Below are 57,671 nucleotides of genomic sequence, written 5' to 3' on the forward strand. Positions count from 1 at the left end.
GACGCTGACGCTGACGCTGACGCTGACGCTGACGCTGACGCTGACGCTGACGCTGACGCTGACGCTGACGCTGACGCTGACGCGGATGCTGACGCTGACGCGGATGCTGATGCTGATGCTGATGCCGACGCGGATGCTGATGCTGATGCTGATGCTGATGCTGATGCCGACGCGGATGCTGATGCTGATGCTGATGCTGATGCCGACGCGGATGCGGATGCGGATGCTGATGCCGATGCGGACGCCGACGCTGATGCTGACGCTGACGCTGACGCTGATGCCGATGCTGATGCTGATGCTGATGCTGACGCCGATGCTGACGCGGACGCCGACGCCGATGCCGACACCGAAGCGCCGCCGCCGCCGCTCGCTCAGGTCAGCGCGAACGGCGCCGCCGTTATAGGCTCGGGCGAGCCTGGCGCGCGTGTCGAGGTACGCTCCGCTGCGGGCGCGCTGCTCGGCAGCGCTACGGTGGCCGCGGATGGCAGCTACAGCGTAGCGTTGACCCCGGGGCAGACCAATGGCGAGAGGCTCACCGTCACTCAGACCGACGCTGCGGGTAATGTCTCCGGACCGACCAGTGCACTCGCACCCGATCTCACCGCGCCTCCCGCGCCCGATGCCGATATCGACGCCGCCGGCGTGGTGGTGAGCGGCACGGGCGAACCGGGGGCCACCGTTACTGTGCGCGACGGCAGCGGCGCCGCAATCGGCTCCGGCGTTGTCGCTGCCGACGGCAGCTTCTCTATTACCCTTGCTGCCCCGCGCACCAATGGTGAGGCGCTCACCGTCACCCAGACCGACGCTGCGGGTAACCAGTCGCCGCCTGCGGCGCTGACCGCGCCTGACACGACTGCGCCCGGGGCGCCCGCCGCCACGATCTCGGCCGACGGAACTGTGGTGACCGGCACCGGTGAACCCGGCGCCACCATTACTGTGCGCGACGCCGCAGGAAACCCCATCGGCTCGGCTGTGGTCGCCGCCGACGGCAGCTACAGCGCAACGCTCTCGCCGGCACAGATCACCGGCGCACCGGTTAGCGTGGTGCAGGCGGATCCGGCCGGCAACGTCTCGCCGCCGACCCAGCTGCCCTCGCCCGATCTGACGCCCCCCGCCAATCCGTCCGCCGTGATCTCCGCTGATGGTGCCACGGTTACCGGTGCCGGTGAGCCCGGGGCGATCGTCGAGGTGCGCAATGTCGCCGGCACGTTGATCGGCACGGGAACGGCGGGCGCGGACGGCAGCTTCACCATCACCCTTAGCCCCGCTCAGACCAATGGCGAGGCGATCGCCGTGCGGCAGCTCGACGGCGCCGGCAATGCTTCGCCCGACACGCCGCTGGTCGCGCCGGACCTGACCCCGCCTGCCGCCCCGACGGGAACGGTGAACGGTGACGGCACCCTGATCACCGGTACCGGTGAGCCGGGCGCAACGGTCACCGTGCGCGGCCCGGGCGGCACCGTGATCGGCTCTGCGACGGTCGCCGCTGACGGAAGCTACAGTGTGACGCTCAGCCCGGCACAGGCCGATGGTCAGCAACTCAGCGTCACTCAGGCGGATGCCGCGGGCAATGTCTCGCCGCCGCTCGGCGTGGCTGCACCTGATATCACCCCGCCGCCGGCGCCAACGGCAGCGATTGATGCCACAGGCCAGGCCATCAGTGGTACGGGCGAGCGGGGGGCCACCGTCACGGTTCGCGACGGCTCAGGCGCCGTGCTGGGCACTGCGGTCGTCAATGCGCAGGGCAATTATCTGGTCACGCTCAGCCCCGCGCAGGTCGACAGCCAGACGCTGTCGGTGACGCAGACCGATGCCGCCGGGAATCCATCCGCGGCGACGCCGGTGACCGCACCGGATCTCACCGCACCTGCCGCGCCGACCCTGACAGTTGCTGCCGACGGCGAGTCGGTTAGCGGCACCGGTGAACCCGGCGCGACCGTCACCATCCGCGACCCGCTCGGTGTGGTGATCGGCACCGCGACGGTTGCGCCCAATGGCACTTATGTCGCGGCGATTGCGCCGCCGCAGATTGACGGCGAACTGCTCGAGGCGCGGCAAACCGATCCGGCAGGCAATGTCTCGCCCCCGGTGACTGCGCCTGCGCCCGATCTGGTCCCCGACACCGGCCCGGACGCGCCCACCGCGGCGGTGTCGGCGGATGGCACGGCGGTGACCGGGCTGGCCGAACCGGGCGCGACCGTTCGCGTGACCGGCCCCGGCGGCGTGCCGCTCGGCACGGCGACTGCGGGCATCGACGGCAGTTACAGCGTCACGCTCGTCCCGCCGCAGACCAATGGCGAGACCGTACGCGTCACGCAGACCGATGGAGACGGCAACGTCTCACCGCCCGCTACCGCATTTGCGCCAGACCTGACGGCGCCGGCCGCGCCGACCGCGGATCTGGACGATACGGGTTCGATCGTGACCGGCACCGGTGAGCCTGGTGCGACGATCGCCATTACCGCGCCTGGCGGCATCGTGATCGGCACCGCCACGGTCAATGCTGCGGGCAACTACACCGCCTTGCTTTCGCCGGCACAGACCAATGGCGAGCAGCTCACGGTGCGACAGGCCGACGCGGCGGGCAACATCTCGCCACCGGTCCCGCTGACCGCACCCGATTTCACCGCACCAGCCGCGCCGACCGCGACCGTCGATGCCGATGGCGACACGGTCACCGGCACCGGCGAGCCGGGCGCGACGGTGACGATTACCGACCCCAGTGGAACGCCGATCGGAACAGCCGTTGTCGCAGGCGACGGCACCTTCACCGCGACGCTCAGCCCCGCTCAGACCAATGGGGAGCTCCTGCGCGTCGTGCAGGCGGATGCGGCTGGCAATCTCTCTCCGCCCGCATCCGCCGCCGCGCCGGACCTCACCGCGCCGCCGGCGCCTTCCGCCACGGTTTCGCCGGACGGCACGACGGTCACCGGTAGTGGTGAGGCGGGCGCCACCGTCACCGTGCGGGACCCCGGCGGGACGCCGCTCGGCTCCGCTGTGGTCGCCCCCGACGGCAGCTATACCGTCACGCTCGTTCCGCCTCAGGCTAATGGCGAGACGCTGAGCGTCACGCAGGCTGACGGTGCGGGCAATGTTTCACCGCCCGCCAGCGTGATGGCACCCGATCTGACTGCACCCGATGCGCCCACCGCAACCGTATCGCCCGACGGTACTGCTGTGACCGGCACCGGCGAGCCCGGGGCGACCGTCACCGTCACTGCGCCGGGCGGGGCCGTGATCGGCACTGCGGTGGTTGCCCCCGATGGCAGCTACAGCGTGCCGCTCACTCCGGCTCAGGCCAATGGCGAGCAACTCGGCATCACCCAGGCCGATCCGGCGGGCAATGTTTCTCCGCCGGCCTCGGCGACTGCGCCGGACATCACGGCACCGGCCGCGCCGACGCTCGTGATCGGTGCCGATGGGGCTACGGCCAGCGGCACCGGCGAACCCGGTGCGACGGTCACGATCCGCGATCCGTTGGGTGTCGTGATCGGCACGGCGGTGGTCGCGGCGAATGGCAGCTACGGCGCGACACTTGCGCCGCCGCAGGTCGATGGCGAGTTGCTGACTGCCACGCAGGCCGATGCCGCAGCGAACGCATCGTCTCCGGCGAGCGCAACAGCGCCAGACTTCACCGCGCCGGATGCGCCGACTGCCACGGTTTCGGCTGATGGCACGCAGGTGACCGGTACTGGTGAGCCCGGCGCGTCGATCGTCATTACCGATCCCGATGGTGTGGTCGTCGGTGTTGCAACGGTGGCGCCGAACGGCAGCTACACCGCGACGCTCTCACCGCCGCAGGTCGACGGAGAACTGCTGACTGCGGTCCAGACCGACCCGGCCGGCAACGACTCGCCCCCGGCGACGGCGACTGCGCCCGATCTGACCGCGCCTGACACGCCGACCGGCACCGTCGCGCCCGATGGCGCGAGCGTGACCGGCACCGGCGAACCGGGCGCGACGATCACCGTCACCGGTCCCGGCGGCGCGACGATCGGCACCGCGGTGGTGGCTGCTGACGGCAGCTACACGGCAACGCTTGTTCCACCGCAAAGGAATGGCGAGCAGCTCGGGATTGTGCAGGCCGACGCGGCTGGGAACGACTCGCCACCGCTTATGGTTGCCGCGCCCGATCTCACCGCGCCCGATGCCCCGACAGCCACGATCAGCGCGGACGGCACGAGCGTGACCGGCACCGGTGAACCCGGCGCTACGGTACGCATTACCGGTCAGGGAGGAGCGATCGTCGGTACCGCGGTCGTGGCCGCCGACGGGAGCTATACTGCGACGCTCAGCCCGGCGCAGGCCAATGGCCAGACGTTGTCTGCGACGCAAGCGGACGTTGCGGGCAATGTCTCGCCGGCAATTCCGCTGACCGCACCGGACATCACCGCGCCGCCGGCTCCGGTCGCGACGGTATCGCCGGATGGCACGGCGGTGACGGGGACGGGCGAGCCGGGTGCGACCGTCACGGTTCGCGGCGCGGGCGGCGTGGTCCTGGGCACCGCCATTGTGGTGGCAGACGGCAGCTACAGCGTGCCGCTCACCCCGGTCCAGGCCAATGGCGAACAGCTGGCCGTGCGGCAGGCGGATACGGCGGGCAACGTCTCTCCGGCAACCCCGGCGCTGGCGCCGGACATCACCGCGCCACCGGCTCCGGCCGCTTCGGTATCGCCTGACGGCGCGCTGGTTACCGGCGCCGGCGAGCCCGGCGCGACGGTGACCGTGCGCGATCCGGGCGGAACGATCATCGGAACGGCCGTCGTCGCAGCCAATGGCAGCTATAGCGTGACCCTGACCGTGCCGCAGGACGATGGGCAGGTGCTTACCGTCACTCAGGCGGACGCCGCCGGCAACATCTCGCCGCCGGCCAATCCGATCGCCCCCGACGGCACCGCGCCGCCAGCACCGACTGCGACCGTCACTGCGGATGGCGGGGCGGTCACGGGTACCGGCGTCGCCGGATCGACGATCACTGTGCGTGACCAGTTGGGCGGGGTTCTCGGCACCGCGATTGTCGCCGGCGACGGCAGCTACACCGCAACGCTGACGCCTCCGCAGCGCAATGGCGAGTTGCTCGGTGTCACCCAGACCGATGGCGCGGGCAATGTCTCGCCGCCCGTACCCGCGATCGCGCCGGATCTCACCGCGCCCGACGCTCCGACGCTTGCAGTCTCCGGCGATGGCACCGTCGTCACCGGCACGGGCGAGGTCGGCGCGACCGTGCGCATCACCGATCCTGCCGGCAATCTGATCGGCACGGCGATCGTCGGCGCCAATGGCAGCTATACGGCGACGCTCACCACGCCGCAGGCCAATGGCGAAACGGTCAGCGCGACCCAGGCTGACGGGGCGGGTAATGTCTCGACGCCGGCCAGTACGGTCGCGCCCGACATCACTGCCCCGCCGCCGCCGTCAGCGCTCGCGGTGTCGGGCGATGGCACCACGCTGACCGGCACCGGCGAGCCCGGCGCGACCGTCCAGGTGCGCAACGGGGCGGGGACCGTCATCGGCACCGGTACGGTCGCCGGCGATGGCAGCTTCTCGATCGGGCTTACGCCGGCCCAGATCTCCGGCGGTACGCTCGGGGTGACTCAGGCCGACGCCGCGGGCAATCGCTCGGGCGCCGCCAATGTCGCCGCGCCGTTCGATATCGACGCGTTCGACAATAGCGATACCGTCAATATCGACCTGTTGCCCGTCACGACCAGCGTGAACCACGGCAATGCGGAGTATCTGGCGCTGGTCTCGCTCGGACTGCTCAACCTTGATGCGCAGGTGCTGGGCACGCCCAGCGTCCAGTTCACCGTGGCGGACGGGCACAGCCTTGATGCCAGCTTCACCTATGACGCGCTGCTGAATATCGGCGTGCTCAGCGGCTATACGGTGATCGTGCAGCGCTTCGACGGCACCAACTGGGTCGCGGTCGAAGGGCCGGGTAACAGCACGCTGCTCCAGCTTAGCCTGCTCAATGGCAACCTCGTCGCGAACGAGACGCTGGGGCCGGGCGACTATCGCGCGTTCCTGACCTTCCAGGGCGCGGCCGGAGTGGGGCTGCTCGGCACCCTCAACGTCAGCGGCACGGATTCGGACTTCACCGAGATCGGCGGCGTTGTGCCGGGTACGGCGACCGGCAACGTCATCACCGATCCCGGCCCCGGCGGTGAGATCGACCTGGTCAGCCCGGGCACAGCGGTGACCAGCGTCACCGTCAACGGCGTGACCACCCAGGTCACCGTCGACGGGACGGTCGTCAACGGCGCCTATGGCACGCTCATCATCAACCGCGACGGCAGCTACAGCTATACGCCGAGCGCGAGCGCTTCGGTGATCGGGCGGACTGACGTCTTCACCTACACGCTGCGCGATCCCAGCGACGGCGAACTGGAGAGCGCGACCTTGTCGATCACGATCGGCAGCGACGACGTCACCGCCGCGCCGGTCGCGGCGAACGACAGCGCGGTCGCGGGTGTGAGTTACGAGAATGTCGTGACCGATGTGCCCGCGGCGCTCGAGTTCAGCTTCAATACGCCGGGCGCGCTCGTGCTGCCGGTCACGCGCGAGGGCAGCGACACCTTCACCATCGCCGCGAACAGCAGCGCCGACATCACGATTACTGCGATCCGCACCGGCCTGCTCTCGCTGCTGCCGACCTACACGATCACGGTCTACGACGCCGGCGGCACCGTCGTCGGAACGGTGACCCAGACCGCGGTGGCGGGGCTGCCGCTCGGCTCGGGCATCAGCTTCACCCTCCAGGATCTTCCACCGGGTGTCTATAATTACACCGTGTCCAGCACCAATGTCGTCGGCACCGGCTATGGCACCAGCGTCTATGTTGCAGAGAGCGTGACGCATCTCGATCAGTTCGTCGCGACCGGGACGACGCCGGCCACCGGCGACCTGCTCGACAATGATGCGGTCGGCAGCGCGTTCGCGACCGTGCGTATCCAGACGCCGGGTGGGTTCACCGAGATCGGCGACACCCCTGTCACCGTCAGCGGCGTGTACGGCACGCTGACGGTCGATGAGACGGGCAACTATGTCTACACCCCGCATGCCAGCCTCGCCTACGCGCCGGCAGACCTGTCGGAGAGCTTCACCTACCAGATTGTCCAGCCGGGCGGCGCGGTCTCGACCGCAACGCTCACCGTGACGATCGACATGCCCGCCGACGGGCCGGCCGAGCCGCTCTCGGTCACGACGGTGCTCGACGATTCGGGCTTCGATACCATCACGCTCGACACGCTGATCGGCAGTCATGTGCAACCCAATGACGATCTGGCAAGTATCAGCAAGTTCGATAGCCTGGTCCATGAAATGTTCGAGGGGCAGGGTGAACTTGAGAAGGTACTCGAAACCTATCTCGGACGCAGCGACACCGAACAAACGGCCAAGCCGCTGACCCGCGATGATCTGGTGCATGAATACCATGCGCAGGACGTGATAAGTCAACTTCCGGTCAATGATGAGATTGATAAGATCAATAACGGAAGTAATACGGGTGGATATCCTTGATTGATTAAATCGATCAAGAATATATCTTGACGCAATTATTAGTTCGTTAGTTAACTTTTAACGATCATTTGCAAATCTGGTGTCGGTCAGAGAGGATCGGCACGATGGTGGGCTTTCATCGTCGCTTCGGGCTGTGCGGCGTTCTTGGCGCAACGGCGACGGCAATTGCCGCGCTTATGTCCAATGCACTGGCGCAACAGTCCGAAACAATAACGCTCGAGGGGGCAGCGCTGGAGGCTGTCGCCTGGCACCCCTCGCTCAGCCAGGCAGCCGGCACGTTCAACGCACGCGGCGAGGACGTCAACGTCGCCCGCGCCGCCTATTCCCCGCAGATCAACGCCGGTGTCGGCATGGGCTATGACAACAACCTCGGCGCGAACTGGCGCCCGCGCCCGCAAGTCGGCGCGTCGCAGATGTTGTTCGACTTCGGCAAGACTCGCGCCACCGTCGACGCGGCGCAGGCCGACACGCGTGCCGGACGGGCCGAACTGCTGCTCGCGACCGATTTGCTGCTGCGCGAAACTGGACTGGCCGTGATCGAACTGCAGCGCGCCAACGCCCTGCGCGTCGTCGCGATTGCACAGCTCGAACGCGTCGGTCAGATCAATCGCATGGTTCGCGCCCGCTATGAGCTGGGGGCGGCGACCAAGTCGGACGCGTTGCAGGCACAGGCCCGGCTTGAGGCCGCGCAAGCGACGCTCACCCAGATCGAGGCCGAAAAGCGCCGCTGGGGCAGTAATCTCACCTATCTGACCGGGCGCAAGGCGCCGCCGGCGGCCTCGGCCGCGGTACCGGCGTGGCTGGGGGAAAGCTGCTCGCGTGCATCGCCGTCGATGGACGAGATACCCGCGGTGATGATCGCCGACGCGCTCAAGGAACGTGCTTCCGCGGACGTGCGGCGCAGCCAGGCAGAGCGCAAGCCGACAATTGCGTTCGGCGGGGACGCGGCCACCGACCTGCTCTCGCCGTTCGGTACCCGCAGCACCTATAATTTCGGGCTGCGCGTCACGACCAACGTCTTCAACGGCGGCGCATCGCGTGCCCGGGCGCGGGGGGCGAGCTATGCCGCCGGCGCCGCCGATGCCGCAGCGGAACGCGCGCGAACCGAGGCCGGCCAGCGGCTGAGCGAGGCGCAGCAGCAGGTCGCCGGGCTCGGCCAGCTGCTCGCCACACTGGGCTCGCGTGAAAAGAACATGGAGCAGACGGGCAAGCTCTACCGGCTCCAGTATCTCGATATGGGCACGCGCACGCTGGTTGACCTGCTCAACGCCGAGCAGGAATTGCATCAGGTGCGTTTCGACGCCGCCAACACGGTCCACGACCTGCGCCGCCTGCAGATGGAATGCCTCCATTATTCGGGGCGCGCGCGGCAGATGTTCGGGCTGACCGGAAAGACCGTGCGGGGGGTGACACTGTGAACGCGCACGCCACCTTCCTTCTGCCGCTGCAAGAAGCAGCGCCGATCGAAGGCTGGCTCGAGATGTTGAGTCTGGCCGCACGCCATTTCCGGTTGCCGGTTTCGGAGCAGCGCGCCCGGCTTGCCGGGCTATGGCGGAGCGAGAACGGCGAGGAAGAATGCGTGCGGGCGATCGCGCGCGCCAACGGGCTTTCGCTGCGCGTGGTCGATCCGTCTGCGATGCGGCTGGACAGCTGGCGCCTGCCGGTGATCGTCAAGCTGTCGAGCGGCGATCTCGTGCTGGTCACTGCGATCGACGCCTATGAGGCCGCGGCCTGCTATGTCGCGGGCGAAGGCGGAATAGAGACCCGGCTTCCGCTCGCCGATATCAAGCATTTCGCGGCGAGTTATTTCGTGCCACGCCCGCTGCGCTCGGCGCCTGATGCGCGGGTCGATACCTATATCCGCCCGTTCGAAGAAAGCTGGCTGCGCCGCATCCTTGCGCGCGACGCCTATGCCTATGGCCACGTTGCGGTGGCTTCGCTCGTCACCAACTGCCTCGGACTCGCCGGTGTGCTGTTCTCGATGCAGGTCTATGATCGCGTTGTACCGGCCGGATCTTTGCCCACGCTCTACATCCTGTTCGTCGGGGTGATGATCGCGCTGCTGTTCGACTTTCTGCTGCGCCGGCTGCGCACCAATCTGGTCGATGTGCTGGGCAAACGCGCGGACCTGCGCATCTCGGATGTCGTGTTCGGCCATGCCCTGCGCGTGCGCAATCGCGAACGGCCGAGTTCGACCGGTACCTTTATCGCGCAGCTGCGCGATCTCGATCAGGTACGTGACCTGCTCACCTCGACCACCGTCTCCGCGGTGGCCGACCTGCCTTTCTTCCTGCTGTTTGCCGGTGTGCTCTTCTATATCGGCGGATTGCTCGCGCTGGTGCCGCTCGCCGCGCTGGTGCTGATGACGCTGCCCGGCCTGCTGCTGCAGCGGCGACTGCGCGCGCTTGCGACCGAAGCGATGCGCGAAAGCTCGCTGCGCAACGCGATGCTGATCGAGGCAGTTCAGGGCATCGAGGATCTCAAGGCGCTGCAGGCCGAGGAACGGTTCCAGCGCCAGTGGAACCATTACAATGCGGTGGCGGGTGAGGCGCAGCTCAAGCTGCGCAGCCTCACCAACGGCCTCACCGCATGGACTCAGAACGTTCAGGCCGCCGCCTATGCCGCGGTGATCCTGATAGGCGCACCGATGGTGATCGCGGGCGACCTCACTACCGGCGGTCTCATCGCCGCATCGATGCTGGGGTCGCGCATGATGGGACCGATGGCGCAGGTGACCCAGTTGCTCAGCCGCTGGCAGCACGCGCGCATCGCGATGGGCAGCCTCGACCAGATCATGGCGCTTCCGGTCGATACCGCCGACGCGACTCAGCGCGTCCCGCTCGCCGCCGCGACGGGGCAGTTCACGATCCGTGCAGGCGTGTTCGGCTATGGCGAGGCCAACGCCCCGCCCGTACTTCAGATCGACTCGCTCGATATGGCGGCGGGGGAGAAAGTCGCGATCCTCGGTCGCAACGGCGCCGGCAAGTCGACCCTTCTTCAGGCGCTGTCGGGCATGCTCCAGCCGCTGTCGGGGGAAGTCCTGCTCGACGATCTCACGCTGCATCAGATCGACCCGGCCGATGTCCGCCGCGACGTCGGGCTGCTTACCCAGAGCAGCCGGCTGTTTCATGGCACATTGCGCGAGAATCTGCTGCTCGGCGCGCCCAATGCCGGCAGTGCCGATATCCTCGCCGCACTGGCGATGACCGGCGCCGACCAGTTCGTACGGCGCCTGCGCGACGGGCTGGAGCATGTCGTGCTCGAGGGCGGGCGCGGCCTGTCGGGCGGCCAGCTGCAAGCATTGTTGCTGTCGCGCCTCGTGCTACGCGATCCGACCATAGCGCTGCTCGACGAGCCTACCGCGGCGATGGACGAGGCTGCCGAGCGCCGCTTCCTCGAGCGCTTCGGTGCATGGAGCACGCATCGCACGGTGGTCGTCGCCACGCACCGTATGCGCGTGCTCGATCTGGTCGATCGCGTGATCGTGGTCGATCAGGGGCGGATCGTGCTCGATGCGCCGAAGACCGAAGCGCTCAACGCGATGCGCGCAGCGCCGATGCGTGCCGCATGACGACGCTGGCCTGGCATGACGCCGACGCATTCGGCGATGAGGGAGAAGGCAAGCTCGCCGCCTCGCGCCGGACGGTGTGGGTCATCGCCGCCTTGTTCGCCGCGGCGCTCGGCTGGGCGTGGTTCGCCAGCCTTGACGAAGTGTCCACCGGCACCGGACGCGTCGTCCCGACCAAGCGCGAGCAGGTGATCCAGTCGCTCGAAGGCGGTATCCTCGCCAAACTCGCGGTGCGTCAGGACGATATCGTCGAACCCGGCCAGCTGCTCGCCCAGCTTGACCCCACACAGGCGGTTTCGACGATGGACGAGAGCGCGGCCAAGTATAGAGCGGCGCTTGCCCGCTCGGCCCGCCTTGAAGCGGAGGCCAATGGCGTATCGCTCAAATTCCCGGCTGAGCTCGATGAATTTCCTGAGCTGAAGGCGGACGAAGAGCGGCTCTATGCCGCGCGGCGGCGCAGCCTCGCGGATTCGAGTGGTTTGATCGACAAGTCGATGGCGCTGGTGAGCAAGGAACTCGATATCGCCGAGCGCCTGTTCAAGGTCGGCGCGGCGAGCAATGTCGAGATGCTGCGCCTGCAGCGCCAACGCGCCGAACTCGAGCTCAAGAAATCGGACATCCGCTCGCAATATGCAGTCGAGGCACGGCAGGAACTGGCCAAGGTCAGCGAGGACGCCGAGGCACTGGCGCCGGTGGTGCGCGGGCGCTCCGATACGCTCGAACGGCTGACCTTGCGCTCGCCGGTGCGCGGGATCGTCAAGAATATCGAGGTGTCGACGATCGGCGGCGTGGTGCCGCCCAACGGGCGGCTGATGGAGATCGTGCCGCTTGACGAAAAGCTGCTGATCGAGGCGCGCATGTCGCCGCGCGATATCGCCTTCATCCGCCCCGGCCAGCGCGCCAGCGTCAAGATCTCGGCCTATGATTATTCGATCTATGGCGGGCTCGAAGGCGAGGTCGCCAGCATCTCCCCCGACACGATCCAGGACGAGGTCAACCGCGACCATTTTTACTATCGCGTCTTCGTCCGCACGCGCAGCGACGCGCTGGTCAACAAGGCTGGCCGGAAATTTCCGATCGGCGCGGGCATGATTGCCACCGTCGACATCCACACTGGCAGCAAGACGGTGCTGCAATATCTGCTCAAACCGCTCAATCGCGCGCGGGAGGCGCTGCGCGAGCGATGAGCGCTCCGATCGAAGCCCGGCTCGCCGCCCTCCGCACTGCCTGCGTCACAGCTCCCGTTATCCCACATGAAGGCGCCCGGCGGGCAGTGCTGTTCCTGTCGTGGAGCAGCGGAAACGAGCGCGCCCGGGTGGTCACCGGCGCGGGCGGGACCGCCGAGGCAGCGTGGAGCGAGGCCGCGGCGCAACTGCCGCAGGACGCTGCCGCGATGCGATTGCTGCGTGCCGACTGGATCATCGCCTGCGATTGCACGACCTGGGGGGCGTTGCGCGAACGAGTGTCGCGCACAAAACGCAACTACTTCCGTCTCGGTATTGCACTCGACGCAGCGTTCGAACGAGCATTCCTGGAAACCGAACTCAACGCCAACGCCATGCTCTATGGCGGGCGGGCCGAGCCGTGCGCACAACTCAATCCCGACAACTTCGCCATCTACGCCTGCCTCAAATACGGGTCGACGGAGCTCGATCTGGGCGATGACGTGCCGGTCTGGACCTTTGCCACTGCCGGCGCCTTTGTCGGCGAGGACGGCATGACCCATCCGATCGGGCCGACAGGGCGCAATGGCGGGCGGCGGCGGATCGACCGTCTCGATCCCGACCGGCTGCGCACGCTGATCGATGCGGGCAGCCTGTATCTCGCCGATCAGGTGCAACTCGACGGGCGGTTCGACTATGGTTGGCACCCCTGTTTCGACCGGCCGATCGATGCATATAATGCGCTGCGCCACGCGAGCAGCGTCTATGCCATGCTCGAAGCGTGGGAAGTCACGCGCGCGCCGGTTCTGCTTGATGCGATCCGCCGCGCGCTCAACTATCTGACTGGTACGCTGATCCGCTCGGCAACGCTGCCGGACGGAGAGCCCGCGGCCTTTCTCACCGAAGCCAATGGCGAGGTGAAGCTCGGCGGCAATGCCGTGTGCCTGCTGGCACTGGTCAAATATTCCGAGGTCATCGGCAGCGATGGGTATCGTCCGCTGCTCGAGCGGCTGGCTGCAGGCGTGCTTCACATGCAGCGCCCCGATGGCAGCTTCGTGCACGTGCTCGGCTATCCCGGGCTCGAGGTGCGCGAGCCGTTCCGCATCATCTATTATGACGGCGAGGCCGCATTCGGGTTTATGCGTCTCTACGAACTGACCGGCGATGCGCGCTGGCTCGACGCGGTGGAGCGCGCCTTCGCGTACTTCGAGGCGGCGGGGCATGCAAAGGCCCATGATCACTGGCTGGGCTATGCCGTTGCAGCGCTGACCCGGCATCGGCCGGAGGAGCGCTGGTTCCGCTTCGCGCTCGACAATGTCCGCGATCATCTCGATTTCGTCGAGAGGCGCGTCACCACATTCCCGACCCTGCTTGAACTGATGATGGCGAGCGAGCAGGTCATTGCCCGGCTGCGCGCCGATCCGGCGCACCTGCACCTGCTCGACGGCTTCGATCTCGCGCATTTCGATCGCGCGATGCACACCCGTGCTCACTATCTCCTCAACGGCCATTTCTGGCCCGAACTCGCAATGTTCTTCGCCAACCCCGCGCGGATCACCGGCAGCTTCTTCATCCGCCATCACGGCTTCCGCGTGCGGATCGATGATGTCGAGCATTACCTCTCCGGCCTTGTCGCCTATCGCCGTCATCTGAGCGAACGGCACGAGGCGCGATCCAGCTGGAGTGCCGCTGCCGTCGCGCAGGCAGCCTGTGGAGCATGGATCGAGGATCCTGGCGATGGCTGGCAGGCGCAGGGCCTGGCCATTCATGCGCCGGGCTTCCGCCCGGGAGACATGGTCGCGGCACGCTTCCGCGAAGGCGAGATCGGGATGCTGCCGGAGGCCGTGGAGCGGCTTCCGGTCGTGCCCGCCGCGATCCTGACGTCCGAGCCGGCACGGTTCGCGGCCAGCGGCGTCCCGACGCTTCATGTCAGCGATCCGGCCGCCGCGGTGGCTGCACTCGGTCGCGACGCTCGTAGTCGCCTCAAGGGTTGGGTGATCGGTGTTACGGGCAGTGTCGGTAAGACCACGCTCGTCGCCATGCTGGGCGAGGCGCTGGAACCCTATGGCGAGGTCGGGCGAACCCGATCGAACGCGAATGTGCCGCTCGGCGTCGCATGGAACCTCGCGTCAGTCCCACAGGACGCGGCATATATCGTGCTCGAACTCGCGATCGGTCGGATGCGCCAGAATGCGGCGCTGGCCCGACCAGACGTTGCTGTGTTCACCGATATTGCCCCCGCACATCTCGAGTATCACTGGGATCTGGCTACGATTGCGCGGCGCAAGGCGCGGATTTTCGAGGGTATGGGAGCGGGCGGGCTGGTCGTTCTTAATCACGACATGCCCGAATGCGATACGGTGGCCGCCCTCGCGCTCGCGCGTGGGCTTCGGCTCATCTTCTACGGCACCTCGACCGCAGCCGCCTATCGACTCGACGCGTATGATCCAGCCTCAGGCAACGTCGTGGCGCAGACGCCGCACGGCGAGCGCCGGTTCCACGTTGCAGCGAGAGGCGCGCATATCGCACGCAACAGCCTTGCGGTCCTGGCGGCGCTCGATGGCCTCGGCCTGTCCGTCGAGCCGGGCCTGCACGCACTCGCGGGTTTCGAGGCGCTCGACGGCAGGGGAGCAATGTTCGAAATCACGTTTGACGGGCGGCGGCTCACGATCATCGACGACAGCTACAACGCCAATCCCGCATCCATGGCGGCCGCTTTGGAGCGGCTTGCCGAGACAAAGGCTAACGGACGCATGGCAATACTCGGTGAGATGCTCGAGCTGGGGCATGATGCCGCAGCCTATCATGATGCGCTCGCCGCGTGCGTCACCCCGTCGATCCGTACCGTACATACGGTCGGCGATCTCTATCTCGGCTTTCGCGAGCGGGTCGGAATCGCGCAGCGGGGCGAGCACGCTCCGTCCATCGAGGCGCTCGGCGCTGCGCTTCCCAGGCTACTGCGCGACGGCGACGCCGTTCTGTTCAAGGGATCGCATGGCAGCGGCATCCATCGCCTCGTCTCGGCCTTGCGCGTGGCGAGCCACACAATGGAATCGCCTGCAAAAACAGAACTGGAGCCCGCGCGATGAACGCTCCAGTAGCCTCGTCACTCCTGGCAGGTGCCACTCAGCAGGCGGATATCACTCAGGCGGAGAAGAGTGTGGTGCTCGCCTCTGTCGCCCGCAGCGTGCTCGAGGCGCGGCGTAAGCTTGAACGGATCTGCTCGGGTGACGTGCCACGCGACGCAGCCTGGGACATGATGCTCGAACTCTTCATCGCGCGGCAAACCGGCCGGCTGCTGTGCGTCAAGGAACTGACCTTGCTATGCGGGACGAGCCCGGCCGGTGCCGTGCGGCGCCTCGACCGGCTGCAAACCGCGGGGTTGATCTGCCGGAAAACCGATGGCCAGGATCACCGGCGGATTCAGGTCGATCTCACCGTCCGCGGTTTCGAAGCCATGCAGGCTATCCTCGAAGACATGGCCATGGTCACACGATAGCCGTTCGAGGATGGGTCTGGGCAAACCCAGTGGACCATTTTCGCGGATCGGGCGCCTGCTTCACGACTTGAACGAGTGGCTGGAATGCGCCCTCATTGCGGTCGTACAGTTCGCCCGTTGACGATCCCGAAAGCCGCCGCTCATCAGGTACCTGGAGCTCTAGTCGGGTTGCTCACAGCATGTGGCGATTGAGCGATGTGTTGGTCATGACACCGGTCGAGCCGTTCAAGGCTCGCCCGGCTGTGGCGGCTCGGTCCAGGGCACTCGTGATCGGCGAATGGCGGTGCATCTCGGGGAACTGGAGCCTAGAGGAAACGCATGTGGCGAATCCTTGTGCTCCCCTTCCTCTTGACGATATTCATGTCGCCGGTGCACGCTAGGGACGCCACATGGCAAGCCTGTAATGGCGTGGCCGGTCAGACCGATCCGGTGCTCAGCGATTGTCATCCGATTGGGGATTTCATTGATCCTCAAGGGCAGGAAATCTGGATCCGGACCATCGTCCACGCCCCGACGGACCCCCATCCGCGCGCCCTCTATGTGGCGGGGGTCGCCTCATCGGAAGCCTGGCTCAATGGAAAGCACCTTGGCGCGAACGGTCGTCCGGGCGCTACGGCACAGGAAGAGACCCCCGGGCGCTATCAGGCGATCTTCCCAATCAGCGAGGTTATCTGGCGGCCTGGCGGAAACGTGCTGGTGCTGCGACTATCGTCCTTTCACGGTGGCCTGCGTTTCGCGCGACCGATGAGGGCCGTTGCGGTCTTGCCCTATCCGTATCCGCCGCGCATCGCGCCTCTGGCCGTCACCTTCCTCGCAGCCGGCACATTGCTGGCCGCAGCATTCGGCTTCGGGGTCATCCATGCCATCCGCCGCACCGGGACCAGCCTGATCCTGGCTGCGATGGCGGGCGTTGCGACGCTGCAGGCCATTGTCGAGAGCCTGCGGACGCTGTTCGACTATGCCTACCCGCTGCATGCCTGGCGGATGAGCGCCATCTGGGCCCTGGCAGCGGTCTTTGCGATCCTGCTGGTGCGATACGTCTCCATTCGTTTCCTGTCTGGAACGCGTGGCATCATTGTCACCGGCCTCTCCGTCGGTCTGGTGGGCGTTACCGTTTTGCTGCCGGGCTTCGAAATGAAGACGATATGGGCACTTATCCTGGGGGTTGGGCTTGCCGCCCTGCCGGCTGCGGCAGGGGTGTGGCGGCGGCTTCCCGGCGCGCGACCGACCCTTGCCTATCTCATATTGTTCCTCGCGCTGGCCCTTGGCCTTCCCGAATGGTTCACCGATCTTTCCTACTTCCTGCTGGCTGCGGGGTTGGTGTTGCCGTTGCTGATGGTCGAGGTCGTGCGCCTCGGTCGCGACAATCGCGGCCGCGAAGCCGCGCTGACGCATGCGGCCAGCCAGCCGGACCGCCTGACGGTGGCTTCAGCGCGTGGTGTCGAACTGGTTCCGATTGCGGAGATTCTGGCCGTGGTGGGCGCCGACGACTATGTCGAACTGCGACTGGTTGGCGGCCGCAGCCTGCTGCACGCGGCGCGCCTCGACGGGCTTGCAAGCCAACTACCGGCAAGCTTCCTGCGCATCCATCGATCGGTGATCGCAAACCTGTCCCAGGTGCAACGGCTGGAACGTGACGGCGGCGGCTGGCGGCTGCACTTGAGTGAAGGGGGGGCGCTGCCGGTCAGCCGCTCGCGCCTGCCTGCCCTGCGCGAGGCCCTGGAGGTTTGCCCGGTCGCGGCGGCGGCCTGAGCTCGGGCCGATCCACTTAGGTTTCATCGCGACCGTTCACCGAAGCTGAGGGGCATTCACCGATCCGCTGTTGGGCAGCCGTTCGATCTGCGCTTGAGCGATTGCAAGTCATCGGAGAGTCCAATGCGTTCAATGCGTCTCGTTGCCGTCGCGGTCCTGTCCTGCATTTCCGCTAATGTAGCGGGGGCCGCTCCTTTTGAGAGCGGGGATCTTCTACGCACAGCAGGTCCGCAAGATCGGTCCAAAATCGACCTCGACGCAGCCTTTGCATCGATCGCACCGACGACTCCCGGCTGCGCGGTAGGCGTGTCGATCGCCGGAACCGCTCCGGTGATACGCGGCTATGGACTAGCCGATCTCGAACACCCCGTACCGATCACGGGCGACACGGTTTTCGAAACCGGTTCGCTGGCCAAACAGTTCACCGCCGCTGCGATCCTTCTGCTGGTTCAGGACGGCAAGCTGGCACTGGACGACGATATCAGGCGATATTTGCCGGAGATGCCGGACTATGGCGTGCCGATCACGATCCGGCATCTGCTAATCCACAGCAGCGGGCTGCGCGAGCAGTGGAGCCTGCTCGCCCTGACCGGCAACGGCCCGGGCACCCAGGTCCATAGCTTGAGCATGATCCTCGACCTGGCCTCACGTCAGAAGGGCCTGAATTTCACGCCCGGCGCGGAGTTTCTCTACACCAATACAAATTACGCGCTCGCGGCGATCATTATCGAGCGCGCGAGCGGCACGAGCCTGCAACGCTTCACCGAGCAGCGCCTGTTCCAGCCATTGGGCATGAACCACAGCCGGTGGCGGGAGGATTTCCGCACGGTCGTGCCCGGACGTGCGATGGCCTATGCTTCGGGCGGCGGGGGCTTTATCGCCAACATGCCCTTCACCAACGTCTATGGAAATGGCGGGCTCCTCACCACGATCGCGGACCTGCTGCGCTGGAACGCGTTTCTCGACCGCCCTTCCGATCTGCCCGGCGGCGAGGCGCTGGTGACGGCTCTGCAGACACCGGGCAAATTGCGGAACGGTACACCGGTCCCATACGGCCTTGGCCTTGAGATTGCCCAGGCGCACGGATTGCACCTGATCGGCCATAGCGGCTCCACTGCCGGCTATAAGGCCTGGACGGGCCGCTATCCCGCGAAGCGCGTCTCGGTTGTGCTCCTATGCAACAATGGCGATGTCGATCCCGTGAAGCTTGGCGAGGGCATTGCCGAGCAGGCGCTCCGCGCCGCCGGCTATATCGAGAGAAAGCCCGTGGCTTCGGCGCCGTCGCCCATGACTTCGCCGATCCGCCCCGCCGGCCCGGACGTCGCTCAATACCAGGGGGTGTTCCGCGATCCCGTGACTGGCGAACTCGTGGCGACAACAATCGTCGATGGGCGGCTCATGCTCCAGCGAGGGCCGACGCAGCGGCTGACCCCCATGGGCAAGGACCGATTCCGGAGCGCGGACGGAGGCATGGCGCAGTTTGTCCGGGAGGCGGGGAAGGTCGTCGAAACCACCCTGCGTACCGACAGAGGCAGCCGACGCTTCGTGGCGGTTGCACCTGCCACAGCCGACCCCGTCACGCTGGATACCTATGTCGGAACCTATTACAGTGCTGAGCTGGACAGGCGCATTTTGGTGGTTCGGAAGGGTGACGGTCTCGTCATGCGTCAACCCTTTGCAGTCGAATGGCCGCTGACACCGTGCTTCGCCGACGGCTTCACGGCGCGGTTGCGCGGCACGAGCAGTTTCGTCTTCTCGCGCGCGCCTGATGGCAAAATCGACGGATTCGCGGCGTGGATGAATGGCGCTCGCAACATACGGTTCGTGCGGGAGCCCTGACGCGTGCATCGTCCCAGCCCGTGGCTTAATCGAGCAGGCTGATCGCCTGCGCCAGCTGTTCATGACGACCCTGGATGTCGTGTCGCGGCATCCCGTCCCCTCTGAAAAGATGGTTAGCATACGGAGAGGGGAGGGCAGGTTGGCCCGCGGTTGACGGTGTGCTGGCGCGTGTCAACCAAAGTTGACGTAATTACGCGGAACGCGATTCATTCTGTCACTTTGGTCGCTTCTGTCGGCGGGCTGTCAGGTTTCTGTCTGGCACGTGCGGATCGACGGGGTCAAAGAGCGGTCGTCATGCGACTGGATGAGGTGAGCAGGCGAAATCCAACATTGCAAGGGGATGTTGGCTCGGCAGGTATGCGTCCTCAAAGCGAGCATTCAGTCCGCCCTGGCGGAGCGAGCAGGGCTGGATACCGTCCGCCTGTGGCCCGTCGGCGCGTCGAACAGCAGGTGCTCGACGTGCCACCGTCCTGTTCGCTTGCGGACGCCAAGGCCGCGAAGAACCGGCCGCTACGGCAATATCCCCCGGACATGCTGCGCGGCCTTCCGCCGCCACAGCCGCCATATCCGCTATCATGTCTGCCCAATCTGGCGGCGGACCTCGCGCTCTACGCCGAAAGGTGCTCTCAGAAAAATGCTGTGATTTCAGTGAGAAGGTGGTGGACGCACTTGGGCTCGAACCAAGGACCCGCTGATTAAGAGTCAGCTGCTCTACCAACTGAGCTATGCGTCCATCCGGGCGATCAGGAGCGCTGTTGGAAGGCGCTGCCTCGGTCGGGAGCGGGGCCACTAGCATCGGGTTTTCGGGTTGGCAACACCCGTTCGCACGAAAAACTACTGCCAGCTGCGGGTATTGCGATTTTCCCGGTTTTCACGGTCGAGGGACATCAGGATTCCGACGCAGATCAGCGTCGTCATCTGCGCCGATCCGCCGAAGCTGATCAGCGGCAGCGGAATGCCGACAACCGGAGCTATACCGATCACCATCGCCATGTTGATGAAGACGTAGAAGAAGATCGTGGTGGAGATCGCCGCCGCGGTCAGCTTGGCGAAGCGGGTCTGGCTGCGCACGCCGACCATGATCCCCCAGCGGATCAGCAGGCCGAAGGCGATGATGACGAACAGGCCGCCCATCAACCCCCATTCCTCCATCATCGTTGCCAGTGCGAAGTCGGTATGCCCTTCGGGCAGATAGTCGAGATGGCTCTGGGTACCGTTGAGGAAGCCCTTGCCGAACCAGCCGCCCGATCCGATCGCGATCTTGGACTGGCTGATATGATAGCCGGTGCCGAGCGGATCATTCTCCGGGTTGAGGAAGGTCAGCACCCGGTTGCGCTGATAATCGTGGAGCACATAATTGACGATGATTGGCACCGAGACCGCCAGCGCGAGCGTGCCGCCGATGAAGAGGCGGAGCGGTATTCCGGCGAGGAACATGACGGTCAGCCCGCCCGCAGTGATCATCAACGCGGTACCGAGGTCGGGCTGGAGCATCACCAGCGCGGCGGGAACCCCGATCATCGCTGCGGCAGGCCAGATCGCGCCGAAGCGGCGGATCTCGCTCGATGGAAGCATGTCGTAGAATTTGGCGCAGGCGAGAACGATTGCGACCTTCATCATCTCGGATGGCTGAATCCGGATGAAGCCGAGGTCGAGCCATCGCTGGCTCCCGCCTGCGACCGCACCGAGCAACTCCACCCCGATCAGCATGACGAGGAAGATGGCGTAGAGCGGAAAGGCGATCATCGACCAGTGACTTACCCGCACGCGGGACAGCGCCAGCGCCATGACGAGGAAGACCCCGAAGCGGACCCCTTGCGGCATCGCCCATTTAGGATCGCCTCCCGCTGCGGAGAACAGCACCACCACGCCGAACGCCCCGATCGCGCTGACGAGCAGGATGATGAACCACGGGAGCTGCGCCAGCGGGGCGGGGACGAAACCGGGACGGCTCATTCGCTGGGGACCTGTGGCGAAGCGGTGGGAGAGGGCGGAGCGGCAGCGGGTGCCGCCTGTCGAGGCACAGGCGACGGCGTCGCGCGCGGTGAGGCGGTGGGCGTCGGCGTCGGCGATGGTGTGGCGCCCGGCGTGGGCGCTGCTGCGGGAAGGCCCTGTGCGGCACGATAGGCCTTGTCCTTGGCGGCCATTCGCGCGCGGATATCTCCGCCCCATTCGGTCTCGAACCGGGCGAGCGTTTCGATCGCCTGCTGCCGGTCGAACAGCCAGGTGAGCACGTCCTTCGCCACCGGGGCCGCGGCGCGCGCTCCGCCCATGCCGTGCTCGATCACCACCGATGCGGCATAACGTGGATTGTCGACCGGCGCGAAGCAGACGAACAGGCCGTGGTCGCGATACTTCCACTCGCCGCCCTGACCCCGGTTGCGGTCCATGATCCGGCGCACCTGCGCGGTGCCGGTCTTGCCGCCCATGCGAATGCCATCGAGCCGCAGCTTCGACGCGCCCGCGGTGCCGCGGCCATTCACCACCTCGTCCATTCCCGCGCGGACGATGGCAAGATGCGATTCGGGGAAGTCGAGATGGACGGGCGCGTTGCGCTTCGCCGCGAGCAGCGACGGGATCAGTTCACGTCCCGACGCGATACGTGCGGCGGAGAGCGCCAGCTGGAACGGGCTGACGAGGACATAGCCCTGGCCGATCGCAGCGTTGAGCGTGTCTGCCTGCGTCCATTCCTGTTTGTAGCGGCGCAGCTTCCACGCGCTGTCGGGGATGGTTCCATAACGCTGGGAGGGCAAAGGGAGGTCGAACTCCGCGCCGAAGCCCAGCTTGCGGGCGGCGGTGGCGATCGCTTCGATGCCGACTTCACGTCCCATCGTGTAGAAATAGGTGTTGCAACTGCGCGCGATCGCGGTGTGCATCGTCATCGGCCCGTGACGGCCAAGGCAGCCGAAGCGGCGGTTGCCGAGCTGGTAGCCGCCATTGCAATAGACGACGCGATTGGGATCTATCCCTCCGCCCAGGATGGCGAGCGCGGTCGCGGGCTTGAAGGTCGACCCGGGTGGATAGAGACCTTGAAGCGTCTTGTTCATCAGCGGGAGGTGGTCGTCCTCCGACAGCATCTTCCACTCGGTACGGCTGATCCCGTCCGAAAAGGCGTTGGGGTCGTAGGCGGGCATCGACACCATCGCGAGGATATCGCCATTGGTGACGTCGAACACGGTCACCGAGCCCGATTCATTGCCCAGCCGCCGCGCGGCATATTCCTGGAGTCCCGCGTCGATCGTCAGCCGGATCGTCTTGCCGGGTTCGTCCGGGCGCGTGGCGAGTTCACGGACCAGCTTGCCTCGCGCGGTGACCTCGACGCGCTTGGCGCCCGCCTTGCCGCGCAGCTCGCCCTCAAGCACCTTCTCCAGCCCGTCCTTGCCAAGCTTGAAGCCGGGGGTGACGAGCAACGGGTCCTTGGTCGCCTTGAACTGCTCCGCCGTCGCCGCGCCGACATAGCCGACCAGATGCGCGACGGCTGCGCCCGCGGGATAATTGCGCGCAAAACCGCGGGTGGGCGCGACGCCGGGCAGCTCGGGCAGGCGCACGCTGACCGCAGCGAAGTGCTCCCAGTCCAGATTCTCTGCGACCTGAACGGGCTGGAAGCCGGCTGCGCCCTTCAGATCGTCCTCGATCCGGGTCAGGTCTTCGGCGGTCAGCGCCAGCAGATCGCGCAGCGAGGCGAGGACGCGGTCGCGGCTGTCCTTCTCCATTCGGTCGGGGATGATATCGACGCGGAAATCGGTACGGTTGTTTGCGATCGGCACCCCGGCGCGATCAACGATCCAGCCGCGTCGCGGCGGGATCAGCGTCAGATTGACGCGATTGCTCTCTGCGAGAAGCCGGTATTTGTCGTTCTCAAAGACCGAGAGCCAGGTCATGCGGCCGGCAAGGATCAGCGCACCGGCCACCTGCGCAGCGCCCAGGAACACCGCGCGCCGCGAGAAGCTGTAGGTCTGCTGCGCCTCGCTGATCATGCGGACGGGGCCGTTCACCTTGTCCTCCGCTTGCCGTCAAGCCGGGCGACGAGGCGCGACAGGACCGGGAACAACGCGATCGCGATGAGGATCTGGATCAGCAATACGGTATCGACATGCGCGCCCAGCGGCGCAGCGACCAGCCGGCCGCCGATCAGGCAGAAGCCGATCGCGCCTGCTGCCAGCAGCCAGTCCTGAAGGAAATCACGCCACACGATCCGCGTATCTAGCACATCGATCGCGATGAACGACACCGTCCAGAACACCATCGAACTGCCCATCGGCTGTCCGCTGACCAGATCGTCGGCGAACCCCAGCAATACCGCTGCCCAAGGCTTCAACAGGTCGGGTCTATGCAGCCGCCACGCGAGCAGCATCATCAGCCCGAGCGGCGGGAGGATCGGAAAGGATGCCTTGAACGGCACCAGCACCGTCAGCGACCCGATGACGATCGAGAGCGGGGCGAGCCAGCGGGCACGGGCGGAGGTGTCGACCTTGCCCAGGCCGGCAAAGGGCGATCCGCTCACCGCGGCGCAGCCTCTGGCGCGCGCACCGTGCCGGCCTCCGGGAAATAGCTCTGCTGCACGACCGCATAGTCGAGCGTGTCGGGGCTCGCGTAGGGTGTGCCTTCAGCGGTGTCGCGCGCGCGGTTACGGACCTGGGCTACCGCGATGTTGGGCGGGAAGATGCCGCCGGTACCCGAGGTGACGAAGGCGTCGCCCGGTTCGAACAGCACCTGCGCCGCGCCTGCCGAGCGGATCTCGATCAGCCCGTCGCCGCGTCCGGCGGCGATGGCCGGCAGGCCGTCGCGCACGCGGCGCACGGGAACGATGCTCTCGGGATCGAGGATCAGCAGCACGCGAGCGGTATTCGGGCTGACCTCGACTACGCGACCGATCAGCCCGTCGGCGCTGCGCACCGGCTGTCCGGCGCTTACGCCCTGCCACGATCCCGCGTTGAGCGTCGCGAAGCGGCGGGTGCTCGATCCCGTCGAATAGACGAGGCGTGCGGTGACCACGGGTGCGGAGATCCGGTCGCGCAGCCTGAGCGTCGCGCGCAGCCGCCGGTTATCATAGGCGGCGATCCGTGCTTCCTCGACCAGTTTGCGGTTGGCCTCGACCTCGGCGCGCAGGGCGGCATTCTCGCTGCGCACCCCGAAAAAGCTGCCGATGCCCGACGGGATGCCGGAAACGCCGCGGCGCACCCCGTCAAGGCCGGAGGCGACCGGCGTCACCAGCTCGGAGAACGTCCCCCGCACCGCCGCGAAGGCGGGCGGATGCAAGGTCGAGAGCAGCAGCAAGACCACGCCGACCAGCACACCGCCGCCCGCGAGGACATAGCTGATAAAGAGGCCGTACTGCGCCCGCCGTGAAAATCCGGGGCGCCGGTTGCGTGGCGGCGCCATCTCCCGTCGCCCTTATCAGACTGCGAGCAACACGCCGCGGAACATCGGATCCTCGAGCGCGCGCCCGGTGCCGAGTGCGACGCAGGTGAGCGGGTCTTCCGCGACGGTGACGGGCAGCCCGGTCTCGTCGCGCAGCACCTCGTCAATCCCTTCGAGCAGCGCGCCGCCGCCGGTGAGGACGATGCCCTGATCCACGATGTCCGCCGCAAGTTCGGGAGCGGTATTCTCGAGCGCGATGCGCACGCCTTCGACGATCGTGCCGACCGGCTCGCTCAGCGCTTCGGCGATCTGGCCCTGGTTGATCTGGATTTCCTTGGGCACGCCGTTGACGAGGTCGCGGCCCTTGATGTGGATCGTCTTGCCGACGCCGTCCGCAGGCGGCTTCGCGACGCCCACTTCCTGCTTGATGCGCTCGGCGGTGCTCTCGCCGATCAGCAGGTTATGGTTGCGGCGGACATAGGAGACGATGGCTTCGTCCATCTTGTCGCCGCCGACGCGAACCGAGGTCGAATAGGCGAGGCCGCGCAGCGACAGCACGGCGACTTCGGTGGTGCCGCCGCCGATATCGACGACCATCGAGCCGATCGGCTCGGTCACCGGCATGTCGGCGCCGATCGCAGCCGCCATCGGCTCTTCGATCAGCATCACCTGGCTTGCGCCCGCGTTGGACGCGGCGTCGCGGATCGCGCGGCGCTCGACCGAAGTGGAGCCGGAGGGCACGCAGATCACGATCTGGGGCCAGCGCATGAATCGCCGTTGTCCGCCATGCACCTTACGGATGAAGTGCTTGATCATCTCTTCGGCGACATCGATGTCGGCGATCACGCCGTCGCGCAGCGGACGAATCGCTTCGATGCTGCCCGGGGTCTTGCCCATCATCAGCTTGGCGTCGTCGCCGACAGCCTTGACGCGCTTGACGCCATTGATTGTTTCGACCGCTACCACGGACGGTTCGTTCAGGACGACCCCGCGCCCGCGCAGGTACACGACCGTATTCGCGGTTCCCAGATCGATTGCCAGATCGTGAGACATGAACTTGAAAAGGCGGGAAAATACCATTTGATCGCACCGTCCTGTTGCGGCTGGGCCCAAGCCGCTTAATCGCACTGAGACTAATCCGGACCGATCCGGGCGGATCGACTCCAGCCCCGATCAGGCGGACTCAAATCTAACGGATGCGGGTCGCGGAATGGCGCCGCTTGGGCTACACCGGCGTTCATGTCAATACGCCGTCTCCCAGAGCATCTTGTCAACCGAATTGCCGCCGGCGAAGTGGTGGAACGCCCCGCCAGCGCGCTTAAGGAACTTGTGGAAAATGCCATCGATTCCGGGGCCTCCCGGATCGCGGTTCGCCTCGCAGGGGGCGGCATCGACCTGATCGAAGTGACCGACGACGGCTGCGGCATGGACCGCGCCGAAATGGCGCTGGCATTGGAGCGGCATGCAACCTCCAAACTGCCTGACGACGCGATCGAGGCCGTCACGACGTTGGGTTTTCGCGGCGAGGCGTTGCCCTCGATCGCGAGCGTCGCGCGGCTGACGATCGAAAGCCGCGTGCGCGGTGCCGAAGGTTGGGCGCGAACGGTCGACAATGGCGCGCTGACGGCCGAAGGCCCCGCGGCGCTTCCGCCCGGCACGCGCGTGCGGGTGGACGGGCTGTTCGAGAAAGTGCCCGCACGGCGCAAGTTCCTGCGCTCGACCCGCGCCGAATATGCCGCGTGCCTTGATGTGGTGAAGCGGCTGGCGATGGCGCGGCCTGACCTCGGCTTCTCGGTCGAGCATGACGGACGCCGCGTGTTGAGTGTGCAGGAGGGGATGACCCGGCCCGAGCGCGTCGCCGCGCTGACCGATCGCGATCTTGCCGCCAACAGCGTCGGCGTCGATTTCGAGCGTGAAAGCCATGTGCTGGGCGGGGTGGCCAGCCTGCCGACGTTCAACCGCGGGATTGCCGACCATCAGTATCTGTTCGTCAACGGGCGCCCGGTGAAAGACCGGCTGCTCAATGGCGCGGTGCGCGGCGCCTATGCCGAGATGCTGGCGCGCGACCGGCATCCGGTGGTGGCGCTGTTCCTCGACGTGCCCGCCGATCAGGTCGATGTGAACGTCCATCCGGCGAAGACCGAGGTGCGCTTCCGCGATCCGCAGCTGGCGCGCGGGCTGATCGTCAGCGGCCTGAGGCGTGCTCTGGATGAGGCTGGGCATCGCAGCGTGCAGCGCGCCGATGCCGCGGTGATGGGGCTGTGGCAGGCCGAGCAGCCGGCCGCGCCCGTGCCGGAGCCGCAAGCGAATCTATGGGGTATCGGCCATAGCGGGACCGAGACTCTGGCCCGCCACAATGCGGTGTTCGACCGTCGCCCGAGCTTCATCGCGCCGCCCCAGGCGCGCGCCGAACCCGCCGCCGAGCCGGTGCCGGGCGTTACCAGCTTTCCGCTCGGCGTAGCGCGGGGACAGGTCGCGCGGACCTATATCGTCGCCGAGGCCGAGGACGGGCTGGTGCTGGTCGACCAGCATGCGGCGCATGAGCGGCTGGTGCTCGAGCGGATGCGCCGCGCGATGAGCGATGGTGGCGTGGCGGCGCAGGCGTTGCTGTTGCCGGAGGTGATCGAGCTGGACGAACCTGCCTGCGACCGGCTGGAGACGCGCGCCGCCGAGTTGGCCGAATTCGGGCTGGAGCTCGAACGCTTCGGCCCGCGTGCGATGCTGGTGCGCGCCACGCCGGCGATGCTGGGCGGAGGCGATGTGACGGCGCTGGTGACCGACATCGCCGATGAGCTGGCTGCGTTCGACGAGGCGCTTTCGCTGAAAGAGCGGCTCGACCATGTCGCGGCGACGATGGCGTGCCACGGATCGGTGCGGGCAGGGCGGGTGCTCTCGGTCGCGGAGATGAACGCGCTGCTCCGCGAGATGGAGATCACCCCGCATTCGGGCCAGTGCAACCATGGCCGCCCGACCTGGGTAAAGCTGGCCCATGGCGACATCGAGAAGCTGTTCGGACGGAAATGACCCGTCCCTAAAGCTGCGATTCCAGCGGGAGCCAGCCGACGACCCTTGCGGTCAGGCGGCGCCAGAAGGACGCTTCGGGGTCGCGGTCGTAGGTGACCGCCCTTCCGCCATCGCGGGCGTGCCATTGCAACGCGCTGTCCGGCGTCAGGCTGACCGCGAAGCTGTGGTCGGGCGCGGTATCGTGCTGCCAGACCGCCTCCATCTTCGCGGCGATCTTCGGGCAATCGAACAGCACGCCCATTTCGGTGTTGAGCGAGACCGAGCGGGGATCGAGGTTCATCGACCCGATGAAGCCGGTCTTCCCGTCGGCAGTGAATGCCTTGGTGTGCAGACTGGCGCTGCTCGATCCTCGCAGGGAGAAGGCGCGTCCCGTCGCTTCGGGACGAAGTTCCCATAGCCTCACCCCGGCCTTCAGCAGCGGAAGGCGATAGGGGGCGTAGCCGCCATGAACTGCGGCGACATCGGTCGCAGCGAGTGAATTGGTGAGGATCGAGACCGTTACGCCCCGCGCGGCGAGCGCGGCCAGCGCCGCGGTGCCCTCATCGCCCGGGATAAAATAGGGGGAGGTGATCTCAATCCGCTGCTGCGTCGCGCCGAACACCGGCGACAGCTCGCGCATCAGCCAGTTCTCGCCTTTCTTGCCCAGCGCCTTTTCGGGCGGGTCGGCAAGGACGCGCGCGGTTGGCGTCCAGTCTGGCTGCGTCGCCTCGGGGTCGAACATTGCGAGCCGGTGGACGATGCGATCGAGATAGGCGCGGGCCTCGGGGCGGGCGGTGGTGGCGGCGAGCTGTGGCGCGACCCTTGCCAGCGCGGCATCGGAATCGTGCAGCGGGGAGAGCTTGTCAGCCGGCAGCGCCAGACCGCTGTTCCAATAGGTGTCGAAGATCGTTTCGGTCTGGCCGACGGCGGGGCCTGTCACCAGCACATCCATGTCGCGGAAATTGGTGCTTTCCGCGGCATCGAAATAGGCGTCGCCGATATTGCGACCGCCGAGGATGGCGATGCGCCCGTCGGCGATCCATGCCTTGTTGTGCATCCGCCGCGTCACGCTGAACGTGCGCAGTGCCATCTCGACCCCGCGGCGCAAGCTGCCCGGGCGCGCGCGCGTCGGGTTGAAGATGCGGATTTCGATCTGCGGATGATGCGCCATCGCGGACATCGCTTCGGAGCTGTGTCCGGTGCCGATATCGTCGACCAGCAGCCTGACGCGAACCCCGCGCTCCGCCGCCGCCAGAATCTCGGCCATCAGGAGGCGGCCGGTGAGGTCGTCGTTCCAAATGTAATAGAGGAGGTCGAGCGAGCGTTCGGCCAGTCGCGCCGAGATGCCGCGGGCCGCAAACGCATCGAGATTCTCGTCGAGCAGCAACAGGCCGCTTTCGCCGGGATGCGCGGCCGTCGCTTTGCCGATGCGGCGATCGAGCGCGGTGCGGTCTACCTCGACCGGCAGGGCATAAGAGGGTTCGCCCTGCACACCGGCTGCAAAGCGGCCGTAGAGCCAGGTCGCGAGCATCGAAGCGGCGACGAACGCCAGACCGGCCAGGACGAGAATCTTGATCATGATCCGGCTTCACCTCAGATGGTCACGAGGTGAGCAGGCGAAATCCAACTTTGCAAGCCGCACCACAATGGAAAAGGCCGCCCGGTTTCCCGAGCGGCCCTTTCTTTGACGTGCCGGAACGGCGAGGGGATTAGCCCTCGGCCTGCTCCTCTGCGGCCGGAGCCTCGTCCGCGGCGAATTCGCCCGGCTCGAGGTTCGGGTCGCGGGCTTCGACGAAGCCGGTCTCGTCCTTTTCGAACATCGCTTCCATGACGTTGACGCCCTGCGCCTGCATCTCGGCCTCTTCGGGCGAGCGGGCGACGTTGACCTTGACGGTCACGGCGACTTCGGCGTGGAGCGCGACGCGCACTTCGGACATACCGATCGACTTGATCGGCTTGTCGAGGACGACCTGCGCCTTGGTGACCTTGTGGCCATCGGCGTTCAGCGTCTCGACAATGTCGCGCACCGCGACCGAGCCGTACAGCTGGCCAGTGTTCGACGCCTGACGGATCAGGGTGACCGAAACGCCCTCGAGGCTCTTCGATTCCTTCTCGGCCTCGCTGCGCTTCGCGGCGTTGTCGGCCACGATGCGTTCACGGTTGGCTTCGAAGACCTTGCGGTTGGCTTCGTTGGCGCGGAGCGCCTTCTTGTTGGGCAGCAGGAAGTTGCGGGCAAACCCGTCCTTCACGTTGACCACGTCGCCGATATGGCCGAGCTTCTCGACCCGCTCGAGCAGAATGACTTGCATGGGTCCGCTCCTTTACTTAACGATGAAGGGCAGCAGGCCCAGATGACGCGCGCGCTTGATCGCAATTGCGAGCTCGCGCTGCTTCTTCGCGCTCACCGAAGTGATGCGCGACGGGACGATCTTGCCACGCTCGGACACGAAGCCCTGCAGCAGACGTACGTCCTTATAGTCAATCCGGGGTGCTTCCTTCGCGGAGAAGGGGCAGCTCTTGCGGCGGCGGAAAAAGGGACGTGCCATAATACTTTCTCCTTACTCGCCCGAGTTGCTGAAGCCGGTGTTGCCACCTTCTTCACGATCACGGCGACCACGGCCGCGCTCGCGCTCCTGGCCCTTGCGCATCATCACGGTCGGACCCTGCTCATGCGCGTCCACGCGGACGGTCATGTAGCGGATCACGTCTTCGTTGATCTGCGTCTGGCGCTCGAGCTCGGCGACAACACCCGCGGGGGCGTCGATTTCGAGCATCACGTAATGCGCCTTGCGGTTCTTCGCGATCTTGTAGGCGAGCGAACGAAGACCCCAGGTCTCGGTCTTGACGACCTTGCCCGAATTGTCCTCGACGATCTTGGTGGCGGTTTCCGCCAGTGCGTCCACTTGCGCCTGTGCCAGGTCCTGGCGCGCAAGGAACACATGCTCGTACAGAGCCATGCGTCTTCTCACTGTTGGCCGATCGCTGACGCCGCCCCGTGCGACGCCCCTCCGACTGTCGTTCCAAATACGAAAAGCGGTCAGCCGAAGCCGCCGCTCAACGCCGCGCCTCTACGCGGGGGCACGGCAAAAGGCAAGTCCGGCTCGAAGTTGACAGTCCGCTTGACACAAACGAGGTGTTTTTTCGTTATGTCCGCGCGCTTGCCGCGCTGCGAGGACGGTGACTCAAGCATATGAATTCCAACATTTAAAGCGGAAATTTGGCTTGGCTTGACCACCCGGCAAGCGGTTGACACCCCGGCCCGGTGTCAACCGGCTGTCAACCCGTCCGGCTTGCGGGATTTACCGCGCGGGCATAGGGCGGCGTCTTCATATTCGGGAGCCAAGACATGCGTGCGTTCATCTTTCCGGGGCAGGGGAGCCAGTCGGTCGGCATGGGCCTTGCGCTGGCGCAGGCGAGCGCAACCGCGCGCGAAGTGTTCCAGGAAGTCGACGAGGCGCTCGGCCAGAACCTGTTCAAGCTGATGACCGAAGGTCCCGAAGGCGACCTGCTGCTGACCGAGAACGCCCAGCCGGCGATCATGGCCCACGCCATTGCAGTGCTGCGCGTGCTGGAGAAGGAAGGCGGTATCTCGCTCGCCGACAAGGCGGACTTCGTCGCGGGGCATTCGCTGGGCGAGTATACCGCGCTGTGCGCAGCGGGTGCGCTCGATCTGGGCGTCACCGCCAGGCTGCTCAAGCTGCGCGGACAGGCGATGCAGGCGGCGGTGCCGGTGGGCGAGGGCGCGATGGCGGCCCTGCTCGGCGCCGACCTGATCAAGGCGCAGGCGATCGCCGACGCGGCGGCCGAGGGCGAGGTGTGCACCGTCGCCAATGACAACGATCCGTCGCAGGTGGTGATTTCCGGCGCCAAGGGTGCGATCGACCGTGCGGTGGGCATCGCCAAGGATCATGGCGCCAAGCGCGCGGTGCTGCTGCCCGTCTCGGCGCCGTTCCACTGCCCGATGATGCAGCCCGCGGCCGACGCGATGGAAAAGGCGCTGGCCGAAGTCGCGATCCGCGCGCCGCTGGTGCCGGTCTATGCCAATGTCACCGCGTCGCCGGTGCACGATCCCGACACGATCCGCACGCTGCTGGTCGAGCAAGTCACCGGGATGGTGCGGTGGCGCGAATCGGTGGCGGCGATGTTCGACGCCGGAGTGCACGATTATGTCGAGCTGGGCGGCAAGGTGCTGGGTGCGATGGTCAAGCGCATCGCGCCCGACGCCACCGTCACCAGCGTGGTGACGATGGACGACATAGAGGCGCTGGAGAAGAGCCTCTAGGATTAGCGCCGGGCAGGGTTCCCGATCAGTATTCGCGCCAGTCGAAGATGGTCGGGCTGCCGCTTAGTGGTTTGGGCTCCCACATCGACAGGGCGGCACTCACCGAACTGCCGGCATCGGCCGCCAGCGCAAGCGTGAACTGGCGGATGTCGGGGGTGGCCGCGAGGAAGATCTGCACGGTGAAACGGGAGCCCGCGCCCGTGTCGTTGGGCGCGATCGTAAATGTGAGCGTCTCACTGCCGATGCTCAGGGTGGAGAGCGGCACGGCCCCCTGGTTGGCGGCTAGCCGGATCCCGGAAGACGTGCCGAATTCCTGTCCAGTGCTCCACGCGATGCGTGCGCCGTCTCTGCCCCTCAGCATGATCGCGATGCGCCCGCCCATCTGGGCGTTGCCCAAGGCGATGTCGAGCGTGATCGCCTGATAGGTGGTGGTGCCCGCGGATGCGGATAGTGCGGGATTGGCGTCCTTGGTCATACTGTTGCCCCTCTGGATGGAGTGTCGTGCCGTGGATGCCGACGGCACCCTGGGTTGTGGCCGTTCAAATCATAACCGGGCTTTTTGCGCGCCAAGCTTGACTAGATTGCCAGCGAGCCTGTTTACGAGGCGCGCGTTCCACAGGAATTAACAGCTAGGATTACCTCAATGTTCGACCTTACAGGCATGACCGCGCTGGTGACCGGCGCTTCGGGCGGGCTGGGGACCGCGATCGCCAAGGGGCTGGCGGCGCAGGGCGCCCGGCTGGCGATTTCGGGATCGAATGCCGAGAAGCTGGAGGCGTTCCGCGCCGAGCTGGGCGGAGACCATGTCGCGCTGGTGTGCAATCTGTCGGACGGCGCCGAAGTGGACGGTCTGGTCCCGCGTGCGGTCGAGGCGCTGGGCAAGCTCGATATCCTCGTCAACAATGCCGGCGTCACCCGCGACAACCTTGCGATGCGGATGAAGGACGAGGAATGGGATCAGGTGATCCGCGTCAACCTTGAGGCCGCGTTCCGCCTGATGCGCGCGGCTGCCAAGCCGATGATGAAGGCGCGGTTCGGACGGATGATCTCGATCACCTCGGTCGTCGGTCAGACCGGTAATCCGGGGCAGGCCAATTATGCTGCGTCCAAGGCTGGCCTCGTCGGCATGTCCAAGGCGCTGGCGCAGGAACTGGCCAGCCGCAACATCACCGTGAACTGCGTCGCGCCGGGCTTCATGCGCTCGGCGATGACCGATGTGCTGCCCGACGCGCAGAAGACCGCGTTGTTGACGAAGATCCCCGCGGGCGACCTGGGTACCGGTGAAGATATCGGCGCGGCGGTGGTGTATCTGGCATCGAAGGAAGCGGGTTACGTCACCGGCCAGACGTTGCATGTCAACGGCGGGATGGCGATGGTCTGAGAGCTTCCGGCCGGTTTCTTTTGCCCCGTTCGTCATCCCGGCCCTGTGCCGGGATCCATCGGGCGGGAGCGAAACGATATGGGGTTCGAGCGCCGCCGCCGGTGGTGGCGTTGCTCCCTGCACAAGGCCGAGCTGACGACGAAAAAGGTGGAAGGTTGATGCGTCGCGGAGTCGATGCGACCCCTTGCGCGGGGCCGGGCGGCGTTCTACGTGCGTTCAGGAATTATCAATCCAACGACCCAATTTAAGAAGGAACAGGGTATGAGCGAGACCGCCGATCGCGTGAAGAAGATCGTCGTCGAGCACCTCGGCGTCGAAGCCGAAAAGGTGACCGAGGACGCAAGCTTCATCGACGACCTGGGCGCGGACAGCCTCGACATCGTCGAGCTGGTCATGGCGTTCGAAGAGGAATTCGGCGTCGAGATCCCCGATGATGCCGCCGAGAAGATCGCGACCGTCAAGGATGCGATCACCTATATCGACGAGAATCAGGGCTAAGCGGACCTACCGCATGGCCGCCCGCACGGGCAGGAATTGACGAACGGCTCCCGGTCCCGGAAAGGGGTGGGGAGCCGTTTCGTTTTTTGAGACCATTTAGCTGCCGCATCGTTGACCGCCGAAGACCGGCTCCGGCTTCCGGTACGATGCTCTGAACGGAGAGATACTATGCGCCGCGTCGTCGTGACTGGCCTTGGCCTCGTGACCCCGTTGGGTGCGGACGTCGAGACCGCCTGGAAGAACATCATCGCGTCGAAATCCGGCGCGGGGACGATCACCCGGTTCGACGCGACCGACTTCCAGAGCAACTATGCCTGCGAAGTGAAGCCTGCCGACCATGAATATGGCTTCGATCCCGCCAAGCGCGTCGATCACAAGATCCAGCGTCAGGTCGATCCGTTCATCATCTATGGCATCGATGCTGCAGGACAGGCGATCGAGGATGCCGGCCTGACCGACATGACCGAGGAGGAGCGCTATCGCGCCGGCTGCTCGATCGGTTCGGGTATCGGCGGGCTGCCGGGCATCGAGAGCGAATCGCTGGTGCTGGCCGAGAAGGGCCCCAAGCGCGTCTCGCCGCACTTCGTGCACGGGCGCCTGATCAATCTGATCTCGGGTCAGGTCTCGATCAAATACGGTCTGATGGGTCCGAACCACGCAGTTGTCACCGCCTGCTCGACCGGCGCGCACTCGATCGGCGACGCCGCGCGGATGATCGCGATGGACGATGCTGACGTGATGCTCGCGGGCGGCGCGGAAAGCACCGTGTGCCCGATCGGCATCGCCGGATTCGGGCAGGCGCGTGCGCTGTCGACGGGGTTCCGCGACGAGCCGTGGCGCGCCAGCCGTCCATGGGATCAGGGCCGCGACGGCTTTGTCATGGGCGAAGGCGCGGGCGTGGTGGTGCTCGAGGAATATGAGCGCGCGAAGGCGCGTGGCGCGAAGATTTATGCCGAAGTGATCGGTTATGGCCTGTCGGGCGATGCCTATCACGTGACGGCGCCGCATCCCGAGGGTTCGGGCGCGTTCCGTTCGATGCAGATGGCGATGAAGAAGTCGGGCCTCGACCTGTCCGACATCGATTATATCAACGCGCATGGCACCTCGACCCCATTGGGCGACGAGCTTGAGCTGGGCGCGGTGCGCAAGCTGTTCGGCAACGCGATCGGCGACCTGTCGATGAGCTCGACTAAGTCGGCGATCGGCCACCTGCTGGGCGGCGCGGGCGCGGTAGAGAGCATCTTCTGCATCCTCGCGATGCGCGACGGGATCGTGCCGCCGACGCTCAACCTCGACAATCCGAGCGAGAATTGCGCGGGCGTGGATCTGGTTCCGCACGTCGCCAAGGAGCGCAAGGTAAAGGCGGTGCTGAACAACTCGTTCGGCTTTGGCGGCACCAACGCATCGCTGGTGATGAAGGCGGTCTGACCGCCACGGGAGACGTACGGCGATGTTGCGCAAGCTTGGGTGTTTGGGCGTCATCGCCGTTCTGGTCCTCGGCGCCGCGGCCTTCTGGGCGGCGAACCAGTGGGGTGGCGCGGGGCCGGCCAAGGCCAATGTGACGGTCGAAGTACCGGCGGGCGCGACGATGCGGTCGGCGGCCGAGGCGATGGAAAAGGCCGGCGCGATCGACAGCGCCGACACCTTTCTGTGGATGGCGCGCATCTTCGGCGACGATGCGCCGGTTCAGGCCGGCGAGTATCGCGTGCCGGCAGGGATCAGCCAGGCCGACGTCCTCAAGATGCTGCAGGGCGGCCGCACGCTCCAGCGCTTCGTGATGATCCCTGAGGGGATGCCATCGATCCTCGTCCATGAGCGGCTCGCGGCTGCTCCGCAGATGGGTGGCAAGACCATCGTGCCCGAAGAGGGTAGCGTCCTGCCCGACAGCTACTCCTATAACCGCGGCGACAGCCGGCAGGCGGTGCTTGACCGGATGCAGGCAGCGATGACGAAGTATCTCGACGCGGCCTGGGCGAAGCGCAAGCCGGGGATCGCTGTGGCGACCCCGCGCGAGGCACTGATCCTCGCCTCGATCGTCGAGAAGGAGACGGGCAAGGCCGAGGAGCGGCGGATGGTGGCGGGGGTCTATTCCAACCGCCTGAAGCGCGGCATGCCGCTGCAGGCCGATCCGACGGTGATCTACCCGGTCACCAAGGGCAAGCCGCTGGGCCGCCGCATCCTGCGCTCCGAGCTGCAGGACAAGAACGGCTACAATACCTATGCCAGCGCCGGGCTGCCGATCGGGCCGATCGCCAATCCGGGGCGTGCGAGCATCGACGCGGTGCTCGATCCGGCGGAGACCAACGCGCTTTACTTCGTCGCGGACGGCACCGGCGGGCATATCTTCGCCGACACGCTCGAGCAGCACAACGCCAACGTCCAGAAATGGTATGCGCTGCGCCGCGCGCGCGGGGAGATGTAGGGCGCGCCGCAGCACGCCCTCATCCGGTCAATAGGCGGCGGTGAAGCGCGCCCGGCTGTGGCGATGCTGTTCCAACTCGTCGACCATCGCGATGGCATAGTCGGCGAAGCTGATCTTGCTCTCGCCATCCGCGTCGGTGAGGAGCTGATCGGTGCCGGTGCGATAGGTGCCGAGGCGCGGGCCTTCGAACAGCAGGGCGGCGGGCGAGAAATAGGTCCAGTCGATCTCGCTCTCGCCGCGCAAGGCGTCGAGGAAGGCGATGCCGCCGAGCGCGATGTCCTTCCATTCTGCCGGGAAGTCGGGCGTGTCGATCACGCGCACGCCGGGTGCAGCCTCGAGGCTGGCGGCGCCGCCGGTGACGAGCAGCCGCGGCACTCCGGCCTGCTTGAGCGTGGACAGCAAGGTTTCGGCGGAGACATCGAAGTGCAGCGCGCTGATGACAGCGTCGGCGGGGCGGATCAGATCGGCGAGGGCGGGGGAAGCGGCGTCTCCGGCCTTGGCGATGACGCCGGGAAGCTGCGGGATCGCCTCGGGCTTTCGGGCGATGGCGAGCACCTGATGCCCGCGCGCGGCGAGTTCTTTCGTGATTTCCGATCCCGCGCGCCCGCTCGCGCCCAGCACTGCAATCTTCATGTTCGATGTCCTATATGGTTTCCCATAGATACCAAGTTGGCTATGGGTACCAATCATGCAAGAAGGCACTTTGAAGAGCGATAGTTACCCCGGGGAAACCGGTGCACGCGGCGATGTCTATGCGGCCGATTGTCCGACGCGGAAGCTGCTTGACCGGATCGCGGACAAATGGAGCGTGCTGATCCTGCTGCTGCTCGGGCAGGAAGCGATGCGCTTCAATGCGCTCAAGCGGCGGATCGAGGGCGTGTCGCAGAAGATGCTGAGCCAGACGCTGCGCTCGCTCGAGCGCGACGGGCTGGTCAGCCGCACCGTGGTGGCGACGGTACCGGTCACCGTGACCTATGCGATCACGCCGCTGGGACAAGGGCTGATCGGGTCGCTGCAATCGATGATCGACTGGGCCGAGACGCACATGCCGGAGGTTGCGGTGGCGCAGGGCAGCTACGACGAGGTGCCGCGCTGAATATGTCGGAATCTTCCGACGCATCTTGACGTGTCGGAAAATTCCGACACAATGGCCGCATGACTCAGGATGTCTTTGCGGCGCTTGCCAATCCCGTCCGGCGAAAGGTGCTGGAGTTGCTGATCGACGGGCCGCGCGCGGCCGGCGAGATCGCGGCACAGTTCGAGCTCAATCGGCCGGCGGTGTCGGAACACCTTCAGGTGCTGCGTAAGCACGGTCTGGTGGCCGAGACCGCGCAGGGGCGCGAGCGGCACTACCGCCTTGAAGCCGAACGGCTGCAGGAGGTGGAGGAATGGCTCAAGCCGTTCGACCGCTACTGGCGTGCCCGCATCGATGCCCTGAAGGCCGTGCTTGATGAGGAGAGCCAGAAATGACGCAGGCGGCGATTACCTATGTCGAAATGATCGAGCATCCGGTGGCGCGGGTGTGGGAGGCGCTGACGCGGCCCGACCTGTTCGCGCGCTGGTGGGCGAAGGGCGACGTTCGCGCCGAACAGGGACACCGCTTCACGCTCGACATGGGACCATGGGGTGAGCAGGCCTGCGAGGTGCTCGCGGTCGAGCCGGGGCGGATGATCCGCTATTCCTTCGCGGAAGTGATGACGCTGACCTGGACCATCGAAGCGGTGGGCGAACGCACACGGCTGGTCTTCGAACATGCCGGGTTCGATCTGGCGACGCCGATGGGTGCGCAGGCGTTCAAGGGCATGGGCAGCGGCTGGCCTGCTATTCTGCCGCGTATTCAAGACGTGCTTGCCGAAACGAGCACGCCAGAGGAGTCTGCGGCGCGCGTTGCATAAGATAGGGGTTTCGACCTGAAGTCGTTCGTCGAGGGCCGGTTGACGATGCTGCTCGCCTAAGCGACCCAGCCTTTCCCTTGTGAGGAAAGACCATCGATGCGCTCTACTGCCCTTTGCGCGCTCGCGCTGACCCTCGGCCTGGTCCAGCCGGCAATGGCACAGCAGAAGCCTGCCAGCCCGCCGTGGAGCGCTCCGGCGACCGTCGAGACCATCACCGAGGCACGTCGCTTTACCAGCGGCGGGGTCGAGCTTGGCGGTACCCTCTATCTGCCGCGCAGCCGCAAGCCGGTGGCGGCGGTGGTGGTAACGCACAGTGCATCCTCGCCCCTGGGCGATGCGTCGCTCTACGAGCATCTCAAGGTGATGCTGCCGGCAATGGGGATTGCGGTGTTCACCTATGACCGGCGCGGTTCGGGGCGCTCGGGGACGAAGACGGCAGGCGGCGATTATATTGTGCTGGCGGATGACGCGATCGCCGCGGTCCGGAGCCTCAAGGCCGACCCGCGCATCGATCCGCGGCGCATCGGCAGCTGGGGGCTGAGCCAGGGCGGGTGGATCTCGCCGCTCGCCGCGTCGCGCAGCCCCGACATTGCGTTTGTCATCGCCGTGTCGGCGCCAGTGGTCACCGCCGACGTCCAGATGCTCTTCTCCTCGACCAACCATTTGCGGGCGAACGGTCATTCACAGGCGGAGGTCGACGAGATGGTGGCGACGCGCAAGGCGGTTGACGGCTATATGCGTGGCACCGGGACGCGTGAGGCCGCACAGGCGCTGATCGACGTCGCCAAGACCCGGCCGTGGTTCAAATACACCTATATGGGTGAGACGATCCGCGACCGTGCGGTTTCGGGGTGGCGCAAGGAGATCGAGAATGATCCGTTGCGGAACCTGACCGGGGTGAAGGTGCCGATGCTGGTGCTGTTCGGTGCCTATGATGCGGTGGTGCCGGTGGCGACGTCAACAGATCGGCTGAAGGAGATGGCCCCGCGGATGCCGAAGATGAAGGTGCATGTCGTCGCGGGTGCCGACCATTCGATGCATATGGCCGCAGACCAGAGCATCACGCTGGACCCCAAGCATGACGGAACCGAGCAGGCGGATTCGGCGGAGTATATCGCCGTGCTGTCGAGCTGGCTTGCGGCGCATGGGTTGACCGCAAACTAGGGTCTGAATCTCTTATTGTGCCACGCAATAAGTCATTTACTGATCGTTCCTTCTTTCATTCAATAACGGTGGGGCGATATGATCAGAAACATCGGATGGGTTGGTGCGGCGTCATTTATCCTCCTCGCATGCCCGGCTAGTGCCGGGGAGGTTACCGGAAAAGTAAAGCAGTTGGTCGCGCGTGATACGGACGGTCTTCATTCCGTTGTCATTGACGCTGTGACGACCGGGGGGCCTGCATGCGCAACACATTCATATTTTATGATCAGGGACGAGAACAGCGTGACCGGCAAGTCGCAATTCGCGATGCTGATGTCTGCTTTCTTGACCGGCACCACTGTTCGGATTGCGGGTACCGGAGCCTGCACGCGATGGCCTGACGGGGAAGACATTCAGCAGGTTATCTATCAGTCCGGAACCTGAGCGTGATGGCGTTCATGGGATGCCGTTAATCATCAAGGCCTTGCGCGGTGCACTCAGCCTTCCGCGCTGAACTGGAGCCTCATTTCCAGCCGCTGCCTTCCGGTGGACCCCGGCACAAGGCCGGGGTGACGGCTGGGAGTTAGCGGCGCAAGCCGGTGTCGAGCCGGTGGAGCAGCCGGCCGAGCGCCGTGCGGCTCGAAGCGCGCGGGGGTAGTTGGGCGATCAGGCGGCGTACGGCGGAGGGTGCCCCGGCGATGGCGCTGTCGATCTCCATGTCTCCCACGCGTGCTGGGTCCTCCGAGCGCAGGGCGAGCGCGTGTGCGGCATAGCCGGCCGGCGCGAGGATGTGGTTGAGCTGGTGCGCGGTCGCGATCGGGTGGGTGTAGGCGGCACCGGCTGCCGCAGCAGCAGCGCGGGCGGCGGCGGTAGCGGCGGGATCGATCGCCTCGCGCGCAGCCGACTGCGCAGCCCAAGCGGCCTTGCGCAGCGCTCCCGATCTTTCGGCGCCGTCCGCGAAGGCGCGGGCGGCGGCCAATGCTTCGTGGGCGCGCAGGTCGTCCGGAACGCTCTGCTCGAACACGGGCAAAGCGCGCCCCGCGCAGGCTTCCGCCCAGCGGGCGAGATGCCGCAGATCGTCCAGCGTCAACGCGAGCGCGCTCGTCATCGCCCGCTCCCGGTCAGGATTCAGCGCGCGAGGCCCGCCGCATCGCGGGCGAGTGCTTCGACCTCGGCATAGCTCGCGCCCTTGGGCGTCACCCAGCTGCCGCCGACGCACAGCACCGGATCGAAGCCGAGCCAGTCGGGCGCGGTTGCCGGGCTGATGCCGCCGGTGGGGCAGAACTTCGCCTCGTAGAACGGGCCGGCGAGCGCCTTCAGCGCCTTGAGCCCGCCCGAGGTTTCCGCCGGGAAGAATTTGAAGTGGCGCAGGCCGAGGTCGTAGCCGCGCATGACGTCGCCGGCATTGGCGACGCCGGGCAGGAAGGGGACGCCGCTCTCGACGATCACCTGGCCGAGCCGCTCGGTCAGGCCGGGCGAGACGATGAACTCGGCGCCCGCGTCCATCACCTGCGCGAACTGGTCGGTGCTGACCACCGTGCCCGCGCCGACGATCGCGCCTTCGACCTTCTTCATCTCGCGGATCGCATCGAACGCGGCGGCGGTGCGCAACGTCACCTCAAGCACCCTGAGGCCACCCTTGACCAGAGCCTCGGCCAGCGGGCGGGCAGTGGCGGCATCCTCGATCACCAGAACGGGGATGACCGCGCTGGTGCGCATGATGGTTTCGATGCTCACTGGGTATGCTCCTGCGCATAAGCGGCCGCGGCGCCGTAGAGGCCGGGCTGGGGGTGGGTGATAAGCTTGACCGGGATCGATGCCATCAGCGCCTGGAACCGCCCCTTGGCGATGAAGCGCTGGCCGAAGCCCGAATTGACGAGATGGTCCTTGAGCTTGAGGCCAAGGCCGCCCGCGATGACCACGCCGGTCGGGCCGTGCGCGAGAGCGAGGTCGCCCGCGACCGCGCCGAGGCTGAGGCAGAAGCGATCGAGCGCGGCGACGGCGAGACTGTCCTTGCCCTCGAAGGCGAGCGACCAGATTTCCTTGTCGTTGAGGCGGTGGGTGCGCTTGCCCTCGATCTCGGCGAGCGTCTCGTAGATCGGCACGATGCCGGGGCCGGCGACGATGCGTTCGGCCGAGACGCGGGTGTAGGTGCTGCGCAGCCGCTTGACGATCGAATCCTCGATCCCGTCGAGCGGCGCAAAGTCCATATGCCCGCCCTCGGTCGAGATGACGTGGTAGCTGAGCGCGCCGGTGCGGAAGACCTGAGCGACGCCGAGCCCGGTGCCGGGGCCGCAAACGGTGATCGAACCCTTTTCCACGAACGGTTCGTCCGGGCCGCAGATGTGCAGGAAATGCTCCGACGGCAGCTGTGCGACCGCATGGCCGACCGCGCCGAAATCGTTGATCAGCGAGTAGCTGTCGACCTCGAGCCGTTCCCTGATCAGCGGTGGACGGATGATCCACGGATTATTGGTGAGCTTGATCAGCTCGTCGTTGATCGGCGAGGCGATGGCGATCGCCGCCGCGCGCGGCATCTCGCGCCCGAGTGCGCGTGCCGAAGCCTGCCAGGCGAGCTGGAAGCTGCCATGCTCCGCGGTCTTCTGGGTAACCGGTTCACCGATCGAGACGACGCGTCCGCCCTCGACCTCCGCAATGGCAAAGCGGGCATGCGTTCCGCCGATATCGACCGCGACGACTTCCACTCTCATTCCTCTCTCTGGTCGTCATTCCCGCGAAGGCTGGAATCCATTGGCCGTGACGCCGAGGTGTCTTCGCAAGGGCAGCCTGAATGGATCCCCGCCTTCGCGGGGATGACGGTGTTTGGTGTTGTGCCGACTGAGGGCATCATAGATCCGCTGCGGCGAGCATCGCCGAGCCACCGGCTTCGGCCTCGCTCGCACCGGCGCGCATCATCGCGAACAATTCACGTCCGGTGCCGAGGTCAGGCGGCGGGGCGGCGGCGAGTTCGCGCGCGTCCCATTCGGCCGGGTCGACCAGCGCCTGAAGCACGCCTTCCTCGGCGCACAGGCGGACGACATCGCCGTCGCGCAGCTTGCCGATCGGGCCGCCACCGATCGCCTCGGGCGACAGATGAATCGCTGCGGGCACCTTGCCCGATGCGCCCGACATGCGGCCGTCGGTCACGAGCGCGACGCGGAAGCCCTTGTTCTGGAGCACGCCCAGCGGCGGGGTGAGCTTGTGCAGCTCGGGCATGCCGTTGGCGCGTGGCCCCTGGAAGCGGACGACGACGACGACGTCGCGGTCGAGCTCGCCTGCCTTGAACGCGTCCTGCACCGCCTGCTGGGTGGAGAAGACGCGGCACGGGGCCTCGATCGTCCAGCGATCGCGCTCGACCGCGCTGACCTTGATGCACGCACGGCCGAGATTGCCCGACAGGATGCGGAACCCGCCCTCGTCGGAGAAGGGCGCGTCGATCGTGCGGACGATGCTGTCGTCGCCGCTCTTCTCGCCATGGTCCTTCCAGACGAGCTTGTCGTCCTCGAGCACCGGGTGCTTCACATAGTCGGCGAGGCTGTCGCCTGCGACGGTGAGCGTGTCGCCGTGCAGGATGCCGCCCTTGATCAGCTCGCGGATCACGAAGGTCGGGCCGCCGGCATCCTCGAACCCGTTCACATCGGCCGAGCCGTTGGGATAGACACGGGCGAGGAGGGGGACGACGCGCGACAGGCGGTCGAAATCCTCCCAGTCGATCAGCACGCCGGCGCAGCGCGCGATGGCGGGCAGGTGGATCAGATGGTTGGTCGATCCGCCGGTGGCGAGCAGGACGACGGCAGCGTTGACGATCGCGCGTTCGTCGACGATTTCGCCGATCGGGCGATAGTCGTCGCTGTCCCAGCCGATCTGCGGGAGCCGCTGGACCGCGGCCTTGGTCAACTCCTGGCGCAGCTTCGTGCCCGGATGGATGAAGGCGGCGCCGGGCATGTGCAGGCCCATCGCCTCGACCATCATCTGGTTCGAATTGGCGGTGCCGTAGAAGGTGCAGGTGCCCTTGCCGTGATAGGCGGCGATTTCGGAGTCGAGCAGTTCGTCGCGGCTCGCCTTGCCCTCGGCATAAAGCTCGCGGACGCGGGCCTTCTCCTTGTTGGCGATGCCGGTGGGCATCGCGCCGCCGGGGATCAGCACCATCGGCAGATGGCCGAAACGCAGCGCGCCCATCAACAGGCCCGGCACGATCTTGTCGCAGATGCCGAGCAGCGCCGCGCCTTCGAACGTGTTGTGGCTCAGCGCCACCGCGGTCGACATGGCGATGGTGTCGCGGCTGAACAGCGACAGCTCCATCCCGGCATAGCCCTGGGTCACGCCGTCGCACATCGCGGGCACACCGCCCGCGACCTGCGCGGTGGCGCCGGCCTCGAGCGCCCAGATCTTCATCTGCTCGGGATAGCGGTAATAGGGCGCGTGCGCCGAGAGCATGTCGTTATACGCGGTGACGATGCCGATGTTCATCCGGCGACCGTCCTTCATCAGGTCGCGCTGCTCGTCGGTCCCGGCATAGGCATGGGCGAGGTTGGCGCAGCCGAGGCGTCCACGGCTGCTGCTGCCCGCCTCACGCTGTGCGACCATCAGCGCGTTATACGCGGCGCGGCGCTTCTTCGAGCGGGTGATGATGCGATCGGTGACCGCGGCGATCTCGGGGAGGAGGTTGGTCATGTGCTTACCTGCACGCCTTGTTGTCCGTCATTCCCGCGAAGGCGGGAATCCATTGCGGCTGACGGTGCGGTTCTCTCGAGAAGCCAGCCAGAATGGATCCCCGCCTGTGCGGGGATGACGAAGAATTTAGGGGTGACGGGGAGGAGGTCATCCTTCCAGCCAGTGGACGTCGACGGGCAGTTCGGTCTCGGCGAGCACGCGGCCAATCGGATAGGCGCTCGACGCACCCTGCGCGATGGCGGCTTCAAGCACCTTGCGCTTCTCGGCGCCGGTAATCGCGATCATCAGCGACTTGGCGTTGGCGATCGCCGCGCCCGACAGCGTGACGCGGGCGACAGGAGCCTCGGGCGGCAGCGGATCGGGGAGCACGCCGAGCGCGCGGCGCTCCTTGGGGCCGTTGAGCGCTTCGTCGAAGTCCGGGCCGGGGAAGATCGAGGCGGTGTGCCCGTCTGCGCCCATACCGAGCAGAACCAGATCGAGCGGCCAGTGGAAATCGGCGATACGCGCGTCGGCGGCGCGGCCGGCGGCCTTGTAGTCGTCGGCCTTCTCGCTGACGAGCGGGATGACGCGCGCGCCCTTGGGGATGAAGGTCTTGCCGAGTCCGGTGACGTTCGACAGCGCGTCGCCCAGCGGAACGATGCGATCATCGGTCGGGAGGATCGTCACGCGCTTCCAGTCGATCTTGGCAGCGGCGAGCTTCTCATAGACCGGGGCGGGGGTCTTGCCGCCCGCCAGCGCGATCACTGCACCGCCGCGCGCATCGATCGCGCTTTCGATGATGAAGCCGATGTCACCGGCGAGGGCGTCGACCCACTCCTCGGCTTCCTCATACTCCCACCATTCGATTTCTTCGGCCATTTCAACAACTCCAGCGGGATAGTTCAATATTCAGACGAGGTGTCATTCGTTCCAGGTGACGCCGTCGCGTTCGGTCAGTGCGATGGCGGCGCTCGGGCCCCAGGTGCCGGCGGCATAGGGCTTGGGCTTGACGTCGGCGGTGTCCCAGCCGGCGCGGATCGCGTCGATCCAGGTCCATTGCGCCTCCACCTCGTCGCGGCGCACGAATAAGGTAGGATCGCCTTCGAGCAAGTCCAGCAGCAGACGCTCATAGGCGATGCGGCGGCGGGTGCCGGCAAACTCGTGCTCAAGGCTGAGGTTGAGCGGCACTTCGCGCAGGCGCACGCCCTCGCGGTCGAGGCCCGGCTCCTTGGCCATTACCAGCAGGCGGACATATTCCTCGGGCTGGATGCGGATGATGAGGGTGTTCGACTGGAGCACCCCGCCGCGCTCGGCGAAGATCGAGTGGGGGACGGGCTTGAACTGGACGACGATCTCCGAGCGGCGCTCGGTCATGCGCTTGCCGGTGCGCAGGTAGAAGGGCACGCCCTGCCAGCGCCAATTGTCGACATGCGCCTTGATCGCGACGAAGGTTTCCGCGCGGGAATCCTTGCCGAGTTCTTCGGCATAGCCCGCGACGATCTTTCCGGTCGACGCGCCGCCGGTATATTGGCCGGTGACGGTGAGTTCGCCGGCCTCGCGACCCTCGATCGCGCGGAGCGAACGGAGGACCTTGACCTTCTCGTCACGGATCGAGGTGCCGTCGAACCGGGCAGGGGGCTCCATCGCGATCAGCGCGAGCAGCTGCAGGATATGGTTCTGGACCATGTCGCGCACCGCGCCGACTTCGTCATAATAGCCCGCGCGGCCTTCAAGCCCGACCGTCTCGGAGACGGTGATCTGGACGTGATCAATGCCCGCCGCGTTCCAGATCGGCTCAAACAGCGAATTGCCGAAGCGCAACGCCAGGATGTTCTGGACGGTTTCCTTGCCCAGATAGTGATCGATGCGGAAGGTGCGGTCCTCAGGGAAGACCGACGCCACGGCGTCGTTGATCTCGCGGCTGGTGGGCAGGTCGGTGCCGAGCGGCTTTTCGAGGCCGATGCGGACATTGTTGCCCGCAAGCCCTGCGGAGGCGAGGCCTTTAATCGTCGGCTCGAAGAATTTGGGCGCCGTCGACAGGAAGATGGCGAGGCCCCTCGAGATGTCGCCGAGCTTCTCGGCAAGCGCCGCATAGCCGCCAAGGTCCGATGCATCGAGCTGCTGGTACTGCAGCCGGTCGAGGAACGCGGCGATCGCATCCTTGTCCTTGCGGTCCTCGGGCAGATAGGTGTCGAGCGCCTTCGCTGCGAAGTCACGGAACTCGGCATCTGACAGCGTTGACCGCGCGGTGCCGGTGATCGTCAAATCAGTCGGGAGCAAACCATCGGCGTGGAGGCCGTAGAGCGACGGTATCAGCATCCGCTGCGACAGATCCCCTGTCGCTCCGAACAGCAGCAGTTTGCCGAATGGCTGTCGCATCGATCCTCCCAAACGCGTTGCGCGCCCGCCCTAGCAGCGGATTTCCGGGTTGCGAAGCGCCTTGCGCTTTATCGGCCTAAAGTAAGAGGCCGGATCGGCCTAAAGCACCAATCCGGCGGTCTGATCGAACCCGGCCATGATGTTCAGGTTCTGCACCGCCGCACCGCCCGCGCCCTTGCCGAGATTGTCGAGCGTGGCGATCAGCCGCGCCTGACCGCGCTCGGCATTACCGAACACGCGGATGGTCAGGCGATCGGTGCCCGCGTCATCCTCGACCCGCACCAGCGAGACATCGTCGCCGGGCAGTACCCGCACGATCGGTGAGTCGCGATAGGCGTCGGCGAGGACCTGCTCGATCTGCGCCGGCGCTGGCTTGCGCGGCAGCATCTGGAGCGGGAGCGGCACCTCGATCAGCATCCCGCGATAGGACCGCGCGACGGCCGGCTGAAAGATCGGCGCGTGGTCGATGCGCGCGTGCTTCTGCATCTCGGGCAGATGCTTGTGCTCGAGGTTGAGGCCATAGGCGCGGAAGCCGGTCGGCTCGCTGCCGTTCTCGAACTCGGCGATCATCGATTTGCCGCCGCCCGAATAGCCCGACGCGCCGCCGGCGGTGAGCACCCAGTCAGGCGGGATCAGGCCTGCGCGCACCAGCGGGCGCACGAGCGCAAGGAAGCCGGTGGGCCAGCAGCCGGGGTTGCTGACATAGCGCGCCTCGGCGATCGCCGCGGCCTGTGCCGGCTCCAGCTCGGCGAAGCCATAGGTCCAGCCGTCGGCCACGCGATGCGCGGTCGACGCGTCGATCACGCGCGTGGTGTCATTCGCGATCAGCTCGACCGCTTCGCGCGCAGCGTCGTCGGGCAGGCAGAGAATGACGAAATCGGCGCTGTTGAGCGCTTCGGCGCGCTTGCCGGCGTCCTTGCGGTCGGCATCGTCGAGCGTGATCAGTGCGATTTCGCTGCGTGTCGCCAGCCGCTCGCGGATTTCGAGACCCGTGGTGCCTGCGGCACCGTCGATGAAGACGCTGACGCTCATGCCGCCGCCTTCAGTTGTGCTGCATCGACATAGCCGACCAGCCCCGAACCCGGCGCACTGCCCCAGGCATTGCCCGCGGACAGTTCGAGCACTTCGAATACGTCGCCCTCGCCCAACTGCGCCAGCACTTCGGCATCGGATTCCTTGGCGGCGCGCAACGATACCGCCGCGGTCACGAGATAAGTGACGGGGGCGGCGTAATGGGGCGCGAAGACACGGTCGGCGAGCCGCACGTCGGCCAGGTCCCGACGCGCCGCATCGGTGCGCGGGTCGATGCGCACCGAGCGGCCGGTCAGCGCGAATCGGCTACGCGTGATGCTTGACTGGCTGTCCGGCGTGGCTGTCGCCGGTAACGAATTGCCCGAATTCTGCAAGAAACTCCGCCCCTTCAGGTGTGCGTGCGACGAAGATGTTCCGCTTATCGGTTTCGTCGCGCTGACGGCGCAGATAGCCGAGGGCACCCAGTCTGTTCAAGGCGCGCGTCACAACGGGCTTGGAGACGTTGAGCGCCTTCGCCAATCCGCGCACCGTATGCGGGCCTGAATCGAGGTAGACGAGCAGCATCAGCGCCATCTGCCGGTTGGTGAGATCGGGTTCGCCTGACCGGACATAGTCGATCAGCGTATTCTTCCAGTTATATAGCGACTGGTCGCTCATGGCGTTCATCGCATGGCACTCATTTTTAGTTACAGGCCCGCAAGGAACCGGGCTTTCCGGGGCATTAACGCCCCGAAGGCCCGCTGGTTTCAGTGCTGCGCCGAAATGTTCCGGATATGTGACATTCCCTGTTGAAAACTGCGCCCCCCGCGCATGCCAGCACCGCTATGATGCCACCATCAGATGGCAGGGGGGTTGGGTGAATGAGGCCGGACTTCCAAAATAGAGCGTCCCTGGGCGGTTGATCGCGGCGCAGACCTCCCCTATGTCGCCGCTTTCCTGCGAAAGACCGACATGCTGTTCACCTTCCTCCTCGTCGTCCATGCCATCATCGCCTCGCTGCTCGTGGTCGTGATCCTGATGCAGAAGTCCGAAGGCGGCGGCCTTACCACGGGCGGAAGCCCGTCCGGACTGATGTCGGCGCGTGGTGCGGCGAATTTCCTGACCCGCGCGACCGCGATTCTGGCGACCCTGTTCATCGCAATGAGCATCGCGCTTGCTGCGCTCGCGGCGACTCAGGGGGCAGGGACGATCGACACCAGCCGTATCGTCACGCCCGCGCAGACCGCACCGGCACCCGGCACTGGCCCGGCTCCGGTGACTCAGCCGGCCACTGCGCCAGTGGCTCCGGCCGATAACAGCGCGGTTCCGCTCGCCAAGTAAGCGGGCTTTCAACGCAACTTTTTTTGGCAGCGTCCGGAGTCGGGCGCTTGCCCTCACTCGTGCATAAAGGCTAGTCGGTGACTCCCATGACGCGGTATATTTTCATCACCGGCGGCGTGGTCTCCTCGCTTGGCAAAGGCCTGATGGCGGCAAGCCTCGCCGCGCTCCTTCAGGCGCGCGGCTACACGGTCCGCATCCGGAAGTTCGATCCTTATCTCAACGTCGATCCGGGCACGATGAGCCCGTACCAGCACGGCGAAGTCTATGTGACTGACGACGGGGCGGAAACCGATCTCGACCTTGGCCATTACGAGCGCTTTACCGGCGTTGCTTCGCGCCAGTCGGACAACATCACCTCGGGCCGGATCTACAAGACGATCATCGAGCGTGAGCGCCGGGGCGACTATCTCGGCGCGACGGTGCAGGTGATCCCGCACGTCACCGATGCGATCAAGGATTTCGCGCAGGCCGAAACCGAAGGTCTCGATTTCGTGCTGTGCGAGATTGGCGGCACCGTCGGCGACATCGAATCGCTGCCGTTCATCGAGGCGATCCGCCAGCTCAAGAACGAGCTTGGCCGCGGCCGTTCGATCAGTGTGCATGTGACTCTGGTGCCGTACATTGCCGCCGCGGGCGAACTGAAGACCAAGCCGACCCAGCATAGCGTGCGTGAGCTCGCATCGCTCGGCGTGCAGCCCGACGTGCTGGTGTGCCGCGCCGAAAAGCCGCTGCCTGCAGGCGAGCGCGCCAAGATTGCTCAATTCTGCAACGTACCCGCGAGCGCGGTCATCCCCGCGCTGGACGCGCCGAGCATCTATGCGGTGCCGCTGCAATATCATGCCGAGGGGCTGGACGGCGAAGTGCTGCGCGCCTTCGGGATCGAGCCGGGCCCGAACCCGGATCTGAGCCGCTGGACCGAGATCACCGACCGCCTGTTCAACCCCGAGGGCGAAGTGACGGTGGGCGTGGTCGGCAAATATGTCGGCCTGCCGGATGCGTACAAATCGTTGAACGAAGCGCTGGTCCATGGCGGCATCGCCAACCGCGTGAAGGTCAATATCCGCTGGATCGACGCCGAGCTGTTCGAGAATGGCGACGATTCCGAAGTCGCGGCGAATCTGGAGGCGTGCCACGCCATCCTCGTCCCCGGCGCGTTCGGATCGCGCGGCGCCGAGGGCAAGATTGCCAGCGTCCGCTTTGCGCGTGAGCGCAAGGTGCCGTATTTCGGCATCTGCTTCGGCATGCAGATGGCGTGCGTCGAAGGCGCACGGAATGTGGCCGGAATCGCGGGCGCATCCTCGACTGAGTTCGGTGCGACGCAGGAGCCGGTCGTCGGAATCATCACCGAGTGGATGAGCAGCGACGGCATCGAGAAGCGCGAAGAGGGCGGCGATCTGGGCGGCACGATGCGGCTTGGCGCTTACCCTGCGAAGCTGGCAGGCAATTCGGTCGTCGGTTCGATCTATGGCTCGGAAGAGATCAGCGAGCGCCATCGTCACCGCTATGAGGTGAACACCGGCTATCGCGACGCGCTGGAGCAGGGGGGCCTCGTCTTCTCGGGCATGTCGCCTGACGGGATGCTGCCCGAAATCGTCGAACGGCCCGACCATCCGTGGTTTGTCGGCGTCCAGTTCCACCCGGAGCTGAAATCCAAGCCGTTCGACCCGCATCCGCTGTTCGCGAGCTTCATCGAAGCCGCGGTGCGTCAGTCCCGCCTGGTCTGACCTGGCCCCGCCGTTCGCGGCGGGCGTGATCTAGCCCCGCCGTTCGCGGCGGGCGAGGGCGATGGCACCGACTGTGCAGGCGCCGAACAATGTGCCTTCCAGAGTCGCCGACAGCGCCAGACTGATCGGGCCGAATCCGGCCTCGCCCAGCAGCGCCCCGATCTGATCGAGGCGCAGGCGCGAATTGGGGAATTGTCCTGCCAGCAGCGCGAGGCTTCCTGCCAGCAAACGTCCGCCGATCAGCGCGGTGAGCAGCCCGGCCGCGCCACCGGCAAGTCCGCCCAGGGCTGCGGCACGGCGGAAGCGCGGCGGGCCGCGGCGATGCGCGAGCCAGATGCCGAGCCCTACGCCACCGCCGAGCAACGCGCCCTCCAACCCGCCGGTGATGTCGCCGGGCGACTGGCCGAGCAGCAGCGAAAAGGCATCGAGCCCGAGCATCTTGCCCAGCGCACCCACGACAAGGCCGCCCGCGGCGCCCCCGACGATGCTCCAGCGCCACGGGCGTTCCGACAGCGCATTGGCCGCGGCGATGCCGATGCTCACACCTGCGCCGCCGACGGTAGCGAGCAGGATGGTCACGCTGAGCAGGACCAGCAGCACCGACGCTGCGCCCATGCCTGCCTGCAATGGCTGGGCCGCGCCGGCGAAGCCATAGATCAGTCCGCCGATCAGCCCGGCGATCGCGCCGCCAAGGATCCCGAACCCAGCGGTGAGCGCAGCCTCGTCCCAGCGGTGCGGAAGCGCGGGGAGGGGCTCGGGCGGAAGGGCGGGAGTCCCCGCGTCGACTGTGGCGATGAAGCGATAGCCGTGCTTGGGTACCGTTTCGATGAAGCGCGGACGGGTCGCGTCGTCGCCAAGCTGCCGCCGCAGCGTGCGGATGCACTGGGTCAGCGCCTCATCGGTGACGGGAACGCCGCGCCAGATCTCCGCCATGAAGCGGTCCTTGGAGATAAGCTGGCCGGGTTCACTTACCAGCAGGACGAGTGCGTCGAGGTAACGGGCGTTGAGTTCGACCGTCGCGCCGTCGCGCATCAGCTGGCGGTTGGCCGGGTCGAGGTGGAAGTCTTCGAAGCGGAAGCCGGTGGCGGCCATATCTTATGTGAAGCCTCCCGTGCCCGATGCGCGCTCAACCGATGCCTCACTGCCGCGGGTGAGGCAAGGCGGCGATCTGTCGCGCCTGCGCAACGATCAGCCGGTTTGCGTCCCCGGCGCCGTTGTCCGCCCACGCCGATGCGCTAGCGCACGGAGCAACGGAAAAAGGGGGAAGCGTTTGAGACAGGCCATATTTTGCGGTGCCATGGCGGCATTGACTTTATCCGCGTGCGGGAATGCCGCGCCGCAACCGCAGGCGACGCCCGCGGCAACAGGCACCCCCGCTCAACGCGGCGGAGGGCAGCCCTATGAATTGCTGGGGACCGAAGTCTGGGACGTGCCCGACCCGGCGACCGGCCGCACCTATCAGCTCTTCGTCAACCTGCCGCCCTCCTATGGCAAGCAACCCGAGCGCCGCTATCCGGTGCTCTACGTCACCGATGCCGATTATGCCTTTCCGATCATCCGCCAGATTGCGCGCCGGCTGAACGTTGAGGGGCCGAAGATCGAGGAGTTTATCCTGATCGGCATTTCCTATGCCAAGGGTGACGATGGCGTTGCCAGCCGGCGGCGCGATTATACACCCACGCCCAACGGGCCAAGCGACACGCCCGCGGGAACGAAACATGGCGAGGCGACGGCGCATCAGGTCTGGTTGCGCGACCGGGCGCTGCCGTTCGTCACTGGCCGTTATCGCACCGCGCCGGGCAGGAATATCCTGCTCGGTCATAGCTATGGTGCGCTGCTCGCCGCGCAGATCCTGTTGAGTGAGCCGGAGATGTTCGGCGGCTATGTGCTGGGGAGTCCGTCACTCTGGTTTGACAAGCGCCACATGTTCGGAGTCGAGGCTGCCTATGCCGCGAAGCATCGCGACCTGAAGGCGAGCGTCTTCATGTACACCGGCGAATATGAGGCGATCCGCAAGGGCGATGCGCGGTTTAACCAGGAAACCGACCTGGTCGCTGACAGCCGCGCCTTTGCTGACGCGCTGCGTAAGCGCGGCTATCCGGGGCTGGTGCTGAAGGACGAGGTGCTCAACGACGAAGACCATGTCTCGGTCGCTCCGCGCGGCTTCACGCGCGCGCTGAAGGTCCTGCTGTCGTTGCAGAAATAGAAAGGGCGCCCGGACCAGTGTCCGGACGCCCGCATGGGGCGGCGCGCAAGGGGTGGGGCACGCCGTCCTCTGGGTTTGCGGCGGCTTAGCCGACCGAGCGGTGCTCGATCGCGGCCCCGTCGCCGTCTTCGCCACCGGTTCCGATAGCGATCTTCTTGGGCTTCATCGCCTCAGGCACTTCGCGCACGAGCACGATCACGAGCAGGCCGTCATTGAGGTCGGCGCTGTCGACACGGACGAAGTCCGCCAGCTCGAAGCGGCGCTCGAACCCGCGATTGGCGATGCCGAGATGCAGCATCTGCGCGGTTTCATTGTCCTGCGATTCGATCTTCTTGCCGGCGACCAGCAACAGGTTCTGCTGCGCGGTGATCTCGATCTCGTTCGGCTTGAAGCCGGCGACGGCGATCGTGATGCGATACTGGTCGTCGGAGATCCGCTCAAGGTTGAATGGGGGGTAGTTCTCGCTGCCCGACTGGCGTGCGGTCGTTTCGAGCATGTCGAAGAGCCGGTCGAAGCCGATTGCGGAGCGGCGGAAAGGGGTGAGATCGATCTGACGCATAGTCTGAATCCTCCAGTGAGCAATTTCAACGTCTTGCGGCCTCCAGCTGAGCTGCGATGCCAAGTCTGCCCGGCCCCGAAGGCACCGTGCAACGCTGATTTGGGAAGCCGGTGACAGGTTTCAAGGGCGCGGCGAAATGTGCGTCGATCGCGATATAAAGCCCATCAAACAGGTGGGAATAGAATCGCTTTCTGGCTAAACCCCATCAACCTAGTGGAGTTTAATGCAACACCACAGGGGGAGCCATAAAGTGAGCCTGACTGCATTTTCCGTCCTGCTGCTCGCCAGCACATCACCGGCCGCGCTGGCCGATACGCCGGCTGCGCCCGCCGTCGAGAACGTCGCGCCCGAGGGCAGCGAAGGCGAAGGCGATCCCGCGGCGTCGGGCGAGATCATCGTCACCGGCCGCCGCCGTCAGGAAACCGCGCAGGAAGTGCCGGTGGCGATCACTGTGCTGAGCGCGGGTCAGATCGACTCGACCGGCAATTTCAACGTCGGTAAACTTCAGCAGCTGACCCCGACGCTGCAATTCTATTCGTCCAACCCGCGCAACTCGGCGGTCAACATCCGTGGCCTTGGCGCGCCGTTCGGGCTGACCAGCGACGGGTTCGAGCAGGGCGTCGGCATCTATATCGACGACGTCTATTACGCCCGCGCTGCGTCCTCGACCTTCGACTTCCTCGACATTGCCCAGATCGAAGTGCTGCGCGGTCCGCAGGGCACGCTCTACGGCAAGAACACCACCGCGGGCGCGATCAACATCACCACCAACCAGCCGACTTTCGATTTCGAGGGCAAGGCCGAGCTGACCGTCGGCAACCTCAACTTCAAGCAGTTCAAGGGTGCGATTTCCGGCCCGATCACCGACACGCTCGCCGCTCGCCTTGCCATCTCCTCGACCAGCCGCCGCGGAACGATCTTCAACGTGACCAGCGGCAACTGGATCAACGAGCAGGACAATATCGGCCTGCGCGGGCAGTTGCTGTTCAAGCCGAGCGACAATCTGTCGATCACGCTGTCGGGCGACTTTAGCGAGCAGAACCCCGAGTGCTGCGGCACGGTATTCGTCCGCACCGGCACAACCCAGCGTGCGCTCAACCGGCAATATGCCGCGCTCGCCGCGGCGCAGGGCTATAGCGTGGTCAGCACCAACCCGTTCGACCGGCTGACCGACATCGACGCCAACCTCAATGCCGGAAACAAGATCGGCGGCGCGGCGCTGCGCATCAAATGGGATGTCGGGCCGGGTACGCTGACCTCGATCAGCGCGTGGCGCTTCTGGGACTGGAAGCCCGAGAACGACCGCGACTATACCGGCCTGCCGATCGTCTCGCGATCGCAGAATCCGTCGCAGCACGACCAGTATACCCAGGAATTCCGCTACAATTACCGCGCGAAGAACCTCGGCTTCGTTCTCGGTGCCTTCGCCTTCTACCAGCGGATCGACACGCAGGGCACCGAGCAGCAGGGCGCGGCATCGAGCCGCTGGAACCTGACCAACGCTGGGCAGATTTCGGCCAACATCCTCAACGGCCTCGTCGCGCGCAACACCCAGTATCTCAAGAACACCAGCCTGGCGCTGTTCGGTCAGGTGGACTGGGAGGTGGTGCCGGGCCTGACGATCCAGCCGGGCGCACGGCTCAACTATGACAAGAAGGAAGGCTTTTACGAACGCAAGGTGTTCGATGGGCAGGGCAATCCGGTGCTGTTCGGCCAGACCGATCCGGTCAAGGTCGCGCAGCGCGGCGTGTTCGCACCGCAGCTGAGCGCGCCGACCTTTAGCGACTGGAATTTCAGCTACGATCTGACGCTGAGCTACCAGATCGCGCCGAACGTGCTGGCCTATGGCACCTATGCCAAGACCTTCAAGACCGGCGGCATCAACCAGAACGGCCTGCCGACCGATGCGGCGGGCGTGCCGATCGCCGCGGCAGGATCGATCAAGCCCGAATCGGTCAATCACTGGGAAATCGGCCTCAAGACCCAGTTCTTCGACAAGCGTGCGACGCTCAACCTGTCGGCGTACCGCACCACGATCGACGATTATCAGGCGACAGTGACCAACGGCCAGCTCGGCGTGCTGCGCGGCTATCTCGCCAATGCCGACAAGGTGCGCACGCAGGGGTTCGAGATCGACTTCTCGGCGCGCCCGAGCGAACGGTTCAGCACCTATTTCAACGGCGCCTATACCGACGCCAAATATGTGAAGTTCGTCGACGCGCCGTGCCCGCCCGAACTGTCGGGCGGCACCACGGTGACCGCGGGCCAGACGCCGAGCGCGCCGGGCACCCCGGGCGGCCTCAGCCCCGCCAATTGCGACATTTCGGGATCAGTGCTGCCGGGCGTGTCCAAATGGGCCTTCTCCTACGGCGCTGAGGCCAACGCTCCGGTCTCGCTGTTCGGCAAGGACGGACAGGTCTATCTCGGGATCGACGGCAATTACCGTTCGCGCTTCTCATCCAACCCGTCGCCTTCGGCCTATACCTGGGTGGAGAGCTACGCGCTGACCAACTTCCGCTTCGGGTTCCGCAGCGACCAGTTCGACCTCTATGGCTGGGTCCGCAACGCCTTCGACGTCGAGTATTTCGAACAGCTCACGGTCGGTCCGAGCAACACTGGCCTGATCGTCGGCCAGCCCGGCGATCCGCGAACCTATGGTCTGACCCTCGGGTTCAAATTCTAGGCCCGGACAGACCATGCACGAGACGTATCTGCCCCCGCGATTGACTTTAAGAACAGGCCGGCGCGGGTGACAGATGCCAGGGGAGGGGCCGCAATCAGGCTCCTGCGGTTCCTCCCCGCCCTGATGGGCCGCCAGCGGCGCCATATGGGCCTCCAAAGCGCGATGTGCTGCGCGCCGGCGCTCACGTACCGAAGTACACTGAGCTCCGGTGCTCGCAAATCACACTCTTCGGCTCCATCTGGCACCGCTGGCGGCCCATCAGGCATTTACGGGGGACGCTGAGGAAATTGGGTTCCGGAAACGCGAAACGCCCGGGCCGTTTCCAGCCCGGGCGCCTGCGTGACGATGCCTCGTCAGCCCCCTTGTGGCTTCCTGCCCACGCATCCTTCCGAAGAAGAACGGGACGGGAGAGCCTCCCCGAACCACGGCCATTGCCTGCGCTTCGTGGGGACGTGCTAGGATGGCAGGTGCCGCTTGTCACGGGGCGATGACGTCACCGCTGCGCTTTGCATTCATCCTGTGTTTATTTGGCAACAGCGCGGGTTTGCGCGTATCCGTTACGAATGTGCCGCGGGCCGATGTGGCAACCAAATTCGCTTCTTTGCGAATTTGCAAACACCCCCTAACACGCGCCGATATGCTTCTTTCCCGATATGAGCGGATGATCGCCCGCCGCTACCTCCTGCCCGGGCGGGGGGAGGCGTTCATCTTCCTCGTCGCATCGATCAGCCTGGTCGCGGTGATGCTTGGCGTTGCCGCGCTGGTGATCGTGATGAGCGTGATGAACGGCTTCCGCGCTGAGCTGTTCGACAAGATCACCGGCCTCAACGGTCATGCGGTGGTTCAGGGCTATGGCGGCCAGTTGCGCGACTGGCGCGAGATCGCGGCGCAGGCCCGCAAGACTCCCGGCGTCACCAGCGCCACGCCGCTGATCGAACAGCCGCTGATGGCGAGCTTCCAGGGGCGGGTCGAGGGCGTGCTGGTGCGCGGCATGACGATGCCCGACATCCGCGCCAATCCGACGCTCAACAAGAATGTGCTGGCGGGCGACCTCAAGGGGCTGACACCGGGCTGTGAGTGTATCGCGATCGGGTCGCGGCTCGCCCAGACGCTCGGTGCCGCGCCGGGCAGCAGCGTGTCGTTGCTCAGCCCGCAGGGATTGACCAGCCCGTTCGGCACGGTACCGCGCATCGTCTCCTATCGCGTCGCCGCGATCTTCGAGATCGGCGTCTATGACTATGACAAGGCATTCGTGGTCATGCCGATGGAGGACGCGCAGACGCTACTCCTGATGGGCGACACCGTCGGGATGGTCGAGATCGACACCGACAACCCCGACAGGGTCGGCGACATCCTCGCGCCGCTGGCGAAGCAGGTCGCGGGCGTCGGCCAGCTCACCGACTGGCGCACGCTCAACGCGACGCTGTTCGAGGCGCTGGCGGTCGACCGTCTCGTCACCTTCACCGTGCTGTCGATCCTGATCCTCGTCGCGGTGTTCAACATCCTGTCCTCGCTCATCATGCTGGTGCGCGCCAAGACGCGCGACATCGCGATCCTGCGCACGATGGGGGCAACGCGGAGCGGCCTGATCAAGATCTTCGTGACGGTGGGCACGGTGATCGGATCGCTGGGTATCCTTGCCGGGCTGATCTTCGGCTTCATCGTCCTCTATTTTCGTCAGGGGGTGCTGACCTTCCTTGGCTTCGTCACCGGGCAGGAGATCTGGGATCCCTCGATGCGTTACCTCACCGAACTGCCCGCCAAGACCGATCCGGTCGAGATCGCCGGGAT

Annotated in this window: 46 protein-coding genes and 1 tRNA gene (1 of these 47 running past the window's edge); 24 read left to right on the forward strand and 23 right to left on the reverse strand. The window is 66.0% G+C overall.

Annotated features, from left to right (window positions below):
• From AC07NK_RS13010 to AC07NK_RS13050, 9 genes are all read left to right on the forward strand, one after another.
• Positions 1-403: hypothetical protein (locus AC07NK_RS13010; protein ID WP_495171573.1), on the forward strand; the 403-nt coding region annotated here is incomplete at its 5' end.
• A complete protein-coding gene (locus AC07NK_RS13015; protein ID WP_495171560.1) occupies positions 400-7,518 on the forward strand; it encodes a BapA/Bap/LapF family large adhesin in 7,119 nt (2,372 codons plus the stop codon). The genes AC07NK_RS13010 and AC07NK_RS13015, both read left to right, overlap by 4 nt.
• Positions 7,519-7,622: 104 nt before the next feature.
• The gene (locus tag AC07NK_RS13020; RefSeq protein ID WP_495171029.1) at positions 7,623-8,936 is read left to right on the forward strand and encodes a TolC family protein; all 1,314 of its coding nucleotides are present in this window, start codon (positions 7,623-7,625) and stop codon (positions 8,934-8,936) included.
• Positions 8,933-11,089, forward strand: a complete 2,157-nt coding sequence (locus tag AC07NK_RS13025; protein ID WP_495171030.1) for a type I secretion system permease/ATPase — start codon at positions 8,933-8,935, stop codon at positions 11,087-11,089. The genes AC07NK_RS13020 and AC07NK_RS13025 overlap by 4 nt, the downstream gene beginning before the upstream one ends.
• Positions 11,086-12,273: a beta-barrel domain-containing protein gene (locus AC07NK_RS13030; protein ID WP_495171031.1), complete on the forward strand. Its 1,188-nt coding sequence runs from the start codon at positions 11,086-11,088 to the stop codon at positions 12,271-12,273. Before AC07NK_RS13025 ends, AC07NK_RS13030 begins: the two co-directional genes overlap by 4 nt.
• Positions 12,270-15,338 (forward strand): UDP-N-acetylmuramoyl-tripeptide--D-alanyl-D-alanine ligase, encoded by a 3,069-nt coding sequence (locus AC07NK_RS13035; protein WP_495171032.1) that lies wholly within the window; start codon positions 12,270-12,272, stop codon positions 15,336-15,338. Before AC07NK_RS13030 ends, AC07NK_RS13035 begins: the two co-directional genes overlap by 4 nt.
• Complete coding sequence (locus tag AC07NK_RS13040) at positions 15,335-15,748, forward strand: winged helix DNA-binding protein (protein WP_495171033.1); 414 nt, start codon at positions 15,335-15,337, stop codon at positions 15,746-15,748. The genes AC07NK_RS13035 and AC07NK_RS13040 overlap by 4 nt, the downstream gene beginning before the upstream one ends.
• Before the next feature lie 408 nt (positions 15,749-16,156).
• Positions 16,157-17,500 carry a LytR/AlgR family response regulator transcription factor gene (locus AC07NK_RS13045; protein ID WP_495171034.1) on the forward strand — a complete coding sequence of 448 codons (1,344 nt, stop codon included), beginning with the start codon at positions 16,157-16,159 and terminating at the stop codon, positions 17,498-17,500.
• A 132-nt stretch (positions 17,501-17,632) separates the two neighbouring features.
• Positions 17,633-19,339 carry a serine hydrolase gene (locus AC07NK_RS13050; RefSeq protein ID WP_495171035.1) on the forward strand — a complete coding sequence of 569 codons (1,707 nt, stop codon included), beginning with the start codon at positions 17,633-17,635 and terminating at the stop codon, positions 19,337-19,339.
• A 657-nt stretch (positions 19,340-19,996) separates the two neighbouring features.
• Here the strand turns inward: AC07NK_RS13050 and AC07NK_RS13055 are convergent.
• The 6 genes from AC07NK_RS13055 to AC07NK_RS13080 all read right to left on the reverse strand — a co-directional run bounded on the left by AC07NK_RS13055 (position 19,997) and on the right by AC07NK_RS13080 (position 25,780).
• Positions 19,997-20,072, reverse strand: a tRNA-Lys gene (locus tag AC07NK_RS13055).
• 101 nt (positions 20,073-20,173) lie between these two features.
• Positions 20,174-21,295 (reverse strand): rod shape-determining protein RodA, encoded by a 1,122-nt coding sequence (gene rodA / locus AC07NK_RS13060; RefSeq protein ID WP_495171036.1) that lies wholly within the window; start codon positions 21,293-21,295, stop codon positions 20,174-20,176.
• Positions 21,292-23,334, reverse strand: coding sequence for a penicillin-binding protein 2 (gene mrdA, locus AC07NK_RS13065; protein WP_495171037.1), 2,043 nt, complete (start codon positions 23,332-23,334; stop codon positions 21,292-21,294). The genes rodA and mrdA overlap by 4 nt, the downstream gene beginning before the upstream one ends.
• Positions 23,331-23,843, reverse strand: a complete 513-nt coding sequence (gene mreD / locus AC07NK_RS13070) for a rod shape-determining protein MreD (protein WP_495171038.1) — start codon at positions 23,841-23,843, stop codon at positions 23,331-23,333. The genes mrdA and mreD overlap by 4 nt, the downstream gene beginning before the upstream one ends.
• Positions 23,840-24,721: a rod shape-determining protein MreC gene (locus AC07NK_RS13075; protein ID WP_495171039.1), complete on the reverse strand. Its 882-nt coding sequence runs from the start codon at positions 24,719-24,721 to the stop codon at positions 23,840-23,842. Before AC07NK_RS13075 ends, mreD begins: the two co-directional genes overlap by 4 nt.
• A 15-nt stretch (positions 24,722-24,736) precedes the next feature.
• The gene (locus tag AC07NK_RS13080; RefSeq protein ID WP_495171040.1) at positions 24,737-25,780 is read right to left on the reverse strand and encodes a rod shape-determining protein; all 1,044 of its coding nucleotides are present in this window, start codon (positions 25,778-25,780) and stop codon (positions 24,737-24,739) included.
• Between the two features lie 159 nt (positions 25,781-25,939).
• Here AC07NK_RS13080 and mutL point away from each other — a divergent pair, with 159 nt between their 5' ends.
• Entirely contained in the window at positions 25,940-27,724 is a 1,785-nt protein-coding gene (mutL, locus tag AC07NK_RS13085; protein WP_495171041.1) for a DNA mismatch repair endonuclease MutL, read from the forward strand.
• A 7-nt stretch (positions 27,725-27,731) separates the two neighbouring features.
• On the opposite strand, the gene AC07NK_RS13090 is transcribed toward mutL, so the two are convergent.
• From AC07NK_RS13090 to rpsF, 4 genes are all read right to left on the reverse strand, one after another.
• Positions 27,732-29,282: a phospholipase D family protein gene (locus AC07NK_RS13090; protein ID WP_495171042.1), complete on the reverse strand. Its 1,551-nt coding sequence runs from the start codon at positions 29,280-29,282 to the stop codon at positions 27,732-27,734.
• 130 nt (positions 29,283-29,412) lie between these two features.
• Positions 29,413-30,012 (reverse strand): 50S ribosomal protein L9, encoded by a 600-nt coding sequence (rplI, locus tag AC07NK_RS13095; RefSeq protein ID WP_495171043.1) that lies wholly within the window; start codon positions 30,010-30,012, stop codon positions 29,413-29,415.
• 12 nt (positions 30,013-30,024) lie between these two features.
• Positions 30,025-30,249 (reverse strand): 30S ribosomal protein S18, encoded by a 225-nt coding sequence (gene rpsR / locus AC07NK_RS13100; RefSeq protein ID WP_495162731.1) that lies wholly within the window; start codon positions 30,247-30,249, stop codon positions 30,025-30,027.
• A 12-nt stretch (positions 30,250-30,261) separates the two neighbouring features.
• Positions 30,262-30,660 (reverse strand): 30S ribosomal protein S6, encoded by a 399-nt coding sequence (gene rpsF / locus AC07NK_RS13105; RefSeq protein ID WP_495171044.1) that lies wholly within the window; start codon positions 30,658-30,660, stop codon positions 30,262-30,264.
• Positions 30,661-31,049: 389 nt separating this feature from the next.
• On the opposite strand from rpsF, the gene fabD reads away from it, so the two are divergent.
• Positions 31,050-31,985, forward strand: a complete 936-nt coding sequence (fabD, locus tag AC07NK_RS13110; RefSeq protein ID WP_495171045.1) for an ACP S-malonyltransferase — start codon at positions 31,050-31,052, stop codon at positions 31,983-31,985.
• A gap of 25 nt (positions 31,986-32,010) precedes the next feature.
• Here the strand turns inward: fabD and AC07NK_RS13115 are convergent, their stop codons facing one another.
• Complete coding sequence (locus tag AC07NK_RS13115) at positions 32,011-32,460, reverse strand: hypothetical protein (RefSeq protein ID WP_495171046.1); 450 nt, start codon at positions 32,458-32,460, stop codon at positions 32,011-32,013.
• Positions 32,461-32,628: 168 nt separating this feature from the next.
• On the opposite strand from AC07NK_RS13115, the gene fabG reads away from it, so the two are divergent.
• The 4 genes from fabG (at position 32,629) to mltG (ending at position 36,286) form a co-directional block, all read left to right on the forward strand.
• Positions 32,629-33,366 carry a 3-oxoacyl-[acyl-carrier-protein] reductase gene (fabG, locus tag AC07NK_RS13120; protein ID WP_495171047.1) on the forward strand — a complete coding sequence of 246 codons (738 nt, stop codon included), beginning with the start codon at positions 32,629-32,631 and terminating at the stop codon, positions 33,364-33,366.
• A gap of 261 nt (positions 33,367-33,627) precedes the next feature.
• Entirely contained in the window at positions 33,628-33,864 is a 237-nt protein-coding gene (locus AC07NK_RS13125; RefSeq protein WP_145845190.1) for an acyl carrier protein, read from the forward strand.
• Positions 33,865-34,032: 168 nt separating this feature from the next.
• Entirely contained in the window at positions 34,033-35,292 is a 1,260-nt protein-coding gene (gene fabF, locus AC07NK_RS13130) for a beta-ketoacyl-ACP synthase II (protein WP_495171048.1), read from the forward strand.
• Positions 35,293-35,317: 25 nt separating this feature from the next.
• Positions 35,318-36,286, forward strand: a complete 969-nt coding sequence (mltG, locus tag AC07NK_RS13135) for an endolytic transglycosylase MltG (protein ID WP_495171561.1) — start codon at positions 35,318-35,320, stop codon at positions 36,284-36,286.
• A 27-nt stretch (positions 36,287-36,313) separates the two neighbouring features.
• Here mltG and AC07NK_RS13140 read toward each other — a convergent pair whose 3' ends face one another.
• Positions 36,314-36,919 carry an NAD(P)-dependent oxidoreductase gene (locus AC07NK_RS13140; RefSeq protein ID WP_495171049.1) on the reverse strand — a complete coding sequence of 202 codons (606 nt, stop codon included), beginning with the start codon at positions 36,917-36,919 and terminating at the stop codon, positions 36,314-36,316.
• Between the two features lie 55 nt (positions 36,920-36,974).
• Here AC07NK_RS13140 and AC07NK_RS13145 point away from each other — a divergent pair, with 55 nt between their 5' ends.
• From AC07NK_RS13145 to AC07NK_RS13160, 4 genes are all read left to right on the forward strand, one after another.
• A complete protein-coding gene (locus AC07NK_RS13145; protein ID WP_495171050.1) occupies positions 36,975-37,382 on the forward strand; it encodes a winged helix-turn-helix transcriptional regulator in 408 nt (135 codons plus the stop codon).
• Between the two features lie 59 nt (positions 37,383-37,441).
• Positions 37,442-37,756 (forward strand): ArsR/SmtB family transcription factor, encoded by a 315-nt coding sequence (locus AC07NK_RS13150; protein WP_495171051.1) that lies wholly within the window; start codon positions 37,442-37,444, stop codon positions 37,754-37,756.
• Positions 37,753-38,181, forward strand: a complete 429-nt coding sequence (locus AC07NK_RS13155) for an SRPBCC family protein (RefSeq protein WP_495171052.1) — start codon at positions 37,753-37,755, stop codon at positions 38,179-38,181. The genes AC07NK_RS13150 and AC07NK_RS13155 overlap by 4 nt, the downstream gene beginning before the upstream one ends.
• 96 nt (positions 38,182-38,277) lie before the next feature.
• Positions 38,278-39,345 (forward strand): alpha/beta hydrolase family protein, encoded by a 1,068-nt coding sequence (locus AC07NK_RS13160; RefSeq protein ID WP_495171053.1) that lies wholly within the window; start codon positions 38,278-38,280, stop codon positions 39,343-39,345.
• 562 nt (positions 39,346-39,907) lie between these two features.
• Here the strand turns inward: AC07NK_RS13160 and AC07NK_RS13165 are convergent.
• The 9 genes from AC07NK_RS13165 to AC07NK_RS13205 all read right to left on the reverse strand — a co-directional run bounded on the left by AC07NK_RS13165 (position 39,908) and on the right by AC07NK_RS13205 (position 48,054).
• A complete protein-coding gene (locus AC07NK_RS13165) occupies positions 39,908-40,432 on the reverse strand; it encodes a putative immunity protein (RefSeq protein WP_495171054.1) in 525 nt (174 codons plus the stop codon).
• Between the two features lie 20 nt (positions 40,433-40,452).
• Entirely contained in the window at positions 40,453-41,061 is a 609-nt protein-coding gene (gene eda, locus AC07NK_RS13170; protein WP_495171055.1) for a bifunctional 4-hydroxy-2-oxoglutarate aldolase/2-dehydro-3-deoxy-phosphogluconate aldolase, read from the reverse strand.
• Positions 41,058-42,029, reverse strand: coding sequence for a glucokinase (gene glk, locus AC07NK_RS13175; protein ID WP_495171056.1), 972 nt, complete (start codon positions 42,027-42,029; stop codon positions 41,058-41,060). The genes eda and glk overlap by 4 nt, the downstream gene beginning before the upstream one ends.
• Before the next feature lie 142 nt (positions 42,030-42,171).
• A complete protein-coding gene (gene edd / locus AC07NK_RS13180) occupies positions 42,172-43,998 on the reverse strand; it encodes a phosphogluconate dehydratase (RefSeq protein ID WP_495171057.1) in 1,827 nt (608 codons plus the stop codon).
• Between the two features lie 147 nt (positions 43,999-44,145).
• Positions 44,146-44,856, reverse strand: a complete 711-nt coding sequence (pgl, locus tag AC07NK_RS13185; RefSeq protein ID WP_495171058.1) for a 6-phosphogluconolactonase — start codon at positions 44,854-44,856, stop codon at positions 44,146-44,148.
• 42 nt (positions 44,857-44,898) lie between these two features.
• Entirely contained in the window at positions 44,899-46,356 is a 1,458-nt protein-coding gene (gene zwf, locus AC07NK_RS13190) for a glucose-6-phosphate dehydrogenase (protein WP_495171059.1), read from the reverse strand.
• A 99-nt stretch (positions 46,357-46,455) separates the two neighbouring features.
• Positions 46,456-47,388 carry an N-acetyl-gamma-glutamyl-phosphate reductase gene (gene argC, locus AC07NK_RS13195; RefSeq protein ID WP_495171060.1) on the reverse strand — a complete coding sequence of 311 codons (933 nt, stop codon included), beginning with the start codon at positions 47,386-47,388 and terminating at the stop codon, positions 46,456-46,458.
• Complete coding sequence (locus AC07NK_RS13200; RefSeq protein ID WP_495171061.1) at positions 47,385-47,669, reverse strand: SH3 domain-containing protein; 285 nt, start codon at positions 47,667-47,669, stop codon at positions 47,385-47,387. Before AC07NK_RS13200 ends, argC begins: the two co-directional genes overlap by 4 nt.
• A gap of 25 nt (positions 47,670-47,694) precedes the next feature.
• Complete coding sequence (locus tag AC07NK_RS13205) at positions 47,695-48,054, reverse strand: MarR family transcriptional regulator (RefSeq protein ID WP_495171062.1); 360 nt, start codon at positions 48,052-48,054, stop codon at positions 47,695-47,697.
• Positions 48,055-48,339: 285 nt separating this feature from the next.
• On the opposite strand from AC07NK_RS13205, the gene secG reads away from it, so the two are divergent.
• Positions 48,340-48,708, forward strand: coding sequence for a preprotein translocase subunit SecG (gene secG, locus AC07NK_RS13210; protein ID WP_495171063.1), 369 nt, complete (start codon positions 48,340-48,342; stop codon positions 48,706-48,708).
• 86 nt (positions 48,709-48,794) lie between these two features.
• Positions 48,795-50,432: a CTP synthase gene (pyrG, locus tag AC07NK_RS13215; protein ID WP_495171064.1), complete on the forward strand. Its 1,638-nt coding sequence runs from the start codon at positions 48,795-48,797 to the stop codon at positions 50,430-50,432.
• Positions 50,433-50,462: 30 nt separating this feature from the next.
• Here pyrG and AC07NK_RS13220 read toward each other — a convergent pair whose 3' ends face one another.
• On the reverse strand, positions 50,463-51,524 hold the full coding sequence (locus AC07NK_RS13220; protein WP_495171065.1) for a winged helix-turn-helix domain-containing protein: 1,062 nt from the start codon (positions 51,522-51,524) through the stop codon (positions 50,463-50,465).
• 214 nt (positions 51,525-51,738) lie between these two features.
• Here AC07NK_RS13220 and AC07NK_RS13225 point away from each other — a divergent pair, with 214 nt between their 5' ends.
• The gene (locus AC07NK_RS13225) at positions 51,739-52,638 is read left to right on the forward strand and encodes an alpha/beta hydrolase (protein WP_495171066.1); all 900 of its coding nucleotides are present in this window, start codon (positions 51,739-51,741) and stop codon (positions 52,636-52,638) included.
• An 85-nt stretch (positions 52,639-52,723) separates the two neighbouring features.
• On the opposite strand, the gene AC07NK_RS13230 is transcribed toward AC07NK_RS13225, so the two are convergent.
• Positions 52,724-53,197 carry an Hsp20 family protein gene (locus tag AC07NK_RS13230; protein WP_495171067.1) on the reverse strand — a complete coding sequence of 158 codons (474 nt, stop codon included), beginning with the start codon at positions 53,195-53,197 and terminating at the stop codon, positions 52,724-52,726.
• Between the two features lie 256 nt (positions 53,198-53,453).
• Here AC07NK_RS13230 and AC07NK_RS13235 point away from each other — a divergent pair, with 256 nt between their 5' ends.
• Together AC07NK_RS13235 and AC07NK_RS13240 are read left to right on the forward strand one after the other, a co-directional pair.
• The gene (locus tag AC07NK_RS13235) at positions 53,454-55,880 is read left to right on the forward strand and encodes a TonB-dependent receptor (RefSeq protein ID WP_495171562.1); all 2,427 of its coding nucleotides are present in this window, start codon (positions 53,454-53,456) and stop codon (positions 55,878-55,880) included.
• 637 nt (positions 55,881-56,517) lie between these two features.
• Positions 56,518-57,671, forward strand: partial view of a lipoprotein-releasing ABC transporter permease subunit gene (locus tag AC07NK_RS13240; protein ID WP_495171068.1) — the 5' portion only. The gene runs 97 nt beyond the window's last position; only the first 1,154 of its 1,251 coding nucleotides appear in the window; its start codon is at positions 56,518-56,520; its stop codon lies beyond the right edge, outside the window.

The organism is Sphingomonas sp. GW821-FHT09B04, from assembly GCF_059418285.1.

Bases quoted from the DNA above. Each gene is read 5' to 3' on its own strand.
- AC07NK_RS13020 (WP_495171029.1), top strand. From the start codon at position 7,623: ATGGTGGGCTTTCATCGTCGCTTCGGGCTGTGCGGCGTTCTTGGCGCA.
- AC07NK_RS13030 (WP_495171031.1), top strand. From the start codon at position 11,086: ATGACGACGCTGGCCTGGCATGACGCCGACGCATTCGGCGATGAGGGA.
- AC07NK_RS13035 (WP_495171032.1), top strand. From the start codon at position 12,270: ATGAGCGCTCCGATCGAAGCCCGGCTCGCCGCCCTCCGCACTGCCTGC.
- AC07NK_RS13040 (WP_495171033.1), top strand. From the start codon at position 15,335: ATGAACGCTCCAGTAGCCTCGTCACTCCTGGCAGGTGCCACTCAGCAG.
- AC07NK_RS13050 (WP_495171035.1), top strand. From the start codon at position 17,633: ATGCGTCTCGTTGCCGTCGCGGTCCTGTCCTGCATTTCCGCTAATGTA.
- rodA (WP_495171036.1), bottom strand. From the start codon at position 21,295: ATGAGCCGTCCCGGTTTCGTCCCCGCCCCGCTGGCGCAGCTCCCGTGG.
- AC07NK_RS13075 (WP_495171039.1), bottom strand. From the start codon at position 24,721: ATGGCGCCGCCACGCAACCGGCGCCCCGGATTTTCACGGCGGGCGCAG.
- AC07NK_RS13080 (WP_495171040.1), bottom strand. From the start codon at position 25,780: ATGGTATTTTCCCGCCTTTTCAAGTTCATGTCTCACGATCTGGCAATC.
- mutL (WP_495171041.1), top strand. From the start codon at position 25,940: ATGTCAATACGCCGTCTCCCAGAGCATCTTGTCAACCGAATTGCCGCC.
- AC07NK_RS13090 (WP_495171042.1), bottom strand. From the start codon at position 29,282: ATGATCAAGATTCTCGTCCTGGCCGGTCTGGCGTTCGTCGCCGCTTCG.
- rplI (WP_495171043.1), bottom strand. From the start codon at position 30,012: ATGCAAGTCATTCTGCTCGAGCGGGTCGAGAAGCTCGGCCATATCGGC.
- rpsR (WP_495162731.1), bottom strand. From the start codon at position 30,249: ATGGCACGTCCCTTTTTCCGCCGCCGCAAGAGCTGCCCCTTCTCCGCG.
- rpsF (WP_495171044.1), bottom strand. From the start codon at position 30,660: ATGGCTCTGTACGAGCATGTGTTCCTTGCGCGCCAGGACCTGGCACAG.
- fabD (WP_495171045.1), top strand. From the start codon at position 31,050: ATGCGTGCGTTCATCTTTCCGGGGCAGGGGAGCCAGTCGGTCGGCATG.
- AC07NK_RS13115 (WP_495171046.1), bottom strand. From the start codon at position 32,460: ATGACCAAGGACGCCAATCCCGCACTATCCGCATCCGCGGGCACCACC.
- fabG (WP_495171047.1), top strand. From the start codon at position 32,629: ATGTTCGACCTTACAGGCATGACCGCGCTGGTGACCGGCGCTTCGGGC.
- AC07NK_RS13125 (WP_145845190.1), top strand. From the start codon at position 33,628: ATGAGCGAGACCGCCGATCGCGTGAAGAAGATCGTCGTCGAGCACCTC.
- fabF (WP_495171048.1), top strand. From the start codon at position 34,033: ATGCGCCGCGTCGTCGTGACTGGCCTTGGCCTCGTGACCCCGTTGGGT.
- AC07NK_RS13140 (WP_495171049.1), bottom strand. From the start codon at position 36,919: ATGAAGATTGCAGTGCTGGGCGCGAGCGGGCGCGCGGGATCGGAAATC.
- AC07NK_RS13145 (WP_495171050.1), top strand. From the start codon at position 36,975: ATGCAAGAAGGCACTTTGAAGAGCGATAGTTACCCCGGGGAAACCGGT.
- AC07NK_RS13150 (WP_495171051.1), top strand. From the start codon at position 37,442: ATGACTCAGGATGTCTTTGCGGCGCTTGCCAATCCCGTCCGGCGAAAG.
- AC07NK_RS13155 (WP_495171052.1), top strand. From the start codon at position 37,753: ATGACGCAGGCGGCGATTACCTATGTCGAAATGATCGAGCATCCGGTG.
- AC07NK_RS13160 (WP_495171053.1), top strand. From the start codon at position 38,278: ATGCGCTCTACTGCCCTTTGCGCGCTCGCGCTGACCCTCGGCCTGGTC.
- AC07NK_RS13165 (WP_495171054.1), bottom strand. From the start codon at position 40,432: ATGACGAGCGCGCTCGCGTTGACGCTGGACGATCTGCGGCATCTCGCC.
- edd (WP_495171057.1), bottom strand. From the start codon at position 43,998: ATGACCAACCTCCTCCCCGAGATCGCCGCGGTCACCGATCGCATCATC.
- pgl (WP_495171058.1), bottom strand. From the start codon at position 44,856: ATGGCCGAAGAAATCGAATGGTGGGAGTATGAGGAAGCCGAGGAGTGG.
- zwf (WP_495171059.1), bottom strand. From the start codon at position 46,356: ATGCGACAGCCATTCGGCAAACTGCTGCTGTTCGGAGCGACAGGGGAT.
- argC (WP_495171060.1), bottom strand. From the start codon at position 47,388: ATGAGCGTCAGCGTCTTCATCGACGGTGCCGCAGGCACCACGGGTCTC.
- AC07NK_RS13205 (WP_495171062.1), bottom strand. From the start codon at position 48,054: ATGAACGCCATGAGCGACCAGTCGCTATATAACTGGAAGAATACGCTG.
- secG (WP_495171063.1), top strand. From the start codon at position 48,340: ATGCTGTTCACCTTCCTCCTCGTCGTCCATGCCATCATCGCCTCGCTG.
- pyrG (WP_495171064.1), top strand. From the start codon at position 48,795: ATGACGCGGTATATTTTCATCACCGGCGGCGTGGTCTCCTCGCTTGGC.
- AC07NK_RS13220 (WP_495171065.1), bottom strand. From the start codon at position 51,524: ATGGCCGCCACCGGCTTCCGCTTCGAAGACTTCCACCTCGACCCGGCC.
- AC07NK_RS13230 (WP_495171067.1), bottom strand. From the start codon at position 53,197: ATGCGTCAGATCGATCTCACCCCTTTCCGCCGCTCCGCAATCGGCTTC.